At 36.5% G+C, this 57,671-nt stretch carries 55 protein-coding genes, 2 tRNA genes and 1 riboswitch (2 of these 58 running past the window's edge); of the genes, 40 read left to right on the top strand and 17 right to left on the bottom strand.

What is annotated here, in order from left to right; all coding sequences use genetic code 11:
- On the bottom strand, nucleotides 1-359 hold the start of the coding sequence (locus SIB89_RS15490) for a hypothetical protein (RefSeq protein WP_412560476.1). The gene continues 820 nt to the left of window position 1, outside the view; only the first 359 of its 1,179 coding nucleotides appear in the window; the start codon lies at nucleotides 357-359; its stop codon lies off the left edge, out of view.
- 250 nt (nucleotides 360-609) lie between these two features.
- A tRNA-Ser gene (locus SIB89_RS15485) sits at nucleotides 610-694 on the bottom strand.
- A gap of 168 nt (nucleotides 695-862) precedes the next feature.
- Here SIB89_RS15485 and SIB89_RS15480 point away from each other — a divergent pair.
- The 5 genes from SIB89_RS15480 to SIB89_RS15460 all read left to right on the top strand — a co-directional run bounded on the left by SIB89_RS15480 (nucleotide 863) and on the right by SIB89_RS15460 (nucleotide 4,798).
- On the top strand, nucleotides 863-1,525 hold the full coding sequence (locus tag SIB89_RS15480) for a DUF3108 domain-containing protein (RefSeq protein ID WP_412560475.1): 663 nt from the start codon (nucleotides 863-865) through the stop codon (nucleotides 1,523-1,525).
- A gap of 125 nt (nucleotides 1,526-1,650) precedes the next feature.
- Complete coding sequence (locus tag SIB89_RS15475; protein WP_412560474.1) at nucleotides 1,651-1,986, top strand: FUSC family protein; 336 nt, start codon at nucleotides 1,651-1,653, stop codon at nucleotides 1,984-1,986.
- A gap of 68 nt (nucleotides 1,987-2,054) precedes the next feature.
- The gene (locus tag SIB89_RS15470; protein ID WP_412560473.1) at nucleotides 2,055-2,387 is read left to right on the top strand and encodes a hypothetical protein; all 333 of its coding nucleotides are present in this window, start codon (nucleotides 2,055-2,057) and stop codon (nucleotides 2,385-2,387) included.
- Nucleotides 2,372-3,085: a M20/M25/M40 family metallo-hydrolase gene (locus SIB89_RS15465; protein ID WP_412560472.1), complete on the top strand. Its 714-nt coding sequence runs from the start codon at nucleotides 2,372-2,374 to the stop codon at nucleotides 3,083-3,085. Before SIB89_RS15470 ends, SIB89_RS15465 begins: the two co-directional genes overlap by 16 nt.
- A 129-nt stretch (nucleotides 3,086-3,214) precedes the next feature.
- A complete protein-coding gene (locus SIB89_RS15460; RefSeq protein WP_412560471.1) occupies nucleotides 3,215-4,798 on the top strand; it encodes a M28 family peptidase in 1,584 nt (527 codons plus the stop codon).
- 95 nt (nucleotides 4,799-4,893) lie between these two features.
- Nucleotides 4,894-4,986, top strand: a riboswitch (TPP riboswitch).
- Nucleotides 4,987-5,092: 106 nt separating this feature from the next.
- Here SIB89_RS15460 and SIB89_RS15455 read toward each other — a convergent pair.
- From SIB89_RS15455 to SIB89_RS15405, 11 genes are all read right to left on the bottom strand, one after another.
- Nucleotides 5,093-5,168, bottom strand: a tRNA-His gene (locus SIB89_RS15455).
- Nucleotides 5,169-5,228: 60 nt separating this feature from the next.
- Nucleotides 5,229-5,951 carry a bacillithiol biosynthesis deacetylase BshB1 gene (gene bshB1 / locus SIB89_RS15450; RefSeq protein ID WP_155087921.1) on the bottom strand — a complete coding sequence of 241 codons (723 nt, stop codon included), beginning with the start codon at nucleotides 5,949-5,951 and terminating at the stop codon, nucleotides 5,229-5,231.
- Nucleotides 5,952-5,955: 4 nt separating this feature from the next.
- Nucleotides 5,956-7,104, bottom strand: a complete 1,149-nt coding sequence (locus tag SIB89_RS15445) for a trans-sulfuration enzyme family protein (protein WP_412560470.1) — start codon at nucleotides 7,102-7,104, stop codon at nucleotides 5,956-5,958.
- A 49-nt stretch (nucleotides 7,105-7,153) separates the two neighbouring features.
- Nucleotides 7,154-7,921: a T9SS type A sorting domain-containing protein gene (locus SIB89_RS15440; RefSeq protein ID WP_412560469.1), complete on the bottom strand. Its 768-nt coding sequence runs from the start codon at nucleotides 7,919-7,921 to the stop codon at nucleotides 7,154-7,156.
- A 177-nt stretch (nucleotides 7,922-8,098) separates the two neighbouring features.
- On the bottom strand, nucleotides 8,099-16,798 hold the full coding sequence (locus SIB89_RS15435; RefSeq protein WP_412560468.1) for a LamG-like jellyroll fold domain-containing protein: 8,700 nt from the start codon (nucleotides 16,796-16,798) through the stop codon (nucleotides 8,099-8,101).
- A gap of 200 nt (nucleotides 16,799-16,998) precedes the next feature.
- Nucleotides 16,999-18,405: an MATE family efflux transporter gene (locus tag SIB89_RS15430; RefSeq protein ID WP_412560467.1), complete on the bottom strand. Its 1,407-nt coding sequence runs from the start codon at nucleotides 18,403-18,405 to the stop codon at nucleotides 16,999-17,001.
- Nucleotides 18,406-18,659: 254 nt separating this feature from the next.
- Nucleotides 18,660-18,848, bottom strand: coding sequence for a hypothetical protein (locus SIB89_RS15425; protein WP_155089622.1), 189 nt, complete (start codon nucleotides 18,846-18,848; stop codon nucleotides 18,660-18,662).
- 73 nt (nucleotides 18,849-18,921) lie between these two features.
- Nucleotides 18,922-22,119, bottom strand: coding sequence for a cytochrome c biogenesis protein CcsA (ccsA, locus tag SIB89_RS15420; RefSeq protein WP_412560466.1), 3,198 nt, complete (start codon nucleotides 22,117-22,119; stop codon nucleotides 18,922-18,924).
- 102 nt (nucleotides 22,120-22,221) lie between these two features.
- Nucleotides 22,222-22,671: a large conductance mechanosensitive channel protein MscL gene (mscL, locus tag SIB89_RS15415; RefSeq protein ID WP_273289450.1), complete on the bottom strand. Its 450-nt coding sequence runs from the start codon at nucleotides 22,669-22,671 to the stop codon at nucleotides 22,222-22,224.
- A 30-nt stretch (nucleotides 22,672-22,701) separates the two neighbouring features.
- Complete coding sequence (locus SIB89_RS15410) at nucleotides 22,702-23,355, bottom strand: DUF2306 domain-containing protein (protein WP_273289449.1); 654 nt, start codon at nucleotides 23,353-23,355, stop codon at nucleotides 22,702-22,704.
- Nucleotides 23,333-23,728: a group III truncated hemoglobin gene (locus tag SIB89_RS15405; RefSeq protein ID WP_412560465.1), complete on the bottom strand. Its 396-nt coding sequence runs from the start codon at nucleotides 23,726-23,728 to the stop codon at nucleotides 23,333-23,335. Before SIB89_RS15405 ends, SIB89_RS15410 begins: the two co-directional genes overlap by 23 nt.
- A gap of 68 nt (nucleotides 23,729-23,796) precedes the next feature.
- Between SIB89_RS15405 and SIB89_RS15400 the strand changes: the two genes are divergently transcribed.
- From SIB89_RS15400 to SIB89_RS15360, 9 genes are all read left to right on the top strand, one after another.
- Nucleotides 23,797-24,612 (top strand): Rossmann-like and DUF2520 domain-containing protein, encoded by an 816-nt coding sequence (locus tag SIB89_RS15400; protein ID WP_412560464.1) that lies wholly within the window; start codon nucleotides 23,797-23,799, stop codon nucleotides 24,610-24,612.
- Between the two features lie 32 nt (nucleotides 24,613-24,644).
- Complete coding sequence (locus tag SIB89_RS15395) at nucleotides 24,645-25,178, top strand: KdsC family phosphatase (protein WP_412560463.1); 534 nt, start codon at nucleotides 24,645-24,647, stop codon at nucleotides 25,176-25,178.
- Nucleotides 25,179-25,224: 46 nt separating this feature from the next.
- Nucleotides 25,225-26,151: a geranylgeranylglycerol-phosphate geranylgeranyltransferase gene (locus SIB89_RS15390; RefSeq protein ID WP_273289445.1), complete on the top strand. Its 927-nt coding sequence runs from the start codon at nucleotides 25,225-25,227 to the stop codon at nucleotides 26,149-26,151.
- Nucleotides 26,152-26,745, top strand: a complete 594-nt coding sequence (locus tag SIB89_RS15385) for a Maf-like protein (protein WP_273289444.1) — start codon at nucleotides 26,152-26,154, stop codon at nucleotides 26,743-26,745. It begins immediately after the preceding gene.
- Between the two features lie 91 nt (nucleotides 26,746-26,836).
- Complete coding sequence (locus tag SIB89_RS15380; RefSeq protein ID WP_273289443.1) at nucleotides 26,837-27,763, top strand: septum formation inhibitor Maf; 927 nt, start codon at nucleotides 26,837-26,839, stop codon at nucleotides 27,761-27,763.
- A gap of 48 nt (nucleotides 27,764-27,811) precedes the next feature.
- A complete protein-coding gene (locus tag SIB89_RS15375; RefSeq protein ID WP_155089613.1) occupies nucleotides 27,812-28,345 on the top strand; it encodes a mechanosensitive ion channel domain-containing protein in 534 nt (177 codons plus the stop codon).
- Nucleotides 28,346-28,348: 3 nt separating this feature from the next.
- A complete protein-coding gene (gene corA, locus SIB89_RS15370) occupies nucleotides 28,349-29,428 on the top strand; it encodes a magnesium/cobalt transporter CorA (protein ID WP_155089612.1) in 1,080 nt (359 codons plus the stop codon).
- An 82-nt stretch (nucleotides 29,429-29,510) separates the two neighbouring features.
- Nucleotides 29,511-32,030: a PIG-L family deacetylase gene (locus tag SIB89_RS15365; protein ID WP_412560462.1), complete on the top strand. Its 2,520-nt coding sequence runs from the start codon at nucleotides 29,511-29,513 to the stop codon at nucleotides 32,028-32,030.
- Nucleotides 32,031-32,243: 213 nt separating this feature from the next.
- A complete protein-coding gene (locus SIB89_RS15360; RefSeq protein WP_273289441.1) occupies nucleotides 32,244-34,058 on the top strand; it encodes a sodium:solute symporter in 1,815 nt (604 codons plus the stop codon).
- Nucleotides 34,059-34,119: 61 nt separating this feature from the next.
- On the opposite strand, the gene SIB89_RS15355 is transcribed toward SIB89_RS15360, so the two are convergent.
- Nucleotides 34,120-34,968 (bottom strand): DUF2911 domain-containing protein, encoded by an 849-nt coding sequence (locus SIB89_RS15355; RefSeq protein WP_273289440.1) that lies wholly within the window; start codon nucleotides 34,966-34,968, stop codon nucleotides 34,120-34,122.
- A 158-nt stretch (nucleotides 34,969-35,126) separates the two neighbouring features.
- Between SIB89_RS15355 and SIB89_RS15350 the strand changes: the two genes are divergently transcribed.
- The 23 genes from SIB89_RS15350 (at nucleotide 35,127) to SIB89_RS15240 (ending at nucleotide 52,080) form a co-directional block, all read left to right on the top strand.
- Nucleotides 35,127-35,459, top strand: a complete 333-nt coding sequence (locus SIB89_RS15350; RefSeq protein ID WP_273289439.1) for an ArsR/SmtB family transcription factor — start codon at nucleotides 35,127-35,129, stop codon at nucleotides 35,457-35,459.
- A 22-nt stretch (nucleotides 35,460-35,481) separates the two neighbouring features.
- Nucleotides 35,482-35,955, top strand: coding sequence for a DUF6428 family protein (locus SIB89_RS15345; protein ID WP_412560461.1), 474 nt, complete (start codon nucleotides 35,482-35,484; stop codon nucleotides 35,953-35,955).
- A gap of 18 nt (nucleotides 35,956-35,973) precedes the next feature.
- A complete protein-coding gene (locus tag SIB89_RS15340; protein ID WP_412560460.1) occupies nucleotides 35,974-36,594 on the top strand; it encodes a low molecular weight phosphatase family protein in 621 nt (206 codons plus the stop codon).
- A gap of 6 nt (nucleotides 36,595-36,600) precedes the next feature.
- Nucleotides 36,601-37,293 (top strand): MIP/aquaporin family protein, encoded by a 693-nt coding sequence (locus SIB89_RS15335; protein WP_412560459.1) that lies wholly within the window; start codon nucleotides 36,601-36,603, stop codon nucleotides 37,291-37,293.
- A 99-nt stretch (nucleotides 37,294-37,392) separates the two neighbouring features.
- Nucleotides 37,393-38,049 (top strand): TetR family transcriptional regulator C-terminal domain-containing protein, encoded by a 657-nt coding sequence (locus tag SIB89_RS15330; RefSeq protein WP_412560458.1) that lies wholly within the window; start codon nucleotides 37,393-37,395, stop codon nucleotides 38,047-38,049.
- Nucleotides 38,050-39,360, top strand: a complete 1,311-nt coding sequence (locus tag SIB89_RS15325; protein WP_412560457.1) for an ABC1 kinase family protein — start codon at nucleotides 38,050-38,052, stop codon at nucleotides 39,358-39,360.
- A gap of 1 nt (nucleotide 39,361) precedes the next feature.
- Complete coding sequence (locus tag SIB89_RS15320; RefSeq protein WP_412560456.1) at nucleotides 39,362-40,000, top strand: flavin reductase family protein; 639 nt, start codon at nucleotides 39,362-39,364, stop codon at nucleotides 39,998-40,000.
- A complete protein-coding gene (locus tag SIB89_RS15315; RefSeq protein ID WP_155089601.1) occupies nucleotides 40,000-41,421 on the top strand; it encodes an SDR family oxidoreductase in 1,422 nt (473 codons plus the stop codon). Before SIB89_RS15320 ends, SIB89_RS15315 begins: the two co-directional genes overlap by 1 nt.
- Nucleotides 41,418-41,555, top strand: a complete 138-nt coding sequence (locus tag SIB89_RS15310; RefSeq protein ID WP_412560455.1) for a DUF2256 domain-containing protein — start codon at nucleotides 41,418-41,420, stop codon at nucleotides 41,553-41,555. Before SIB89_RS15315 ends, SIB89_RS15310 begins: the two co-directional genes overlap by 4 nt.
- Entirely contained in the window at nucleotides 41,537-42,841 is a 1,305-nt protein-coding gene (locus SIB89_RS15305; RefSeq protein WP_412560454.1) for a DASH family cryptochrome, read from the top strand. Before SIB89_RS15310 ends, SIB89_RS15305 begins: the two co-directional genes overlap by 19 nt.
- Nucleotides 42,842-42,843: 2 nt before the next feature.
- Nucleotides 42,844-44,313, top strand: coding sequence for a cryptochrome/photolyase family protein (locus SIB89_RS15300; protein ID WP_412560453.1), 1,470 nt, complete (start codon nucleotides 42,844-42,846; stop codon nucleotides 44,311-44,313).
- A gap of 1 nt (nucleotide 44,314) precedes the next feature.
- The gene (locus SIB89_RS15295) at nucleotides 44,315-45,805 is read left to right on the top strand and encodes a deoxyribodipyrimidine photo-lyase/cryptochrome family protein (protein WP_412560452.1); all 1,491 of its coding nucleotides are present in this window, start codon (nucleotides 44,315-44,317) and stop codon (nucleotides 45,803-45,805) included.
- 89 nt (nucleotides 45,806-45,894) lie between these two features.
- On the top strand, nucleotides 45,895-46,326 hold the full coding sequence (locus tag SIB89_RS15290) for a hypothetical protein (RefSeq protein WP_273289427.1): 432 nt from the start codon (nucleotides 45,895-45,897) through the stop codon (nucleotides 46,324-46,326).
- A complete protein-coding gene (locus SIB89_RS15285; RefSeq protein ID WP_155089595.1) occupies nucleotides 46,323-46,595 on the top strand; it encodes a TIGR03643 family protein in 273 nt (90 codons plus the stop codon). The genes SIB89_RS15290 and SIB89_RS15285 overlap by 4 nt, the downstream gene beginning before the upstream one ends.
- Nucleotides 46,596-46,651: 56 nt before the next feature.
- Nucleotides 46,652-47,341, top strand: a complete 690-nt coding sequence (folE, locus tag SIB89_RS15280) for a GTP cyclohydrolase I FolE (RefSeq protein WP_155089594.1) — start codon at nucleotides 46,652-46,654, stop codon at nucleotides 47,339-47,341.
- A 3-nt stretch (nucleotides 47,342-47,344) separates the two neighbouring features.
- A complete protein-coding gene (locus SIB89_RS15275) occupies nucleotides 47,345-47,572 on the top strand; it encodes a hypothetical protein (RefSeq protein WP_155089593.1) in 228 nt (75 codons plus the stop codon).
- A 5-nt stretch (nucleotides 47,573-47,577) separates the two neighbouring features.
- Nucleotides 47,578-48,264 carry an SDR family NAD(P)-dependent oxidoreductase gene (locus SIB89_RS15270; RefSeq protein WP_412560451.1) on the top strand — a complete coding sequence of 229 codons (687 nt, stop codon included), beginning with the start codon at nucleotides 47,578-47,580 and terminating at the stop codon, nucleotides 48,262-48,264.
- A gap of 4 nt (nucleotides 48,265-48,268) precedes the next feature.
- A complete protein-coding gene (locus SIB89_RS15265) occupies nucleotides 48,269-48,808 on the top strand; it encodes a glutathione peroxidase (RefSeq protein ID WP_412560450.1) in 540 nt (179 codons plus the stop codon).
- Between the two features lie 5 nt (nucleotides 48,809-48,813).
- Nucleotides 48,814-48,981 carry a Lacal_2735 family protein gene (locus SIB89_RS15260; RefSeq protein WP_155089590.1) on the top strand — a complete coding sequence of 56 codons (168 nt, stop codon included), beginning with the start codon at nucleotides 48,814-48,816 and terminating at the stop codon, nucleotides 48,979-48,981.
- Between the two features lie 4 nt (nucleotides 48,982-48,985).
- Nucleotides 48,986-49,450: a TspO/MBR family protein gene (locus tag SIB89_RS15255; protein ID WP_412560449.1), complete on the top strand. Its 465-nt coding sequence runs from the start codon at nucleotides 48,986-48,988 to the stop codon at nucleotides 49,448-49,450.
- 32 nt (nucleotides 49,451-49,482) lie between these two features.
- Nucleotides 49,483-49,944, top strand: coding sequence for an SRPBCC family protein (locus tag SIB89_RS15250; RefSeq protein ID WP_273289421.1), 462 nt, complete (start codon nucleotides 49,483-49,485; stop codon nucleotides 49,942-49,944).
- Nucleotides 49,945-50,011: 67 nt separating this feature from the next.
- Nucleotides 50,012-51,316, top strand: a complete 1,305-nt coding sequence (locus SIB89_RS15245) for a cryptochrome/photolyase family protein (protein ID WP_412560448.1) — start codon at nucleotides 50,012-50,014, stop codon at nucleotides 51,314-51,316.
- 401 nt (nucleotides 51,317-51,717) lie between these two features.
- The gene (locus SIB89_RS15240) at nucleotides 51,718-52,080 is read left to right on the top strand and encodes a nuclear transport factor 2 family protein (protein ID WP_155089586.1); all 363 of its coding nucleotides are present in this window, start codon (nucleotides 51,718-51,720) and stop codon (nucleotides 52,078-52,080) included.
- Between the two features lie 95 nt (nucleotides 52,081-52,175).
- Here the strand turns inward: SIB89_RS15240 and murA are convergent, their stop codons facing one another.
- The 3 genes from murA to SIB89_RS15225 all read right to left on the bottom strand — a co-directional run bounded on the left by murA (nucleotide 52,176) and on the right by SIB89_RS15225 (nucleotide 54,525).
- Entirely contained in the window at nucleotides 52,176-53,492 is a 1,317-nt protein-coding gene (gene murA / locus SIB89_RS15235; RefSeq protein ID WP_412560447.1) for a UDP-N-acetylglucosamine 1-carboxyvinyltransferase, read from the bottom strand.
- 5 nt (nucleotides 53,493-53,497) lie between these two features.
- On the bottom strand, nucleotides 53,498-54,142 hold the full coding sequence (locus tag SIB89_RS15230; protein ID WP_273289416.1) for a DUF4290 domain-containing protein: 645 nt from the start codon (nucleotides 54,140-54,142) through the stop codon (nucleotides 53,498-53,500).
- A gap of 89 nt (nucleotides 54,143-54,231) precedes the next feature.
- The gene (locus SIB89_RS15225; protein ID WP_155089583.1) at nucleotides 54,232-54,525 is read right to left on the bottom strand and encodes a DUF493 family protein; all 294 of its coding nucleotides are present in this window, start codon (nucleotides 54,523-54,525) and stop codon (nucleotides 54,232-54,234) included.
- A gap of 90 nt (nucleotides 54,526-54,615) precedes the next feature.
- On the opposite strand from SIB89_RS15225, the gene SIB89_RS15220 reads away from it, so the two are divergent.
- The 3 genes in view from SIB89_RS15220 to fmt are tightly spaced (each overlapping or abutting the next) and all read left to right on the top strand, a layout consistent with a single transcriptional unit that may run on beyond the window.
- Entirely contained in the window at nucleotides 54,616-55,158 is a 543-nt protein-coding gene (locus SIB89_RS15220) for an AAA family ATPase (protein WP_412560446.1), read from the top strand.
- Nucleotides 55,158-57,053: an ATP-dependent DNA helicase RecQ gene (locus tag SIB89_RS15215; RefSeq protein WP_412560445.1), complete on the top strand. Its 1,896-nt coding sequence runs from the start codon at nucleotides 55,158-55,160 to the stop codon at nucleotides 57,051-57,053. Before SIB89_RS15220 ends, SIB89_RS15215 begins: the two co-directional genes overlap by 1 nt.
- Nucleotides 57,050-57,671, top strand: the 5' portion of a protein-coding gene (fmt, locus tag SIB89_RS15210; protein WP_412560444.1) for a methionyl-tRNA formyltransferase. It continues 338 nt past the right edge of the window; only the first 622 of its 960 coding nucleotides appear in the window; the start codon lies at nucleotides 57,050-57,052; its stop codon lies beyond the right edge, outside the window. The genes SIB89_RS15215 and fmt overlap by 4 nt, the downstream gene beginning before the upstream one ends.

Below are 57,671 nucleotides of genomic sequence, written 5' to 3'. Positions count from 1 at the left end.
GCTGAATTGGCATATACATGAGATGGATCCTTATAAACTTCTTTCATACTTTCCTCATCAAGATAACGACCAAATGTACAAGCTAAATGGTTGTTCCATACACTCCAACCGACAGCAGCTTCGCTACAACTTAGTATTTCATAAGCTTTTAGAACCTCTACAGGATTGTCCTCCCAGCCACCAAGAAATTTTGGTAATCCCATTCTAAACAGTCCAGATTCTTTTAGGTGCTCAACAAGTTTAGGTGCAAGTCTTCTTAAATTTTCTGTTTCATCACGATGCGAGATTGCAGTAGCATGAATCTCATTTGACACATCAGATGGCGAGTTTGTTCTAATTTCTAACAATGATTTGTGCATAATTATAATTTAACAATGATGATAATTATATCATCAAATTTCATAGATTTTAATTAAACTACTGAATATATTTTAGAAATATGACTTGGTATAAAGTATTACTAAAAATTCAGGGCAATAATAAGTCGAAGGTATTATTTTAAGTTTATTACTTGATAATTAATTGTTTAAATGCGAAAAAAATTGGTGAAATAAAAAAACCACACAAGATGACTTGGTGGTTTTATTTCAAAGTTTAACACTTTTTTTGCGGAGAAAGAGGGATTCGAACCCCCGGAGGTGTGACCCTCGCTGGTTTTCAAGACCAGTGCATTCGACCACTCTGCCATTTCTCCAATAGCGGGTGCAAATATAAAACCCTTTTTTTTGTAGTCAAAGATTTTTTCTAGTTTTTATTGAATTTTGATTTTAGATTTAAAAAAAAATTAGCATCAATAAATTATGCATTGTATTTTCGGCATAATATATGTTGTTTACAACGTTACTATTTCAAATCAATTTTTATGAAGCATTACTTTTTCTTTTTCACAGTTTTAATTAGTCTGTGCAGTGAAGCACAAAACAAGACTATTGCTGCAGGTGAAAAACTCGTCTATACCGCATCCTATAATATGTCTGGTCTATTAACAGATATTGCTCAGGTAAAAATGGAAACCAGTGAAGTTAAGACATCAAAAAGTACGCTAATGCGATTAAAGTGTACAGCTACAACTTTCAAAAAATGGGATAACTTCTTTAAAATAAGAGATTTATATGAGAGTTATGTCAATCCTAAAACTTTAACTCCTTACCTCTATAAAAGAGACATTAGCGAAGGCGGCTATTATAAATTCATGCAATACAAGTATAACCATAAGGCCAAGCTCGTAAAAAGCCTTAAGCGTAAAAAGAGAAAAGACGGTAAAACTTGGGATGAAAATAAAACGGTTAAGATCAATGCTTCTACCAAAGACTTAGTGAGTACCTTATACCATATCAGAAATTTAGACATTCACAAAGCCAATCCTGGTGATTCTCAAAATTTCACAATACTGTTTGACAATGAAGAAACCACCATAACAATAAAATACATTGGCAAAGAAACCATATCTACTAAAATTGGGAGCAAAGAATGTTATAAGCTCGCAATATCTGTAAAAGATAGTGGTGTTTTTAAAAGGCAATAATGCAAACCTTTTATGGCTTACGGCAGATGCGAATAAGATACCAGTATATGCGAAGTTTAAAATTCCTGTTGGAAACGGTGAACTTAAGATCGTTTCTGCCACAGGTTTAAAACATTAATTTAGTAATGAAAAAACTATTTATAATCTTAGGTTTTATTTCAGCAATTTTAGCTGTAATACTAGCTGTAACTCCTCTTTCTAATTTAGCCATAGCACCAATAGTTGCGGCATTTATCTGTGGGTTAATAGTACTATTTATTTCTAAAAAACAAAACACTAAAACGAAAACCATTCAATACATTTTCATTTTGGTAATCATTTCGTTAGGACTCACTATTTATAAAGGCGTTTTCTCAACCACAGAAATCGGTGACACCGAACAATTAGAACAAAGAGATGAAGAAAACCTAGAGGACTCTAAGGAAATCCTTGAGGATATAGAAATTGACGAAAATTTATAAATTTTATGACTTAACGTCAGAAATTATTTCGCTCATTTAACTTATTTTTGCGGAAATCAAATAGTTACATGAAAGTATTAGTTGCCTCAGCGCTTATTCTTATTGGCTCTTGCTCTACACTAAGACATAGTGAAAAAATAGAGAATTTAAAGGATAGTATTTCATACGACGACAAGAAAATAGTTGAAAAATACCTAAACACAATCAATTCCGACGAGCTAAAAACCCATGTAGAAGAAATATCCTCTGAGAAGTATAACGGAAGAATGACTGGTGAGAAAGGTCATAATGAAGTCTGTGATTATATTCGAAACTACTACAAATCTCAAAATATAAAAGCTCCAGAATCTCATCCAGATTACTATCAAAAGTACCTAAAGAAGTATTGCCAGAAGGGTTAAATGAATCGCAAAACGTCATTGCATATATTGAAGGTTCTGAATTTCCGGATGAATATATTTATATAGCTGCCCATTCTGACCATGAAGGTATCATTGATGGTGAAATATACCCTGGTGCAGATGACAATGGTTCTGGTACCGCTGCTGTATTTGAAATGGCTGAGGCTTTTAAAAAAGCTTCAGAAGACGGTTATAAGCCAAAACGCAGTATCGTATTCTTACATGTTACTGCTGAAGAAGTTGGTTTGCATGGTTCGCGATATTACACCAATAACCCTGTTTTTCCTATTGAAAATACAATAAGCACGCTAAATATTGATATGATTGGTCGTGTGGACGAAAGGCACAAAGATGATGAAAATTATATCTATGTGATTGGTGCGGACAGAATGAGCACAGAATTGCATTTTATAGTACAAGAAGCAAATTCTAATTTTACAAGCTTAAGTTTAGATTATAAGTACAATGACGATAGCGATCCAAACCGCTACTTCTACAGGTCGGACCATTATAATTTTGCACAAAAGGACATCCCTGTGATTTTCTTTTTTAACGGTGAACATGAGGACTACACAAAACCGACAGATACAGCTGACAAAATTAATTACCAATTGTTGGCAAAACGCACAAAATTAATATTCGCTACAGCATGGTATCTAGCGAACTCCCCAGATCGGTTAAATCCAGAGATTATCTAATGTTAAAGTTTGTTAAAAGAAATTTAGCTTAAACCTTTTGACCCTTCGATTTTCGTAATTTTAACAAAAAATTAATTTAAAGTCAGTAACCATCTGGCTTTAAACAACTAACATCTAATTTTTATTGATATGAAAAAGTTTTTATTGGTCTTCTATGCCTTGGGATTAATTTTTAGTTGCGGTACTTCTTCAAAAGGTAACTCGTCGTCTGTACAAATGAATGAGGCCAAAGTAGCAGATCCAACTGAGTATGCCTCAACAATTACTACGGAAGAATTAAAAGAAATGCTATACAAGTATGCCTCTGATGAATTTGAAGGAAGGGAAACTGGTGAGAAAGGACAAAAACTGGCTGTTGAGTATTTAAAGGCACAATACAAAGCTATGGGAGTTGACACTCCATTGGGTGATGACGACTATTTTCAGGAAGTTCCATTAGAAAAGCAAAGTGTTTCAGAAGCTAAATTCTCGGTTAATGGAACCGACTTTAAAAGTTTTGAAGACCATATTGTCTTGAGAGCATCTGGAAACGTAGATATCTCTTCAGATGAAATTGTTTATGTTGGGTATGGCATCGACGCGGATAACTATTCTGACTATAAAAATATAGATGTAAAGGGTAAAATCGTTTTAGCAAAATCAGGAGAGCCTAAAGATGCTGATGGAAATTACATTACATCAGGAACAGCTGAGGATACTAAATGGACCAATGGACGCCAATCTTTGTCCAGTAAAAGAGATGCTGCAGCAAACAACGGTGCAAAAGGACTTATTTATATGGATAATAACTTATTTACAAAATATGCTCCATTTTTTCAAAGACAAGCAATGACTGGTGCTTCTGGTCGCTTGTCATTAAAAAGTAATGATGACGATATGTTTATGCTTATGGTTACCGAAAATCTAGGAAAAGCATTACATAATACAATTTATGAAGACAAAACATCTAAAACAGTCAATACAAAATTGACTTTATCCATTGAAAATAAATCTGAAGAAATCATTTCAGAAAATGTCGTGGCCTACATAAAAGGTTCTGAAAAGCCTGATGAAATTGTAGTTATCTCAGCTCACTTAGACCATGAAGGCATTAAGAACGGTGAAGTTTATAATGGTGCCGATGATGATGGTTCGGGTACTATCGCTATTTTAGAAATTGCTGAAGCATTTAAAGCAGCGGAAAAAGCCGGTCATGGTCCAAAACGTTCTATTCTGTTTCTTCATGTTACTGGTGAAGAAAAAGGGCTTTTAGGTTCTAGATACTACACAGACAACGACCCTATATTTCCATTGAAAAATACAGTTGCTGACTTAAATATTGATATGATTGGTAGAACTGATCCCAAGCGTACTGAAGGTGATAGAAATTATATTTATCTTATTGGAAGTGATAAGTTAAGTACTGACTTGCATAACATTTCTGAAGAAGTCAATAGCAAATACACCAATGTAGAACTTGATTATACTTATAATGATGAAAATGACCCGAACCGTTTTTACTATAGGTCTGATCATTATAATTTTGCTAAAAACAACATTCCTGTGATATTCTATTTCAATGGTACGCATGCAGATTATCATAAACCATCTGACACACCAGATAAGATTGAATACGATTTGTTGGAAAACAGAACAAAATTGGTATTCCACACAGCATGGGAAGTTGCCAATAGAGCTGATAGAATTGTAGTTGACAAAGCAGAACAACAATAACGCAACAAATAATCGTTTAAACTACGATATTGCTATTTTAAATGTTAAATTTTTATAAAATATATTGGTATTTTATAGTTTTTATGTAAATTTATTTAGTTGTATTGGGGTGCTGATACATTTCGGCTGAGAAAAGACCCATAGTACTCGTTGGATAATGCCAACTATGGAATACATTAACAAGTAAAGGGAACAATATGTTTATCATTTGTTCCCTTTATTATTATAATAAGTTTTACTCAAAAGGTATAGAACAATAAAAGCCTTTCATTCCTGAAAGGCTTTACTAATTTAGGGTGGAAGACCGGGTTCGAACCGGCGACTTTCGGTACCACAAACCGACGCTCTAACCAGCTGAGCTACAACCACCATTTTAATTAGGACTGCAAATGTAAATTATTTACATTTTTCTACAAAGTGTTTTTTTAACTTATTTTAAATCAAATAAACTATCTACTGCAGGATAGCGCTCAACCGTAAAGCCTTCTGCATGCTCAACTCCGACAAGCCTACCGAAGTTTCGAGCTCTGTATTCTATACTATCCGTAAAGTTTTTACTAGAAATGGGTGTTTCTGGCTCACCACTTTTAGGATTAAAGAACTGAGTCTTGTATGCCAAAACAGATTCCATTTTTTTATCCATAAAGCCCGAAACATCTACAACAATATCTGGCTCAATATCTCTCCATTGTATATAATGGTATACGGTTTTTGGTCTCCAAGCTTCCTGTATAGAACTTTCATCTTTGTGTACGGTTTCAATTTTCCTCAAACCACTCAAAAAACAGGCATCACTAACTAATTGACTACCTTTTCCATGATCTATATGTCTGTCATCAATAGCATTGCAGATTACAATTTCAGGTCGGTAAAAACGAATCATTTTAATCATTTCAATTTGATGCTCTTTATCATTTTTAAAGAATCCATCAGCAAAACGCATATTGGTTCTGGCATGTACACCTAGTATTTTAGCGGAATTAAACGCTTCCTCATCACGAGTTTCTGCCGTACCACGCGTACCCAACTCACCTCTGGTTAAATCTATAATGCCAACTTTTTTTCCATTGGCAACTTCTTTCGCTAGTGTTGCACCGCAACCCAATTCCACATCATCAGGATGCGATCCAATAGCTAATATGTCCAGTTTCATCAATTTAAATTTTATCTAAAGCATTATTTATATCCCTCTTTAAATCCTTTACCTCTTCTATTCCCACAGAAAAACGAATCAGCTGGTCACTGATACCGACTCGATCACGTTCATCTTGACTCAATAGTGCATGAGATGTGAGGTGTGGTGACAGCATAGTGCTTTCAATTCCTGCCAAACTCATTGAGGACTTAATCAATTTTAGTTCCTCCTGAAATCGTTTCGAATCCAAATCATCTGTCAATTCAAAAGAAAGCATGGCACCAAAACCTTTCATTTGCGATTTTGCCAATTTATGTTCAGGATGGGATTTTAATCCAGGATAATAAACTTTACTGACTTTTGGATGTTTATTTAACCATTTAGCCATTTTCATGGCATTCTTAGTTTGTGCTTTTACACGTAGTCCTAAGGTTTTCATACTACGCTCTAACATCCAAACCGTCATGTCACTTAAGCTTCCGCCTAAATTCTTGCCTACGTTCCAAATGCGTTCAATGTGTTCTGCAGAACTTGCTACCGCACCAGCACAAATATCACTATGCCCTCCAAAATATTTCGTAGCGGAATGCATCACCATATCAACCCCAAAATCAATCGGATTCTGATTCACTGAGGAAGCAAAAGTATTGTCTATTGAGGTTAATATATTTTTTGATTTACCCAACTTAGCAACAGCTTTTATATCTGTAATTGTTAATAATGGATTTGAAGGCGTTTCAATATGAATCAATTTTGTGTTTTTTTGAATAGCAGCTTCAAAATCTTCTACTTTATAACCATTGGTAAAGGTATATTCTATGCCATACTTTGGGAATTCTTCCTTTATGAAATTAACCGTGCCTCCATACAATGTATTCTGTACCACCAAATGGTCTCCCTTTTGCAAAAATGCTAAGAACATGGTACTAATAGCTGCCATACCAGACCCGAATATCATTGCGGATTCTGTATGTTCTAATGCAGCTACTTTCTTTGATAAGTATTCTTGATTTGGTGTATTAAAATAACGTGGATAGCGTTTTACATCAACATCAAAAAATTCGTAAGACGAACTTAAATATATTGGTGAGACTGAACCTTTGAATTGCTCGTCCTTAATTTCTCCTACGTGTGTACAAATGGTATTTAAACCTAATTTAGATTTCGACATTCCATTAATTTTTAAGTGCTAAAATTAATGAAAATGCTTAACTACTCACTTAGTTGGCAATACAAACTTTTGTAGAATATGAAAATGTGTCGGAATCAATTTTTACGATATAGATACCATTAGATATTTCTGACGTATTCAAAGTATGTTCTTCTGTAGACATTTTTTCTTTAATAATTTTCTTTCCTTCTAAACTATATAAAGAAAGTAAAGCGTTAGTGTTGTTAAAATTTCCACTTAAGTGTAGCTCATTATTTGATTTTGAATACCATATGTTGACAGGATCAATCTCATTATCTTCTACAGACAAAAGATTACTATTAATATCTAAGTGAGCAGTAGTCGAAAAGGTAATGTAAAATCGATCTATATAATTATCTGCTTGTAAATTTTGAGTAAAATTTGAAGCATTTAATAACGCATAGGAGTCTAATTCTACATCATAAAGATAGACATCTATATCTTCTTCGAAATTATTTAGTTCTGCAAGTGAAACTGTAACATCGCCAGAATTACTTAGAAACATACCTAAAGGGTAGTATTTATTGGTATTAAATTCACCTACACCTTGTATAACATAGCTATTGCCTTCTATTATCCAACCAAAATCATCCGCAAAATTATTAAAAGTACCTCCATCGTATCCGTAATCGTAACCGTCAGTAGCAGCATTATCTGGGGTAAACCCTAACAATAGCTGTCGTTGAAACCCTGTACTGGTTTCAAAATTCAAATAAATTCGCTGAATATCTTGTGCAGAGAGCTCAATAAAGAAGGTTGCACACATTAATATAAGTAGGCACGTAGTTTTTTTCATTTGATTTGGGTTAAATGATAAAAATCTTAATAGGCCAATATAACCAAACTAAGTTATAAAATCCATGAAATACATTATTTTATCGACCAAATACATAATTTATTAACAATTAAAGTCCGATATACAACAAAAAAGCGACCTAATCGGTCGCTTCTGTATAAGATGATTACTGAGATATTATTGCTTAATAATAACTTTTCTACTTACTATAGACCCGCTTTTTAATTTCAGCTTTACAACATACGCACCATGAGGAACTTCGATTACAGGAATTCTTAACTCCGTATCACTTTCCGGTGAAATATCATCCCAAAGTTTAACCGACTGTCCTAATATATTGAACAACTCTATCTGTACAACATCATTTGTATTGATCCAATTTACATAAATCTCGTTAGTATTATCTAAATAATATAAACCTAAAGATTTTGTATCATTTTCTTCTATGCTCAGCACTTGAGATTCAAATACAATATAGAAACGATCTACATATTCACCTGGACTAAGAATAAATATATGCTCAACGTTTTTTATACTGGTATAAGAGTTTAATACACTATCGTATAAAAACACATCTATATCACTTTCAAAATTTTCTATTTCGCTTGCTTCTAAAACAATCTCACCATCATTAGCAACCGTTATATACAATGGGTAAATTTTTGTGCTATCATATTCCCCTACTCCTTGTATAACAAAATCTCTATCATCAATCTTCCAAGATATATCATCTAACATAACATCATAACGCTCTGCATCATAACCAAAATCTACACCATCGGTAGCGTCATTATCACTTGTAAACCCTAATAACAACTCTCTTGAATATCCTTGAGAATTAAAGAAGAATCTTATACTTCTAATAATTTGTTCATTATCATTTTGACTACTTGATGCAGAAACGGTATCAGAATTATTCCTAAGGAATACAGAATCATCTCCACTTGGGGTTTCCAGATCAACACCTTCTCTGTAAAAAATACGCTGACTATTATTAAAGTTAATTGTTCTCACACCACTTCCAAACTCTGGAGCTTGAACAAAGAAGCCTTGTGCCACAGGTATATATCTTCCCGGACGTTTAGGGTTTGCCGTGGTGTTACCAGAAATCAATGATGAGATTACAGCCGCAGGTACGCTACCCAACTTAGTTAACGTCGCATAGCCACCTTCATATTCTTCCAAAAAGTGTGTTTGGTTTTCTGGGTAATGTTCCCAGAAATATAATGTCCCGTCAATAGCACCAGTTCCAGAACCTGGTATATTATCGTCAATAAATTTATGGGAATCTAAAGCCGAAGGATAAGGGTTACCTAATAAGGTTTGATGATCTGCATTAATATTAAAATTAATATTATCTCCATTGTTTGGCTTACCAACAAAAGCCCAATTCTGTTCGCCAAAAGCACTAGCCAAACCACTGCCCTTCATTGTATAGCCTAGGCCAACATCAATAGGTGTACTTGAACCCAAATATTGCCAAGCATCGTAATTTGTTTGTTCATCCTCAACATCATTCCTGTTGTTATAGTACCACAACCAGTATCCAGCCATCGTAAGATTTCCTGCAGGACCTACTGGATCTATTGCTCCATCATTAAAGGTTATAGTGCTTATGTTATTCGCATTTGTTCCGTCCCTAAGGACAGAAGGCACTGTATAAGCCACATTATTAGAAGAAGTATTAAGAGTACCGACAGGAGCTGACAAGTAATTATAATTATTTTCATTCAATGTCCCCTGTTGGTGTCGCTCTAAGCTACCAGCACTAGTAGTTGCAAGTACACCACCAAAATCTTGAAGCAATTGTGATTGCCCAACAAGCTTAATATTTCCATCAAGTTCTAAGTAATGGGTCACTCTTAACATTTGCCCATCATTGGTCTGGTTATTTGGTGTTGAAGGATCTCTTATCTCAAGTTCCTTATTTGCAGTATCAGATATTAAGCCTAAAACTGTAATATCCTTATCACCTGAAAATATATCATGGGAGATCTCTACTATGTTCCAATCAATAGGTGTTGCATTATCCACACCTATACTATTAGGTGCATCCCAAACATTAAAATTTGTCCAAGTGTTATCTGTAGCCCACTCTTGTCCATCAACTCTAGAGGTATAAGGTATTGGTGCTGTTTCCTGTTGTGCTGAGTCCATATTTCTAAGAAGACCAGTTAAACCTTTATAAGCCACTAACTTACCACAAAGAACATCCATACGGTAATAACCTTCTAAGTCTGCCCAAGGCAAACCTGTAATATCTAAAGGCACAACAACACCTCGTACCAAAGTATTATCATCTATTTCCTGGTTCATCATTTGTCTAATCTGGTCCTGGGTTAATGCAATGCTCCAAATTCTAAGTTCATCCATCCAACCGTTGTAATAATTTACAGGTTTATTTGGTGGATTATTATTTTGATCCATTGCACCAACAATACTAGCCATTGCATTGGTTGTTGGAGCTATACCAGCAACTGGAGAACTCACCTCTATACCATCAATATACAATCGATAATTACCGCTATCATTAGTAACCGCAATGTGATACCATCTATCGATAGAAATTGGATAAGAAGACTGAATTGTTTCCGTTGAATTCCAATTAAATTGCACTGTAGCTCCTGTTAATCTTAAATCATAACCAGAAGTTAAATCATTAGCGTCTCGTTTAGAAAATAGTGTTTGGGTACCTGTGACTGATTCTGGTTTAACCCAAACTTCAATACTGAATTCGTTTGACAAGTCGTAATTGTCCTTAAAAGTTATATAATCGTTAGTACCATCAAAGTCTATTGTTGGACAACTTTCAATGGTAACAATCATAGTATCAGAACAATTTATTGAAGGTATTGTCCATGTCACTTCATAAGTACCAGGATCTGCTGAGAATTTAGAACTCGGACTTCCTAAGTCTGAAAAAGAATAATTACCACCACAGCTTGATATGAGATTTGCAGACCATACACCAGCTGCTGCGGTACCAGGGTAAGTACCTGTTGTAAAGACAGCTGCGTTACTAACACCATTAGCAATATTCTGGGCTGCTGTTAAATTATTATCGTAAGCATTTAATTCCACATCTTCTCCACACTCTCCTATAATTTGTGAAATATCCTCGCCTGCATAAGCCAATGTCGCATTAACATCAATAAATTCTGTTCCCTCCGGACCATCTGCTCTACAGCCATTGATTAACGAAGTAACACCATAAGTTTGAATACCTGGCGTTACTGGTGTTATAGTTGTTGATGAACCTGTTGTTACCACAGTTCCAGTGCCATCTTCCCATTCTATGACTTCGTCAACTGGAGCTTGTGGCAAGGAAATTCCGTCAATTGCCCAAGAACTTCCTACTGTTGAGGTAAATGTGAATCTTACACGAAGATCCGTAAGGCCAACATAATCTGATAAGTCTAATGAAACCGAATGGATTCCATCTTGTAAGTTTACTGTTGGAACATTATTTCCTCCGTTACCTTGATTAACAAACCCACCTGAATCCCCTGGTCCATTGAAACTCATTAATGTTACAGGATAAGTAGCCCCACCATCAACTGACAGCTCAACGATTCCTGATGCTCCAGACTGTAAATAGTATGCAGATTGAAAATCAATACTTGCATTTGTCAATCCTAAGGTATTGAACACTGCAGTTTCTAAAGTTGTTACAGGAGGTGATGGGTCTGCGCCATTAAAATCACCATAAGTTATGGCAAATTTGCCTCCACCTTGGTTTTTATAACGTACCCCTTCAGTAATATTACTACTATTGTTACCATTACCATTACTTATACCTCTCCAAGGTGTTGGACTGGTATTACTACCCGAAGCATTCCAGCCACTAACTCCGTCTGCACCATCTACCAACCATCCAGGTAAATTGGCTTCATTAAATTGCCCTCCGTTATTCAATTCTGTATTGACCGAAAAAGAACTTTCTGCCTCTACAGTAATAGCCTCCCCTAAGCAAATAGTATATTCTGACGGTCCAATAATCGTAGGCGGTACATCTGGTGGGACTACTGCAACAACTACTATAGATGATGTGGCTTGGCACGAACCAATTTGAACAACAGCTCTTACCAATGTAGTTTCCAAGATATTAGCATAGTAAAAAGATGTGGTCGTATTTGCAACGTCAGACCAAATTACACCTCCATTAGTTGAAGTCTGCCAAAAAACAACACTTCCTGAATGACCTGATAAATTAATTGTGGCATTTTGTGGCTCGTCAGGACAGGCCGTAACTTCTATAATATTATCCGAATCAGCAGCAGTTTCGGTATTATTTAAATATCCTAAAGCTGTACCTCCATCAATATTTGGGCTTGTTACTGTCACTGTCGCAGTGCAAGTATCTGTATTACCGTTGCCATCATCTACAGTTAAGACTACTATATTGGTTCCTATATCGGTGCAATCAAATATACTTTGTGATAGTGAAAAATTTACAAGTCCACAATTATCAGAAGAACCATTATCTAACTGTGATCCAATTATCGTAGCTGTTCCAGTCGTATCATCTAATTGAATTGTTAAGTCTTGGCACACAGCTATTGGATCTATCGTATCATCCACTACTACATTTTGAACCACATTAGTTACATTTCCATTACCATCATTGAATGTCCAATTTACAGCATAAGATCCTTGGGTGTTATAGGTCAACGGGTCGCTTGTTGTTCCTGTAATAGTACCTGTACATCCATCTGTTGTACTTGGTATTGGAACTGTAGCATTACATTGACCAGTAATTATTGGAAGGTTAGGTGTTGCGGGATCGGTAACGTCATCTACGATCACGTTCTGCGGAACTATGATACTGTTGCCGTTGCCATCGTCAAAGGTCCAATTGATGACATAGGTGCCCTGTGTGCTGTACGTTAGTGGGTCGGTTGTTGTTCCTGTCAATGTTCCCGAACAGTTGTCCGTCGTGGTCGGTGCTGTAGCTGTCGCCGAACATTCACCTGTCACGTCCGCTAAAGTTGGTGTGGTTGGATCGGTAACGTCGTCCACGATCACGTTCTGTGGGACGACTATGGTGTTACCATTACCATCGTCAAAGGTCCAGTTGATGACATAGGTGCCCTGTGTGTTGTAGGTCAGTGGTTCCGTCGTGGTTCCCGTCAATGTTCCCGAACAGTTGTCCGTTGTGGTCGGTGCCGTAGCTGTCGCCGAACATTCACCTGTCACGTCCGCTAAAGTTGGTGTGGTTGGATCGGTGACGTCATCCACGATCACATTCTGTGGCACTGTGATACTGTTGCCGTTGCCATCGTCAAAGGTCCAGTTGATGACATAGGTGCCTTGTGTGCTGTACGTTAGTGGGTCGGTTGTTGTTCCCGTCAATGTTCCCGAACAGTTGTCCGTCGTGGTCGGTGCTGTAGCTGTCGCCGAACATTCACCTGTCACGTCCGCTAAAGTTGGTGTGGTTGGATCGGTAACGTCGTCCACGATCACGTTCTGTGGGACGACTATGGTGTTACCATTACCATCGTCAAAGGTCCAGTTGATGACATAGGTGCCCTGTGTGTTGTAGGTCAGTGGTTCCGTCGTGGTTCCCGTCAATGTTCCCGAACAGTTGTCCGTTGTGGTCGGTGCCGTGGCAGTGGCCGAGCATTCACCTGTCACGTCCGCTAAAGTTGGTGTGGTTGGATCGGTGACGTCATCCACGATGACCGTCTGTGGGACGACTATGGTGTTACCATTGCCGTCGTCAAAAGTCCAGTTGATGACATAAGTGCCTTGTGTGCTGTACGTCAGTGGATCGGTCGTGGTTCCCGTTAGTGTGCCTGAACAGTTGTCCGTCGTGGTCGGTGCCGTGGCCGTGGCCAAGCATTCACCTGTCACATCTGCCAGTGTCGGTGTTGTTGGATCGGTGACGTCATCCACGATCACGTTCTGTGGGACGACAATCACATTGCCGTTGCCATCGTCGAAGGTCCAGTTGATGACATAGGTGCCCTGTGTGTTGTAGGTCAGTGGATCCGTCGTGGTTCCCGTCAATGTTCCCGAACAGTTGTCCGTTGTGGTCGGTGCCGTAGCTGTCGCCGAACATTCACCTGTCACGTCCGCTAAAGTTGGTGTGGTTGGATCGGTAACATCGTCCACGATGACGTTCTGTGGCACTGTGATACTGTTACCGTTACCGTCGTCAAAGGTCCAATTGATGACATAGGTGCCCTGTGTGCTGTACGTCAGTGGATCCGTCGTGGTTCCCGTCAATGTTCCCGAACAGTTGTCCGTCGTGGTCGGTGCTGTAGCTGTCGCCGAACATTCACCTGTCACGTCCGCTAAAGTTGGTGTGGTTGGATCGGTAACGTCGTCCACGATCACGTTCTGTGGGACGACAATCACATTGCCGTTGCCATCGTCGAAGGTCCAGTTGATGACATAGGTGCCCTGTGTGTTGTAGGTCAGTGGATCCGTCGTGGTTCCCGTTAATGTGCCTGAACAGTTGTCCGTTGTGGTCGGTGCCGTGGCAGTGGCCGAGCATTCGCCCGTGACATCTACCAAAGTTGGTGTTACCGGATCGGTGATATCATCCACGATCACGTTCTGTGGGACGACAATCACATTGCCGTTGCCATCGTCGAAGGTCCAGTTGATGACATAGGTGCCCTGTGTGCTGTACGTCAGTGGATCCGTCGTGGTTCCTGTTAATGTTCCCGAACAGTTGTCCGTTGTGGTCGGTGCCGTAGCCGTGGCCGAACATTCGCCCGTGACATCTACCAAAGTTGGTGTTACCGGATCGGTGATATCATCCACGATCACGTTCTGTGGGACGACAATCACATTGCCGTTGCCATCGTCGAAGGTCCAGTTGATGACATAGGTGCCCTGTGTGTTGTAGGTCAGTGGATCCGTCGTGGTTCCCGTTAGTGTGCCTGAACAGTTGTCCGTCGTGGTCGGTGCCGTGGCCGTGGCCAAGCATTCACCTGTCACATCTGCCAGTGTCGGTGTTGTTGGATCGGTGACGTCATCCACGATGACCGTCTGTGGAACGACTATGGTGTTACCATTGCCGTCGTCGAAGGTCCAGTTGATGACATAGGTGCCCTGTGTGCTGTACGTCAGTGGATCCGTCGTGGTTCCCGTTAGTGTGCCTGAACAGTTGTCCGTTGTGGTCGGTGCCGTAGCCGTGGCCGAACATTCGCCCGTGACATCTACCAAAGTTGGTGTTACCGGATCGGTGATATCATCCACGATCACATTCTGTGGCACTGTGATACTGTTGCCGTTGCCATCGTCAAAGGTCCAGTTGATGACATAGGTGCCCTGTGTGCTGTACGTTAGTGGGTCGGTTGTTGTTCCTGTTAATGTTCCCGAACAGTTGTCCGTCGTGGTCGGTGCTGTAGCTGTCGCCGAACATTCACCTGTCACGTCCGCTAAAGTTGGTGTTACCGGATCGGTGACATCGTCCACGATCACATTCTGTGGCACTGTGATACTGTTGCCGTTGCCATCGTCAAAGGTCCAGTTGATAACAAAGGTACCTTGCGTGCTATACGTCAGTGGATCGGTCGTGGTTCCCGTTAGTGTGCCTGAACAGTTGTCCGTCGTGGTCGGTGCCGTGGCCGTGGCCAAGCATTCACCTGTCACATCTGCCAGTGTCGGTGTTGTTGGATCGGTGACGTCATCCACGATGACCGTCTGTGGGACGACTATGGTGTTACCATTGCCGTCGTCAAAAGTCCAGTTGATGACATAAGTGCCTTGTGTGCTGTACGTCAGTGGATCCGTCGTGGTTCCCGTTAGTGTGCCTGAACAGTTGTCCGTCGTGGTCGGTGCCGTGGCCGTGGCCAAGCATTCACCTGTCACATCTGCCAAAGTTGGTGTTACCGGATCGGTGATATCATCCACGATCACGTTCTGTGGGACGACAATCACATTGCCGTTGCCATCGTCGAAGGTCCAATTGATGACATAGGTGCCCTGTGTGCTGTACGTCAGTGGATCCGTCGTGGTTCCTGTTAATGTTCCCGAACAGTTGTCCGTTGTGGTCGGTGCCGTGGCAGTGGCCGAGCATTCGCCCGTGACGTCTGCCAAGGTTGGTGTGGTTGGGTCAATATTGTCTTCTACAGTAACTGTTGCGGTGCAGGTATCTGTTTGTCCGTTTGTATCCGTAACCGTTAGTGTAACTGTATTAGAACCTATATTCAAACAATTAAACGTATTTGGCGAAACCGTCATACTTGCAATCCCGAAATCATCGGAACTACCACCATCTACGTTTGTAGCTGTTATGAAAGCATTTCCAGAGTTATCTAATTGTGCCGTATAATTTGTACAAGATGCTGTGGGCGGATTATCCACTCTAAATGTAGCACTAAAATTAGCACCTCCATTATTAACCGTATGGGGAAAAGGATTGGGTGTTCCACCAACAGAAAAATCTGCAGTAGTATAAACTTCAATTGTATAATCAACTCCTGAAGTTAATCCTGATAAAATATTAATATTAGCATTTGTAGTACTCCAAGATTGATTATCTCCAGTTCCACCACAGGCAGCACCAGGGAAATTCTGAACATTTGAACTTAAGTCAATTGATAAAAAAGTACCTGAAGGACTACCTGAAGGATAAATTCTGTAATGTAACCAACCTGAAGTAACATCATCAGAGCCACACTTAAAAATATTATTTTGCCCACCATTTAGTATAAAGGTGTCTGTACTTTGAAAAGTTCCAAGATTTGTTCCATTAAAATCAAAATTGGGAGTCTGGGTATGCGGATTTAAATCATAGTAGTTATTACCAAAACCACTGTCTATGATAGCAAAGCTCTCAAAAATGCCTGATTGGGCATATAAATTTATGTTTCCGTAAAACATAATTGCAATTACAATAATTGCAAGACGCAGCTTACCCATATCATTTCCAATTAATGAAAGATTACAGGTTTAATTTTAAAAATTAAACCATTAAAAATGTTATTCTAGCTACTAATCAGGGGATACATCTAAATTAGCTTAATTTTAGATGAAAGAACAATATAATCGACAAACTACCGAAATACCCTTTTACGGTTGATTTTCAGTGATTTATAGTGCAAAGAAGGGTTTTTATAACACTAGACATTGACCGTTTTCCAATATCCTTTTTTAAACCAGAGAATACCGATGACTGTTATTAAGACTTCAGCTAAAGTTATCGCCAGAAAGACACCTACTGGTCCAAAATTAAAAGTCAATGCCATGAGGTAGGCAAAAGGCAATTGCAACATCCAAAAACAGATAAAGTTTATCCATGTTGGTGTTTTTGTATCACCAGCACCATTGAACGCATTAATGATTACCATACCGTAACCATAAAACACATATCCAGCAGCAATGATTCTGAGGCAGAGTGCTCCATTTTTAATGACCTCGATTTCTTGTGTAAACCAAGAAATAATTTCTGGCGCAAATATGAGATAGACAACAGAAACCGAGCCCATAAAAATGGCGCTGTACTTTCCAGTTTTCCAAACAGAATCCTCGGCACGTTGAGGTTTTAAAGCCCCTAAATTCTGACCTACCAAAGTTGCGGCAGCATTGCTCATTCCCCAAGCAGGCATTAAGGTAAACATCATTACACGAATAGCTATGGTATAGCCAGCAAGCACTTCACTGCCAAATTCACTCATTATTCGCATTAAAAACACCCATGATGATGTCCCAATTAAAAATTGACCAATACCACCAAGTGATACTTTTATGAGATTGAACATCACAGCAACTCGAAGCACTAAATCCTTAAATCTGACTTTAATTTTACTCCAGCCATAAAATAGAACTAACAACTGAAATACAACAGCTGTTCCTCTACCAATAGTCGTTGCTATAGCAGCACCCTCAACTCCGTAAGCTGGGATTGGCCCAAGACCAAAAATAAACATTGGGTCTAAAATGATGTTCAATCCATTAGACAACACCAATGCCCACATGGCAATTGAGGCATCACCAGCACCTCTAAAAATGGCATTGATTAAGAACAGAAGCATAATTGTAACGTTTCCACCCAATAACACCTGGGTATAACCGTAACCTTCTTCTATCAGGTCAACCTCACCTCCCATAAGTCCTAATATTTCCTTTGGGTAACAAACACCTATTACACTAATAATGGCAGCTACAAAAATCCCAAGACCAATGACCTGCACCGCGGCTTGTGATGCTCCTTCCCTATCCTTTTCGCCAATGCGCCTTGCAACGATTGCCGTTGCTGCCATACTTAAACCAATGGCTACTGCATAGACCAATGTAATTACTGATTCGGTTAGGCCAATTGTAGCAACAGCATTAACACTGACTTGCGAGACATAAAAAATATCCACAATGGCAAAAATGGACTCCATAAGCATTTCCAAGATCATTGGAATGGATAGCATAAATACCGCTTTGCGAATACTACCGGAAGTAAAATCTTGTTCCTTGCCAGAAACAGCGATTCTTAAATATCTGAGAAATTGTTTTATCGAAATTTTATTGGATTGCATAATTATTTCATAAAAAGTAAGACATAGCTAAACAAAAGTTTTGTTTAACAACTGACATCACATGAAGTAGTGATAATTTTTCCGAGATGGGTTTATTATGCAATCATAATGACACAAATATGCGCATTATTTTTTAAAAAACTATGTGTTCAATAATTTAATCGTTTCGACTCGCTTTATTATAAGCACGAATCATAAGAATAGCCCATAATGCAACTAATACTATAACTATAACAGAAAACCAAAATACAATATCATTTCCCGCCATGATCCACAAGTTTTAAATAAATCATAACACCTAATAATGTTGGTGCCCAAAGGCCAACAAATAATCCATGCATTTGATCTCCGGTTAGAAACAAATATTCAGCAACAAGAACTATAACTGCACATAAGAATAGCATAAATAAATTTGCAGTTCCTAATTTTTTGAAGTAATTCATTTTAAAAGGTTGGTTTAAACCCTCAAGTTATGAAAAATTCATTTATTGTTTGTCTTCCATTAAAAAATAGATTTTACTTGTAGAATAACTTATGTTTTCTATAAGCCAAGAAAGCTAATATTGCAATAATAGCCAATGTGACAGCTATGAACTGAAAACTTAATATCTGGTCTCCACTAGCATAAGCATGTAAACCTGATAGGTAGAAATTAACACCGAAATAAGTCATAAGTATAGAACCAAAAGCCAACACAGACATAAGGTTGTAAATCCATTTTCCGCGTAGGCCTGGCACCAATCGCATATGGATAACAAAAGCATAAATCATAATACTGATTAATGCCCAAGTTTCTTTTGGATCCCAGCCCCAATAACGTCCCCAACTTTCGTTTGCCCACATGCCTCCCAGGAAGTTGCCTATGGTTAACATCACCAAACCTACAGTCAATGCCATTTCATTGATAATGGTCAGTTCCTTAATGTTAATATCCATTCGGGCTTTGTTCTCTTTATTTGTGAAAATCATCAACAACAGAGCGACCACACCAAGAATCATTCCTATAGCAAAAGGTCCATAACTTGCTACAATAACAGAAACATGAATCATTAACCAATAGCCTTGCAATACAGGTTGAAGATTGGCAATTGCAGGATCCATCCAAGCCCAATGCGCTACCATTAAAATCATGGAACTTACAAATGCTGATGCAGCTACTGTAAGATTACTTTTCCTACCCAATAAAAGACCAAATAACATCACAGACCACGCTACATAAATCATAGATTCATAAGCATCACTCCAAGGTGCATGACCAGATAAATACCAACGCCAAATTAAACCTAAAGTATGAAGAACAAATAACAGTACAACAACACCAACCATAGTATTCACAGCTATCTTAAGCCCTCTACTTTTATACTTAAATATCTGAACTATTATAAGTATGAACAGAACTGTCGCTGCATACATATACCAACTAAAGAGCTTTTTGAAGATATCGTACTTATTGTATAGAATTTCAGATTCTACCTTTTCATCTGAGAGCATAATCTCTGCTCCGAATTTTTGCTGTGTTTTCTTTATGGCTTCCAATAATGCCTGAGAACTCGAAAAATCACCAGTCTTCTTATCATTATTTAATCGAATCAAATAAGAACTAAAGCCATTGTTAATGAAATTCCCATACAATGAATCCTTAATTTTTTCCCGATAATTACCTTCTCGAAATTCTAAAGATGAAATCCAAGTGTTGTTCTCATCATCTGGTACTGGGAAAATTTTAATAGACCGACCTTCAATTGCATCAGATAATAATCCCAATCTCCCATAGGCTTCTTTTACCTCTTTTTGAAATCCATTTGGCACCTGTGCTTTATAAGCTTCCTCTACATATGGCCCTAATTTATTTCTGCCGTCTGGAGTGAAAAAGTCGAGTAAGGTTACATACTTTTTGTCATAATCTACACCAATAATAGCACGAATAGAATCCGCTTTTCTTGGTTTAAGATATATTACTGGAGCATTGTACCACAACAACGGACTTTCTTGGATAGACAAAAATATTTGTGTTGCCGAAAACCCTTCATACGTATCTTTTTTTGAAAGCTTTCTGAGCATTTCTGAGGCGTACGTGTGCATAGGCATCATACGTCCACTGTAATCCTGAATTACCATTTTGGCAAACTTATCGGCTTGCTCCTGTGGCGTAATGTTTTCTCTTAGAATTGAGTCTATCTGTACTTTGGTTGGTCTTTGATTTTGCGAATGATCATGACCATCATTCTCAGAATGCTCTTGCGCAAAGCCCGTGAAGCTTAACAACAAGGCAATCATAGTCATTATTTTTGCTTTCTTCTTTTTCAACTTATCGAGACGCTTTCTTATATCATCAAATCTTGTGTTTCTGGCAAACAAAATAGCCATTAAGCCAAAGTACAACAACATATAGCCCGTATAAGTGATATACGTTCCCCATCGATCGTGGTTTACTGAAAGTATAGTACCTTTTTCATCAGGATCGAAACTCGCCTGAAAGAAACGATATCCTCTATGATCCAAAATATGGTTCATGTAAATATGATAATCAAAATCTCCTTGCTCCTCATCCAAAACAGTGACTTTACTTTCATACGAAGAATAGGCATTTTCAGTACCTGGATATTTTTCGGCAATAAAATCATTTAGCTTCACCTTAAATGGTAACTGTTCTAATCTTGAACCATAACGCAGAGCCACATCCAATCCGCCAACATTAACCTCTTCTAGCTGGTCATAAGTACCTGGCCCACCTAAAAGATTTATACTTTTTGTCTCACCGTTTGCCGTGATATCTAACACAATTCCACTTTCATCACCTTTAAGAATTGTTGGTTTCTTTACAATATCAAAAACACCTTTCACTACTGGTTTAGGAAACACTAATTGCATGTTACCAATCACATAACGCGAACGCAGAACCAAACGCTGTAAGCTATCCTTAACCAGTTTACCTCTTTGGCCCGTTGCCATGGTCATATATTCACCTTCATAAGGAGATTTAATGAATAACCCTTCTTCGGTATTTGTGATGTTTATAGCGCCTTCTTGATCTTTATTTAAGGAAATAAGTACATTATGCAAATTAGAGACCTGACCTTCTTTTAAAAAATGATTGTGAGGTCTTCCGTCACCAGCTTCTACAATTTTAAGATAGCTTTCACCATTTTCATTCGGCACAATATCCTTTTCTGCCCCTTTGATGAATTTCTTTAGTTTAAAACTCACTTCTGCATCACCATAATCATAAGTTCTTTCAAAATCATTATCTAATCGAGGTGAGAAATCCACCTCTTCCATAATATTACGCTGCTGTAATTGTCCATTAATTTTATAATCTCCAAGGACACGTCCACTGATGTAAGTCTTCTGGGAACGGAATTCGCTTTCTGTTGCTCCTTCCCTAATTGCCATCATTCCTTCGTAACCGATATATCGTGTAACGCCAGCTCCAACAATAATGAATATCCAAGCCAAGTGAAGAATTAGTGTTGCCCACTTTTCTTTTTTGTGCAACCTGTACCGTTTAATATTACCCACAAAGTTGATAACGAAAAACACCATAATGGTCTCAAACCACCATGCATTGTATATCAAAGTTCTGGTATATGGCGTTGGAGAGGTCTCCATGTTTCTATCTAAAATAGTTCCGGTTGCCATGGCAACGGCAAAAACAATAAACAGAATAGCGGTAAGTCTTGTAGAGAATAGGAAATTAGCGATTTTCTTTTGCATAGCAATAGGCTTATTTTAAGCTCGCGCAAAGATAAGGCTTTTTGATGATTCTCCTCCCGTTTTGCAATCATCAAAAGCGTTAAAATTTATGTAATAAAAGTTTTAGGCAGAAGTACTTGCCTTGAGTAATTTATTCTGTTCTTCCATCAGTTCTTTTAAATCTGATAATAGCTCTATATCCTTAGGAGTTGCAACAGTTTTATTTTTGGTGTCATTGGCCTTGCTTCGCAAACGGTTCATAGCTTTAACAACAATAAAAACCGTAAACCCTATGATTAGAAAATCTAAAAATACTTCAAACAACTTACCGTAAGCGATAGCGACCTCAGTAATGGTGACATCACCAGAAGTGTTTGTTACAGCATCACGGAGGACAATTTTTTTGTTTTCAAAATTTGTGCCATCAGATAAGAGTGACAACGGAGGCAACAATACTTGCTTTGCCAACACGTCAATCACTTTATTAAATGCTGCACCAATGATGATACCAATGGCCATATCCATCATATTGCCTTTTACGGCGAATTCTTTAAATTCTTTTAGGAGTTTCATAGGTCTAATTTATATTTTAATGACAAAAATTTATAAAGATAAGTTTCTCTTTTTGAGGTATTGAATAATTAAATACGCCACAATTAAATTAGGAATCCAACATAACCAGGCAACAATTCTGTAAGCCGGAATAAAATCACCAAAACTCACACTAAGTATAGGTAACCAAATTCTTAAAGTTACTGCCGAAAAACAAGCCGCATAACTATATATCATAAAATATTGATGTTTAATTATCTTACCTTTTTGTGCAGAACGATATCCTAAAAATGTAGTAGTTAACCAGACAATAGCTAAAGAGCCAAAGCCTACTTTACTAATTAATCCGCCTGTAGCATGAGAGGCAATATACAAACCACAGGTACCGCTTATTAAAACTGAAACCACATAAACCTTACCAATGTTTCTATGAATTTTTAAATTTTTTAATCTTTTTTTCCTGCTAAACTGCAACCAACCAATCAGTAATGCCAAACCACCAAAAACAATATGTCCATAAAACCCAAAATTCCATAGCACATCAGAAAGTAATGTATCCGTTTTTGATGCTAATAATCCAAACTTTCTATCAATAACAAAATAAATTAGCGGATAGAAGCCGATACTGACACAAAGGACACCAAAAGCATAGTAGCTTATTTTTTTAAGTATGACAGATTTATTAATCAATGGATCTTGCTTCAAAGATTTTCAAATATAAAAAAGTTCCCATTTTACGAGCTCTGCGTTTAGCGTTTTCGGCATAATCTCCTTCAAATAATTCGTCAATGGTTTCAAACCATAGATTAAGCCACAAACCAAAATGCAACTCAGTTATGCTATTATTATTATGGGCTTTATCCACCTTTACATGGGCTTCAAGCGGATTGCCATAATATTTCGTCTTTAAAAACAAACTCGATTCCCAAAACGTCGTAAGATGCTGAAGATGTGTATCCCAATCCTGTATGGTGTCGTTGAAAAAAGGGCCGAGAACATTATCTCTCCTAACTTTTTTATAAAATTCAGAAACTAACAAAAATATATCTTCTCGTGATTTAATGTCTGTTTTGGTCATAATTCAAAGTTATTCTTTTAATCCAAAACATATACTTGTAAAATGCGAAATCTTAGTATTTTTACACCATGATATCAGTAATACTTCTTGGAGCAGGAAACGTAGCTACACATTTATACAAGGCTTTCAAATCATCAGAAAGTGTTAAGGTAGCACAATGGTATAATCGCTCTTACAGTAGCATATCATCTTATGCCAATGAAGTTGAAACTACAGACCAGCTTTCGGATTTAAATGAAGCTGACATTTATATTATGGCTGTTAGTGACGATAGCATTTCTCAGCTTTCTAAAGATTTACCTTTTGAAAATCGATTGATAGCACATACCTCTGGCAGTGTTTCCATTCATGATATGGATAAAAAAAATCAACGTGCTGTTTTTTACCCCTTACAGACCTTTTCTAAAGAAGCCGAATTGAATTTTAGCGAAATACCAATTTGTATTGAAGTTACGGAAAAGCCCAACCTTCAATTTATGAAGGATTTGGCTGCAGCAGTAGATTGTAAACCTTATAAAATAAATACTGAACAACGGCAAACCTTACATCTCTCTGCTGTTTTCGTGAATAATTTCACCAATCAGTTGTATCGTATAGCGCATGAAATCAGTGATGCCAAAAGCATTAACTTTGATATTTTAAAACCACTGATTCTAGAAACTGCTAAGAAGGTTCAGGATATGTCACCATACATGGCACAAACAGGACCTGCAAAGCGCAATGACAAAAAGACGATTAAGCGTCATTTAAAGCAAATAGAATCCGAAGAACACAAAGCAATTTATGAGCTTTTGACGGCTTCAATAAAGAAAACGCATGGCGTTTCGACCCATCGAAAAACTAAAAGCATCCATAAAAAATCAAAAAACGAAACTGGTCACTGAGCGAAGTCGAGGTGACGCATAGCGAAATACAAATGAACAACGACAAAAGCTACAAAGAATATTTAGTAGATATTACCACCTTTATTTTTGATGTGGATGGTGTGCTTACCGATGGCACCATCAATGTAACCACCAATGGTGAAATGTTGCGCACCATGAGTATTAAGGACGGTTTTGCTCTTAAAACCGCTGTTGATACCGGTTTTAATATTTGCATCATTTCCGGAGGATCTAACGAAGGTGTACGTAAGCGTCTAGAGGGGTTGGGTATTAAAGATATCTTCCTTGGTGCGCACAATAAAATTGATCAACTCAACGAATACATCAGCAAAAACAATATTGATAAAACCAATGTGTTATATATGGGAGATGACATTCCAGATTTTCCTGTAATGAAATTGGTAGGTTTACCATGTTGCCCACAAGACGCTGCACCAGAAATAAAAGCGATTTCAAAATATGTATCGCATAAAAATGGTGGAAAAGGCGCTGTTAGAGATGTGATTGAACAGGTATTGAAAGTTCAGAATAAATGGAATGGCAACTTTAGTGCTAAATATGACTAGTTTTCACTGAATCGTTATTCGTAAATCAAAAATCGTAAATTCCTAAATGATCCACTTCCTCAATTTAATCCGTTGGAAAAACCTTTTAATGATTGCCCTTGTGCAAATCTTAATTAAATATGCACTACTGCTGCCCTTTTATGAAAGTCATGGAGTTATAACCACGCTTAGTCCATTGGCCTTTTTTCTATTGGTAATAGCTACCGTTTGCATAGCTGCTGGTGGTTATGTTATCAATGATATTTATGATGTTGAAGCAGATAAAATCAATAAGCCGAGTAAAGTTATAATCAACACCCATATTACTGAAAAAATTGCATTGCGTCTTTTTATAATTCTAAATGTTATTGGTGTTGGGATTGGTTTTTATTTATCTAACGGTATTGGCAAGTCAGGATTTTTCGTCATCTTTTTTATCGCTTCAGCACTACTCTATATTTATTCGTCTTTCTTAAAACAAATACTTTTGGTTGGCAATGTTATTGTTTCATTAGTCGTTGCCTTAAGTATTTTATTGGTAGGGGTTTTTGAATTATTACCGGTCATTAATGACGGTAATAGGGAAATTCAGATTTTCTTTTTCAGACTTATTTTAGACTACGCCATTTTTGCTTTCATAATTAACTTCATAAGAGAATTGGTAAAAGACATAGAAGATATTGACGGAGATCACAAAGTTGGTATGCAAACACTTCCTATTGTTTTGGGTAGAGAACGTGCCAATAAAATAGTATTTGTGCTATCGCTTATCCCTTTGTTTGCTGTAGTGTATTACGTGGTGGATAACCTATTTAAGCAACAACTTCTTGTAGGTTATTTCTTGGTATTGGTCATTGCACCTCTAATCTATGTCACAATCAAATTGTTTAGTGCAGAACACAAATCGCACTACAAACATATAAGCCTTATACTTAAGTTAGTGATGTTAACTGGTATGCTTTCTATGGCACTGTATTCTTATGTTTTAAATTAAATGCTGAACGACAAACTAAAAGATCACAACATTATTCTGGCCTCTGCTTCGCCAAGACGGCATACTTTTCTGAAATCTATGAACATAGATTTTGAAGTAAAGTTAAAATCCATTGACGAAGTCTATCCAAGACATCTAAAGGGTACTGAAATTACCGATTATTTGGCTAAATTAAAAGCTGAAGCCTTTATAAACGAGCTTCAACCCAAGGACATCCTAATTACAAGCGACACCATTGTTTGGTTAGATGGAAAAGCCGTAGAAAAACCAAAGGATGAAGACGATGCTTTCAGAATGATTAAATCGTTGAGTGCTAAAACACATGAGGTGATGACCTCTATTTGTTTTACTCAAACTTCTGAGCAACGATTGGTAAATACTATTACCAAAGTAACGTTTAAAGCCTTATCTGACGAGGAAATACGTTATTATGTTGAGGCATACAAACCATTGGATAAAGCCGGTGCTTATGGTATACAAGAATGGATTGGTGCGATTGGCATTACCAATATAGAAGGTTCATACAACAATGTCGTCGGACTACCAACCCATTTACTTTATGAAACGTTAAATGCCATTGCAGAAGGTCGTTAGGATTGTAACTTTGTTGTTCATAATCTTCTGGCATATTAAATTGTCACACTGAGCGCAGTCGAAGTGTCTTATAACCTTTAAATCTCTACCTATGAAGACAATACAAATTCTATCACTTGTTTCAATAATTTTTGTACTAAATTCCTGTAAAGAAAACAAATCTGAAACCTCAGATACTATTGCCATATCAGAACTCAAAGAAGAAAAGCAATCTCCCGAAACAAAGCTTTCAAAAGAATTTAAGGATTACTGGTATAATGGTGAAGCCGAAATCACCTCCTACAAGCTGGAACAAGCACGCTATGGAGAACTTAGGGAAGGCACAGCTGTTATGGTATTTGTCACTGAAGATTTTCTACCAGAACAACAGGTCAAAGCAGACAATTATGATGAATCCAACATTCCTGTTTTAAAATTGAACGCCACAAAAAATTTCAATACTGGTGTTTATCCATATTCCATAATGCAAAGCACGTTTTATCCCGTGGCAAACAATCAACATGCCATAAAAGTTACGGCTTCTGTACAGGAATGGTGCGGACAAGTCTATGCACAACTTAACAATCGTGATGATTTTGAAATCATGTCACATTCATACTTTCAAGGAGAGGCTGATCAAAATTTTAATATTGAAAAAAACTGGACGGAAAACGAACTATGGACAAAACTCAGAATAGATCCTCAAAGTCTTCCAACTGGTGAACTAAAAATTGTTCCTTCATTAGAATTTACGAGATTGCGACACCAACCTATAAAAGCATATGATGCTATCGCCAGTTTAGAAAATGGAATATACACACTTTCGTATCCTGAATTAAACAGAACACTCAAGATTAATTTCAACAATGAATTCCCTTTTGATATTTTAGGCTGGGAAGAAACATCAGAAAGCGGTTTTGGTGCTTCTACAAAGACTTTAACCACTAAAGCCACAAAACTTAGCTCGATTAAATCTGCCTATTGGAATAAAAACAATAACGCAGACGAAAGCCTTCGGGAAAAATTAAAATTGCAATAGCTTTTTAAGGAATCTAAGTTATATTTGTTAAGTACCAACTTACTTAACATGTCAAACTTTTTCAATACGTACCAATCTGAAATCATTACAACGGCAATACTTCTCATAATACTTCTCATTATTAGGGCTGTTATAGTCGTTACAGTAAAAAAAATAGGCAGACGAAGTGGTACTACAGAAGCTAGGGCAAATCTTATCGGTCGCTATGTTACGGTGACATTATTACTCATCGCCATATTGATTGAAGCCTTTATTCTTGGTGTTGAAATCAATCAAATCTCACTAGTTTTTTCTTCCGTTTTTGCAGTAATTGGTATCGCTCTTTTTGCCATCTGGTCTATTCTAAGTAATATAACCTCTGGCATTATTATGTTCTTTTCATTTCCTTATAAAGTGGGAGACAAAATAAAAATACATGATAAGGATTATCCTGTAGAAGCCATCATAGAAGATATTAGGGCATTTCAGCTAATCCTAAGGGACGACAATGGCGACTTGGTAACCTATCCCAACAACCTTATTCTTCAAAAAGCAGTAACTTTAATGGAGAAAGATGCTTTAGACGATAGCAGCATACTGTAGCCTATGTTAAAAAAGAGAAATAAAAAACGTACTCAAGAACACAAAAAACACATCGGACAAGTTCCAGGAACCCTGGTCTATACTGGTAAAAAATCGGATAAAGATTTTCAAGTTGAATGTTTTGACTACACCAAGGACGATATCGAGGAAACTATTTTGCTCAATATCGAAGATGCCGTAAACTATAAGGACACAGATTCCGTTACTTGGATTAATGTAGATGGCCTTCAGCATACTGATAAAATTGAGGATATTGGTAAGCAGTACGATTTGCACCCACTCGTTTTAGAGGATATTGTAAACACAACTCAACGCCCTAAAATTGATGAATACGAGGATTACCTCTTCGTCGTGTTGAAAATGCTCTATTACGATGTCAACGAAGAAATTGTTATTGAACAAGTAAGCTTTGTCCTTGGGAAAAATTATGTGTTGACTTTTCAGGAAGCCGAAGGTGACGTTTTTGGTACTATCCGTGAACGCTTGCGCTATGCCAATGGAAGAATACGTGGATTAAAATCAGACTATTTATTGTACGCCTTAATCGATGCTGTGGTGGATAATTATTTCAGCATCATAGAAACTTTGGGCAATAAGATTGAAGATTTAGAAACCGAATTGTTTACAGGCCATGCACGAGAAGATGTCAATATTGAGGTGCAGCAACTTAAGCGTGAAATCCTAAAAGTACGTCGTGCTATTTTTCCATTACGTGAGATTATTAATCGTATCGAAAAAGGAGAACATCCATTAATTTTTAAACGCACAATAACTTATTATAGAGATATTTACGATCATTTAATTCAAGTATCAGAAAACATAGATATTTATCGCGAAATGATTTGGAGTTTAATGGATATGTATATGACAACCATTAGCAACAAGATGAACGAAGTAATGAAAGTCCTCACGATAATGTCTTCCATTTTTATACCCTTATCATTTTTGGCAGGTCTTTACGGTATGAACTTCGAGTATATTCCAGAACTCAAATACCGCTATGGTTATTTTGTGCTTTTGGGTGTAATGTTTACCATCTTTATTGGGTTGTTGATTTATTTTAAGCGTAAGAAGTGGTTGTGAAAATAACCGTTAAACAAAACCTAAAACCAAGGCATAAGCGCGTAACTTTTTTATATTTGAAGAGTAACTAACTATTCACCTTATGCGCCAGATTAAACTTTGCCTCATCTTTCTTTTGGGCACAGTAATTTCCTTACCAGCACAACAACCCAAAAAACTTAATTCCTCAGAAATATACGAAGCCGTACAAAAACTCAACGTTTTGGGTTCTGTACTCTATATCGCTGCGCATCCAGATGATGAAAACACGAGGCTGATTTCGTACATGTCTAACGAAGTTAAGGCACGTACTGCCTATTTATCCTTAACACGTGGAGATGGTGGACAAAACCTCATCGGACCAGAAATAAGGGAACTACTTGGCGTTATCAGAACCCAAGAATTGTTGGCTGCAAGACGTGTTGATGGTGGTGAACAGCGCTTTACAAGAGCCAATGATTTTGGCTACTCAAAACATCCTGATGAAACTTTGGAAATATGGAATAAGGACGAAGTGCTTTCAGATGTCGTTTGGGCCATACGAGAATTTAAACCAGACATTATCATCAATCGCTTTGACCATAGAAGAGCAGGAAGAACGCATGGTCATCACACCAGTTCAGCGATGCTGAGCTTAGAGGCATTTGATTTAGCGAATGATGCTACAAAGTATCCATCACAATTAAACCTAACAGAAACATGGCAACCCAAACGACTATTTTACAACACCTCTTGGTGGCGATATGGTAGCAGAGAAGAATTTGATAAGATTGACAAAAGCAATATGCTCAATTTTGATATTGGAGTGTATTACCCATCCAAAGGTATGTCTAATAACGAGGTGGCTTCATTGGCAAGCAGTCAACACCTTTGTCAAGGTTTTGGACGTTTAATGACTCGTGGTACTCAAGACGAATATATTGAGTTTTTAAAAGGTGAACCTTTAGACGATAGCAACGATGTGTTTGCAGGTATTGACACCTCATGGAACCGAATTGAAGGCGGACAAGCTATTGGTAATATTCTAAATAAAGTTGAAAGTAACTTTAATTTTGTGAATCCAGCCACTCACCTACCGCAACTTTTAGAAGCCTACAAATTGCTTCAAAATGTAAAAAATGAACACTGGAAAACTATAAAAACTAAAGAACTTAAAACGATAATTGAAGCTTGCGCAGGATTGTATTTGGAAGTTTCTGTCAATACTCCTCATGCATCGCCAGAGTCCACAGTAAGTTTAAATATTGAGGCCTTGAACCGAAGTGCTGCCAAAATCGAATTGGTATCCTATAACCTTTCGACACTAGAAAACGGGATTTCAAAAAACATGGCAATGCCAGAAAATCAACGTCTAAATTTTGATGAAGGTATTACCATTCCTAAAGACATTCACTATACAACACCATATTGGTTGAACAAAAAAAGCACCTTGGGTATGTACCATGTTGAAAATCCGGAATGGATTGGATTGCCAGAAACACCTAGAGCCGTTTTTGTAGATTTTAACCTTAGTATTTTAAGCACACCAATTACCATAACCAAACCTGTGGTATATCGTTATTCAAAACCAGACAAAGGGGAATTGTACAGACCTTTTGAAATTGTACCTCCAGTGTCTGCAAGCATTGCTGATAAGGTTTTCATTTTTGAAAACGATCAGCAAAAAGACATTGAAGTCACCGTAAAAGCTAGTAGAGATGCCGTTGAAGGTTATGTGCAAATGGCCTACCCAAATGATTGGAGCGTATATCCTCAGAAACAAAAGATTGAAATTGCCAATAAAGGAGATGTTCAAAAATTAATGTTTACAGTTATTCCTCCAAAAAATCAGAGTGAGGGCTTAATCACACCAATGTTAAACTTTAATGGCGAATTCTACACCGACGAATTGGTTGAAATTGATTATGCTCACATTCCCTACCAAACCGTTTTGATGCCAAGCGTTAGCAAAGTGGTGCGCTTAGATATTGAAAAACGCGGTAACAACATTGGTTATATAGAAGGAGCTGGTGATGTGGTACCAGAAAGTTTGCGCCAGATTGGCTATAATGTCACCATTATTAAACCCGAACAAATTTCAGCAGACAACCTCGTTAATTTTGATGCCATAGTAGTTGGTATTAGAGCCTACAATATTTTGGATGAAATGAAATTCAAACAAAAATTTTTGCTGGATTATGTAAAAGAAGGCGGCAATATGATTGTGCAGTACAACACAAGTAGAGGTATAAAAACAGATAACATCGCTCCTTATGAGCTGCAATTATCCAGAGACAGAGTTACAGACGAAAATGCCGAAGTGAGAATTTTAGATCCAAATCACCCTATTCTCAATTTCCCGAATAAAATCACAACACAAGATTTTGAAGGTTGGGTACAAGAGCGTGGTTTGTATTTTCCAGGTGAATGGTCGGAAGAATTTACACCACTCTTAGCAATGAATGACAAAGGTGAAAGTTCTAAAGAAGGGAGCTTGCTCGTCGCTAAATATGGAAAAGGCAATTACATTTATACAGGATTGAGCTTCTTTAGGGAATTCCCAGCAGGAGTTTCTGGAGCTTACCGACTTTTTGCTAATTTGCTTTCCGCAGGAAAAGAGGATGCAACCAAGTTGAAGAATTGAGATATTGGATATGAGATATGAGATATGAGATATGAGATAACTTAAGAAAGATATACAGAGCAACAACCAACAACTAACAACTAACAACTAAACCAATGAACAACCAACCACAACCAAAACAAAAATGGGACAAATTGTACACCATCGTATTAATTGCCAATGCCTTGTACATCATTCTCTTTTACTTTATAACAGCTTCATTCGCTTAATTTTATGGTGCAAACTTTAGATTGGATAGACTGGACGGTTTTAATTGCCACACTGGCCACAATTGTGGGCTATGGTACTTGGAAAACCAGAGGTAGTAAAAATGTTCAGGATTATGTAAGAGGAGGAAACACCTCAAAATGGTGGACCATTGGATTATCCGTAATGGCAACACAAGCGAGTGCAATTACCTTTCTCTCTACTACTGGTCAGGCGTTTTCAGATGGTATGGGCTTTGTTCAATTTTATTTTGGACTGCCAATTGCCATGGTTATTATCTGCTTGGTGTTTATTCCACTCTATCATCGTCTAAAAGTTTATACAGCCTACGAATTCCTCGAAAATCGATTCGACCTTAAAACCCGAAGCCTCACAGCTATTCTGTTTTTAATTCAACGTGGCTTGGCTGCCGGAATTACAATCTTCGCACCAGCCATCATCCTTTCGGTTGTACTCGGTTGGAATATTGTAACGCTCAATATTGTTATTGGAGTATTGGTTATTATCTACACCGTTTCTGGTGGTACAAAAGCTGTTACGGTAACTCAAAAGCAACAGATGTTTGTAATTTTTGCTGGTATGGTTGCAGCATTAATTATCATTATAAACTTAATACCTGAAGAAGTTTCCTTTACTGATGCCATTGATATTGCTGGTGCTACTGGCAAGATGCAGGTTTTAGATTTTTCTTTCGATTTAGAAAATCGCTACACAGTTTGGACAGGCCTCATTGGTGGAACATTTTTAATGTTATCCTATTTTGGTACGGATCAAAGTCAGGTACAACGTTACCTTTCTGGCAAATCCATGAAGGAGATGCAAATGGGTCTTCTCTTTAATGGTTTATTTAAAGTTCCTATGCAGTTTTTCATACTGCTTGTGGGTGTGATGGTGTTTGTGTTTTATCAGTTTAATCCTGCACCATTAAACTTTATCGATAAATCGACCCAAACGGTTTTAGCTTCGGAATATGGTGACGAATACAGAGCACTTCAAGACAAACAAGCAACTCTATTTTCCCAGAAAAAGGAATTGAGTCTGAAACTATCGACGGACGAAAGTGAACGTACCAGAGTTCAACTTTCTAAATTAGACAGCATCGAAAAAACCTATCGTCTAGAGTCTAAATTCTTGATAAAGAAAGCTATTGATAATGAATATGCCAATAATTACACTAGGCTTCAAAATGAATTGGAAGGTCTAAGGGCAAATCCTGTTAGTGACGAATTTATAACTAAGGAAAGTGAGCTAAAGACACTTTATAATGATGCCGCTAAGGACACGCAGACCAACGACAGGGATTATATGTTCATTCGGTTTATATTGAACCATCTCCCAACTGGACTAATAGGATTATTGCTTGCTGTTATTCTATCTGCAGCCATGTCTTCAACAGCTTCAGAAATCAACGCTTTGGCAACCATTACTTCAATTGATTTATATGGCAGAAATCTAAAAGAAGACAAAGGCGAAGAGCACATGGTAAAAATGACCAAGTGGTTTACTTTGGGCTGGGGTATTGTAGCTATTATCATAGCCTGCTTTGCTGACCTGGCTGAAAACCTGATTCAGCTCGTAAATATCATCGGTTCAATTTTCTATGGAAATGTCTTAGGTATTTTCCTGTTGGCCTTCTTCTTTAAATATATAAAAGGTAATGCCGTCTTTACGGGAGCCTTAATCACACAGGCTATTGTTATTACCGGATGGTGGCTGGATTGGATGCCTTATTTATGGCTGAACTTGTTCGGTTGTATATTGGTAATTTTGATTGCACATATTTTACAGCTAATAAATAAGAATCTAGCAATTAAAAACTAGAATAAAAAAAAAGCGCAACCTAAGTAGATGCGCTTTTTTTCTAAATTATTCTGAGTTGCAATTACATCGCACCCCATTCTTTTAATGATTCTTTGTTCATTTTCACATAATCATCATTTCCGGCTTTTTGTGCACCTTCAAGTGATTTTTTAGCCGCAGCGATCGCACCGTCTTTATCTCCATTTGCAGCATGAATTAAAGACTGTTGTCTCAAGTACCAAAAACGCGGCTGTTCTTTAGTTAAATCTACAGCTTTATCAATCCACATCATAGCTTTATCCAAGTCTTTTCCTTCAGATAAGTTATAGACAGCAGCAGCATAATAATCATTAGCAGAAGGGCCACTCATCACTTTTGCGATTGAAGCAGATACTTTTTCAGCCGTTGGCACTTCAAATTTTACTCCAGCATAGGTGTTTTCCCATATAAACCCAAGCTCTGCAGAATTGTTAGTTAAACTATCGAATGTCATAGTCCAGGTCTCTACCTCCATAGGCATCTGATACGTCTCTACATTGACTTTGGCCGCAACTTTAGAATCATCCCATTCTTGAGGAGTTCCCCAATTATTGGTGTCTGAATAAAAATATACATCCCAAGATTTTTCATTAGGCGTAATAAAAATAGCATAAGAACCCGCTTTTACTTCATTACCTCCAATAGTAACATCATCGCTGAATGTTATGGTAGTATTTTTGTTGGCTCCTGCACGCCACATTTTACCATAAGGCACTAAATCACCAAAGATTTTACGTCCTTTCATACTTGGACGAGAATATTCCAAGGTTACATCTGTTAATCCAACCTGTTGCTCAACCTTACTCAAAGGACTTGGCGCAGGTGTTTCAATTTGTGCATTTACCGAAAACATCAATGTTAACGCAAATGCAAATAGTAATAATTTCTTCATTTTTTAATAGTGTTAAGTGTTTTGTTTAAAGTGCCTTAAAGTTACGACTTAAGAAAAGCGAAATATGTTAAGAAAGACTTAAAAACAACAATTATAACCCTCTAATCTTTTCTAATAAACATATTAATCGTAATATTGCAATATAATAATTAAAAATTATGGGATTAACTAAAAGCGAAATTTTCACTGAAGCGCAAAATCAAATATCGAGCATTGCCAAAGTCTTTGGACATCCTGCCAGAGTCGCCATATTACAACATTTGTTTAAGACCAACTCTTGTATATGTGGAGACTTGGTAGATGAAATTGGATTGGCACAACCCACCATTTCGCAACATCTTAAGGAATTAAAAAATGTCGGTCTCATTTCGGGCAATATCGAAGGCACAAGTGTATGCTATTGCATCGATAAAGCCAATTGGTCTAAAATGAAAGCCGTCATTAATGATTTTTTGAATCAAGATCTAAATGAGAATACTAATTGTTGTTAATTAAAATTACAAATCAAAAATTATGAAACTTTCAGAAATAAAATCGAAATTAAAGGAACTAGATAAAATAGCATTTCAATTGCCAAACGGAACATTGGTTCCCAATCACTTTCATGTAACCGAAGTTGGTAAAATCACCAAAGACTTTATTGATTGTGGAGGTACCGTAAGGCATGAAGAGGTGGTGAATTTTCAACTTTGGGAAGCCAATGATTACAACCACAGACTACATCCTGAAAAGTTGCTCCACATTATTGAATTATCTCAAAAAACCTTGAATATTGATGATTTAGAAATCGAAGTAGAATACCAAGGAGAAACCATAGGTAAATTTGGGTTAGACTTTAATGGCACTAACTTTCTATTAACTACAAAACAAACCGATTGTTTGGCAAAAGATAATTGTGGAATACCGGAAAAACAACCTAAACCAAAACTACAATTAGCAGATTTATCTGATGAACCTTGTTGCTCACCAGATGGCAACTGTTGTTAATCAAAATATAAACACACAATGATATTTTCAGAATTATCAGAAAAAATAGAAAGCTTAGATACCACTTCAATTTCAGAAGAAAGAAAAACAACGTTACAACCATTAATTGATTTTATAAAGACTAAAGCAGATGCTAAAGCTATAATAAACCTAAACTTTATCTGTACGCACAACTCGCGTCGCAGCCATTTATCTCAAGTTTGGGCACAAACTTTGGCTCAGCACTTTAATATAAAAAACGTGTTTTGCTATTCTGGAGGAACTGAAGCCACTGCCCTATTTCCTTCGGCTGCTGAAGCTTTGGAAAGCTCTGGGTTTAAAATTGAAAAACTATCCAATGAGGATAATCCTGTGTATGCCATAAAATATTCTGAAACTGCTCATCCTGTTATTGGATTTTCAAAAACATTTGATGCAGATTTTAATCCGTCATCTGAGTTTGCAGCCATTATGACCTGTTCTAGTGCCGATGAAGGTTGTCCGTTCATTGCTGGTGCAGAAAAGCGCACCCCAATAACCTATGAAGATCCAAAAGCTTTTGACGGCACACCTCAGCAAGCTGAAAAATACCTAGAGCGTAGTCTTCAAATTGCAACCGAGATGAAATATGTCTTCTCAAACATAAAACTCAATCATTAATAATATATGAGTTTAAATACATACCCATTAAATAAAAAACTTTGGTCTGAATTTATCGGAACGTTCGCTATGGTTTTCTGTGGCTGTGGAGCTATGACCGTAAACGAAATTACAGGAGGAAGCATTACACACGTTGGCGTAGCCATAACCTGGGGACTTATTGTCATGGCCATGATTTATGCCTTTGGTGAAATTTCTGGTGCACATTTTAATCCAGCTGTAACCATAGGTTTTGCTGTAGCCAATCGATTTAATTGGCAAAATGTGCCAAAATATATCCTTTTTCAAGTTGCGGGAGCTTTTATGGCCATTGCGATTTTATGGGTTTTATTTCCTGAGAGCAACAGCTTTGGGCACACTTATCCCGCAGAAGGATTCGAACCCTACAAAGCTTTTATTCTCGAACTGTTGCTCACATTCTTCCTAATGGTTGTTATTATAAATGTTTCTACAGGAAGTAAAGAAATCGGCGCCATGGCAGCAATAGCTGTAGGAGGTGTAATTTTATTGGAGGCTATGTTTGCTGGCCCAATGACCAAGGCCTCCATGAATCCTGCTAGATCACTAGCACCAGCTATTATTTCTGGAAATCTTCAACATCTGTGGTTGTATATAACAGCACCAATTATAGGAGCCTTTTTAGCCATTATGAGCTGTAAATTGGTTAAAGATGATGATTGCTGTGACGAAAATTGTTAAACACTTTTTTTTCAAATTCATATATTCTTGTTAAACTTTGTTTAACTTTTATTTAAAATAGTTAAACATTATGTATCTTTACATTGTAAATGAAATACAATGGCAAAGAAAAAATCAATCACAGAATCAAAAATCATTGAGTTATACATGGATTATGTACTAACTCATAATGAACAGCCCAAGTCTGTTTATGCTTTTGCAAAGGATAATAATTTTGAAGAACAAAAATTCTACGAATCTTTCGGCTCGTTTGACGCCTTAGAACAAAGTATTTTCAAAGTCTTTTTTGATAGTGCTTATGCAGTATTAGAGAAAAGCGAAGACTATATTAATTTCGATGCTAGAAATAAGTTACTAAGCTTCTACTACACCTTTTTTGAAGTTCTTACCGCCAATAGAAGCTACGTTGTGCATGCCTTAGAGCATAACAAAAATCAGCTAAAGTCACTTAAGACCTTAGCAAAATTAAAGCAGCGATTTTCAAATTACATTGAGCATCTCAATATTAAGACGCTAGATTTAAAGCAAGAACAGTTAGAGAGACTTCAAAATAGAGGCTTAAAGGAAACAGCTTGGTTACAACTACTTGTTACCATGAAATTTTGGTTAGATGATACATCTCCATCTTTTGAAAAAACAGACTTGTTTATTGAGAAGTCAGTAAGAGCGAGTTTTGATCTTATAGATACCACACCATTAAAGAGTTTAATAGATTTTGGTAAATTCTTGTATAAAGAAAAAACGCACAGTAATTAGATGAAGACAATAGACAGCATACCCATTACCAAGATTTCTAGAGCTAGTAAATTAGTGTCCACTGGTGCAAAAGTAGGTGTTAACTACTTAAAATACTATGGTGATAAAATGGTAAATTCAAAAGAAGATGCCAAAGAACGACTTAACCAGAATAATGCAGAGGATATATATGATAGCCTAAAAACATTAAAAGGTAGCGCCCTTAAGGTGGCTCAGATGCTGAGTATGGAAAAAAGCATTTTACCACAAGCTTACGTTGAGAAATTTTCCTTATCTCAATTTTCAGTACCACCACTATCACCACCTTTAGTAATAAAAACATTTAAGAAATATTTTGGGAAACATCCCGAAGAACTATTTGATACTTTCAACGCAACTTCAGTTAATGCTGCCAGTATAGGACAAGTCCATATTGCAGAAAAGGATGGGAAAAAATTTGCTGTGAAAATCCAATATCCTGGAGTTGCGGAGAGTATCGCATCAGATTTGGCTTTAGTAAAGCCGATTGCTATTAAGATGTTTAATATTAAAGGTAAAGATTCGGATAAATACTTTAAAGAAGTAGAAAACAAGTTAACAGAAGAAACTAACTATTTATTAGAAATACAACAAAGTAAAGACGTTGTAGAGGCTTGTAAGCATATTCCTAATTTAAAATTCCCGAATTATTACGAAGAATTTTCTTCAGAGCGCATTATAACAATGGATTATATGAAAGGAGAACACCTTTCAGAATTTGTGGCGCACAACACAGACCAAGAAGTATCCAATAAACTCGGACAAGCGCTTTGGGATTTCTATATGTATCAAATTCATAAATTAAAAAAGGTGCATGCAGATCCTCATCCCGGAAATTTTTTGATATCTAAAGAAGGTCATTTAATTGCGCTCGATTTTGGGTGTATGAAAACCATTCCTGAAACATTTTACAAACCTTATTTTGAATTAGCAGATAAAGCTTGTATCGATAATCCTGATGCTTTTTCTGAGAAAATGTATCAGCTGGAAATACTAAAGTCTGATGATTCCAAAGAAGAAATCGAATTCTTTTCTGCAATGTTTCACGAGTTACTTAGCCTATTCACTCAGCCATTTCAAAAAGAAATATTCGATTTTTCAAATCCTGATTTTTTTAATCAAGTGGCAGAGATGGGTCAGAAATATTCAAAAAGCACAGAGCTTAGAAATATGAATGGCAACAGAGGTTCTAAACACTTTATTTACATCAACAGAACGTTCTTTGGGTTATATAATTTAATGTTCGATCTTAAAGCTGAAAATATTAAAATCAACAATTTTACAAACCTTTAAAATGGCAAAATTCAGCTTAGATGATATTAACCAAATGCATCATTTGTATCGCATTAATTTAATTAATAGTTGCTCTGGTTATAAATCGGCTAATCTCATTGGTACCAAAGATGATACAGGTGTAAGTAACGTGGCGGTATTCAGTTCTATAACACATTTAGGTTCTAATCCTGGGCTTTTAGGTTTCTTTTTGCGACCTACAACTGTAATTAGAAACACCTATGATAACATTAAAACTACAGGGAAATATACTATAAATCATATACACGATGGTATTTTAGAAGATGCGCATCACACCTCTGCCAAGTACGATTCAGCAATCTCAGAGTTTAATGTCACGTCTTTAGAGGAAGAATACAAAGACAATTTTATAGCACCATTTGTAAAAGGTTGCCCTGTGCAATTAGCAATGAGTTATGTGGAAGAGTACCCTATTAAGGCAAATAACACTATCTTACTCATTGGTAAAATTGAAAAACTCTATGTGCCTGATGATTTATTAGAAAAAGATGGATTCATCAATTTATCTAAGGGCAAGGTAGCGACTATCAACGGGTTAGATGGCTATGCAGTACCAGAGTTAAAAACACGATTAGAATATCAGCGCCCAAAACCAGAATTTGCAATCCCGAATGACTAATGCGCATATTAATTACAGGCACAACAGGCTATATTGCCAAAAGACTCGCACTTCAACTTCTAGAAGATGAACACGAATTAATATGCTGTGTACGTGATTTAAACCGTATTCCAGATGAAATAGAAGACAACCCTCTTTGTTCTTTTATAAAAATTGATTTTTTAGATCCTGAGCCCAATAAAATTCCTAAAGATATTGATGCCGCATATTACCTTATCCATTCTATGGCAACTGGTTCTGATGATTTTGAATCCCTAGAACGTCAATGCGCCCTTAATTTCAAAAACCTAGTTAACGCTACTGATTGCAAACAGGTCATCTACCTTAGTGGGATTGTTAATGATGAATCATTGTCTAAACATTTAGAGTCTAGACTACAAGTAGAGGAAACTTTAAAATCAGATGAATATGCACTCACTACACTGCGTGCAGGCATCATAGTAGGAAGCGGTAGCGCGTCGTTTGAAATTATTAGGGACATTGTTGAAAAATTACCTGTTATGATAACTCCAAGGTGGCTAAACACTAAAACCCAACCCTTGGCTATACGCGATGTACTTGGCTATCTATCTGGCGCATTGGGGAAAAAAGAATTATACAACAATTCCTATGATATTTATGGCCCTGAAGTTTTGACTTACAAAGAAATGCTATTGCAATTTGCAGAGGTTCGTGGCCTGAAGCGTTACATCTACACCTTACCTGTCTTAACACCTAAGTTATCGTCTTATTGGCTGTATTTTGTAACATCCACTTCATTTCAACTGGCTCAAGCATTGGTAGACAGCATGAAAGTAGAAGTTATTGGCAAACCAAGCAAAATCAATGATGTTATAGACATAAAACCGGTTGATTATAAAACTGCGGTTGATTTAGCATTTCAAAAAATTGAACAAAATGCGGTGATATCAAGCTGGAAAGATGCCGTTAGCAGTGGCCGATTTAGAAGTCAATTATCTAAACACATCGAGCTACCTCAATATGGCTGTTTTAAAGATGTGAGGTCGAGAAATATAGTAGATGAAGAATACACCTTAAACAAAATTTGGAGTATTGGTGGTCGTAACGGATGGTATAGCTTTAATAACCTTTGGAAGCTAAGAGGTTATATGGATAAACTATTTGGTGGTGTGGGATTACGAAGAGGTCGTACGCATGATAATTATCTTGAAGCTGGTGACCCTCTCGATTTTTGGCGTGTACTTTATGCTGATAAAAACGAAAAACGGCTTTTATTATTTGCCGAAATGCGATTGCCTGGAGAAGCCTGGTTGGAATTTAAAATTGTGAAGGACAAACTATATCAGCGTGCAGTGTTTAGGCCTAAAGGCGTTTGGGGACGATTGTACTGGTATATGGTTTTACCGTTCCATGCCTTTGTCTTTAAAGGTATGCTAAATGCCCTTGTAGAACCGAAATGAAAGGTGCAAAAAAACAACATTTACCAGAGAAAATTTGCCTTGTTTGTGGACGTCCATTCACATGGCGCAAAAAATGGGCAAAGGATTGGGACAACGTAAAATATTGTAGCGAAAAATGCAGAAGGACAAAATAAAAAACTTGGTTTGGTTTAGAAATGACCTAAGAACAATTGACAACGCTGTTTTAGCTGAAGCAACAAAGAACGGCCACAAACTTGTTGGCGTATATTGTTTTGACCCAAGACATTTTGAAGTCGATAAATTTGGGTTTAAAAAGACAGAAAAGTTCAGAGCTAAATTCCTGATAGAGACAATTCACGATTTAAAAGAACAGCTCAATCAGCTCAATATTGATCTACTGGTTTTTCTTGATGCACCTGAAGCTGTCATTCCAGAGTTGGGCAAAGCACATCAGATAACGGACATTTACCTTCAAAAAGAATGGACGCAAGAGGAAGTAGATACTGAGAATTTGGTGAAAGCCGAACTAGAGGATATCAACTGGCACCATATTCACAATCAGCTTTTATTTCATCCAGAAGATATCAATTTTGAAATTTCTAAAACACCACAAGTTTTTACTGTATTCAGAAAGAAATTAGAAAAGTATGTTGACATAAGACATGAGGTGACAACCAAAAAGCAAACCAACGATAATAGAATTGAAAACAATACCAATATCCCAACGTTGTCAGACCTTGGGTTTAAAGACTTTGAACAACATCCGCATTCAGCATTCCCTTTTAAAGGCGGTGAAACCGAAGCCTTAAATCGATTAAACGATTATTTCTTCAATACTAAAAAATTAGGATTCTACAAGAAGACTAGAAATGGCTTAGTTGGTGTTGATTACAGTTCAAAATTTTCACCATGGTTGGCTAATGGCAGTATTTCTGCGAGAACAATCTATTGGAACGTAAAACAATTTGAAAAAGAACATTTTAAAAACCAATCAACCTACTGGTTGATTTTTGAATTGATATGGCGTGATTATTTTAAGTACGTATCCATTAAGCACGGTAGCCAAATATTCAAACTAGGAGGTATACTTCAAAAAGATTACGAATGGTCTACAAACCAAACTCAAATCAATAATTGGATTAATGGCGAAACCCAGTCTGACTTTGTAAATGCCAATATGATTGAACTCAAAGAAACCGGCTGGATGAGTAACAGAGGACGCCAAAATGTGGCGTCCTACTTCGCTAAAGAATTAGAACTCGATTGGCGTATTGGCGCATCCTATTTTGAGTCTTTATTAGTAGATTACGATGTACACAGCAACTACGGCAATTGGATGTATGTAGCAGGTGTTGGTAACGACCCTAGAGATCGAAAATTCAATGTGCAATTGCAAGCAGAGCGCTATGATGCTAATGGAAAATTTAGAAGTCTTTGGTTGCAACCTAGCTTATTTTAATAATGAAAGAAGCCGTACTCATATTCCCACATCAATTATTCAAAAATTCACCAATTCTCGAGGTAAAAGCTGATGTCTATATCATTGAAGAATTTCTATTCTTTACGCATTACAAGTTTCACAAACAAAAAATTGCCTTTCATAGAGCTTCCATGAAGGCTTATGCAGAATATCTTAAGAGTAAAGATAAAACGGTTAATTATATTGATGCTACATCAGACTTAAGTGATGTAAGACAACTCATCCCTAAACTGATTGATGAAGGTGTCGAAAAGCTTCATATCATTGACCCAACAGACAATTGGTTGCAAAAACACATTAATGAAGTTTCTAATGCTATTGACATAAAATGGTATGAGAACCCACTTTTTATAAACACAAAAGAAGAACTCACTTCGTTCTTTAAACCGAATAAAACGAAATTCTTTCAAACATCGTTTTACAAACAACAGCGTAAAAATCGTGACATCTTAATGGTTTCTGAGGAGCCAGAAGGTGGCAACTGGACCTATGATGGTGACAATAGAAAGAAGTATCCTAAAGATAAAACACCACCACATATTCAATTTCCGGATAAAAGTGATTATCACAAGGAAGCTGAAAACTATGTGACTGATAATTTCGGCAATCACTATGGTGAACTTACTGATTTAACCATTTATCCTATAGATTTTAAATCATCTGAGGATTGGCTACAACAGTTTTTTGAACAACGCTTTCATGAGTTTGGACCCTACGAAGATGCTATTGTTAAGGAAGAACACTTTTTAAACCATAGTATCCTCTCACCGCTTATTAATGTAGGATTACTGAACCCTTCAGAAGTGATTGAAAAAGCGATTGGCTTTGGAAATTCAAATGATGTTCCCATCAATTCCATTGAAGGTTTTGTCCGTCAAATATTGGGCTGGCGCGAATTTATTAGAGGTGTCTATGAAGTAAAAGGAACAGAAGAACGCACTAAGAATTTCTGGAATTTTGATCGAAAAATTCCTTCGTCATTCTATGATGGCACAACAGGTATAAAACCCATCGACGACGTTATAAAAAAAGTCCTCAAAACAGGTTATGCACACCATATTGAGCGCCTAATGATTCTTGGTAATTTTATGGTGTTATGTGAATTTGATCCAGACGAAGTGTACAAATGGTTTATGGAATTATTCATTGATGCTTATGATTGGGTGATGGTACCAAACGTCTATGGTATGAGCCTTTATGCTGATGGTGGCCTAATGTCGACCAAACCTTATATAAGCAGTAGTAATTACATCATGAAAATGAGCAACTATTCTAAAGGCGATTGGCAAGACACTTGGGATGGTCTATTCTGGACCTTTATGGATAAGCATCGCGATTTCTTCTCAGGCAATCCTAGATTAGGTATGCTTTTGGGCAATTTAGATAGAATGAACAAAGAAACTTTAGAAAACCATTTCAACAATGCTGAACAGTTTTTAGAGCAACTTTAGTATGGCAGAAAAAGAACATATCAATGTCGTTTGGTTAAAGCGCGATTTAAGACTTCAAGACAATGAAGCTATTGCAAACGCCCTAAAAGCCGGAAAACGAACCTTGATTCTTTATGCTTTTGAATATATCATTCTAAATGATGAACATTATAGCGAACGCCATTTCAATTTTATAAAGGAATCCATTCGAGATATCAATGAAAGCCTTAAAGAATACAATACTAAGGTTTTAGCTGTGACCTGCGATATTCAAAGTGCGTTTAATCTCATTCAGGAATTTTATAAAGTTAACGCCATCTATTCGCATGTAGAAACAGGATTGTTGGTCACCTACAACAGAGACAAAGAATTTACGAGATATTGTCGGAATAATTTTATCGATTGGCACGAGAGCAAAAACAACGGTGTAGAGCGTGGATTGCTAAATCGAGATAATTGGTTTGAAAATTGGGAAAGCTATATGAACAAGGACTTGGAAATCTTTAAGCCCAACGATAACCAATTGATAAATAATACCGCTATTGAAACCTTAGAAAAGGTATTTACAGTTACCGATTTAGAGACACCATCAGTCACTAATTTTCAAAAAGGAGGTAGCACCATGGGTTGGAAATATGCCAGCTCTTTCTTTGAAAGCAGACATGAAGATTACATGTTCAATATATCTAAGCCCGAGGCATCACGTAGTAGTTGCAGTAGGATTTCACCCTATATAGCTTGGGGAAACTTGTCGATACGCCAAGTTTATCAAAAAGCAAAAGCTTTAAAAACCAATGCAAAGGATAAATCTCATATTGCGGCATTTATATCGCGTTTACGATGGCAAGCTCATTTTATTCAAAAGTTTGAAATGGAACACACCATGGAAAACGCAAGTATTAATAAAGGCTACCATAAGCTGAAAAAGAGTATTTCAAAAACATATCAAAAAGCTTGGAGAGAAGGTAAAACTGGTTTTCCGTTAGTAGATGCCAGTATGCGATGTCTTATTGAAACTGGATATATTAATTTTAGAATGCGTGCAATGTTAGCATCGTTCTTTACGCATATTCTCTGGCAGCCTTGGCAAGATGCTACCACACATTTATCACAACAATTTCTTGATTTTGAACCTGGCATTCATTTTCCGCAATTACAGATGCAAGCAGGCGAAACAGGAATAAATAATCTTAGAATTTACAATCCAACTACCAACAGTCTCAAACACGATCCTGATGCGGTCTTTATCAAAAAGTGGGTGCCCGAATTGAAAAATTTAGACCTACCACTTATTCACGAACCTTACCTTATGACTGAAATGGAACAAGCATTCTATAATTTTAAGCTTGGTGAGGATTATCCATTTCCAATTGTAGATATAAAGGAGAACCGCAAGTATGCCAGCGATATTCTTTGGAATATGAAAAAAGATCCTGATGTTATGCGTGAAAGTTTTAGAATACTTAAGCGACATACCATTAGTGATAGAAAGCGCATGTTACGAAACGAATAGACTCCAAATTTTCAACATTCATAATTCTGTGTTAATTTTTGTTTAACTTTTTACATAAAAGGTTAAACATTTTGTATATTTACGGTGTAATGATTTTAAACACAACACATCATAATAGTGAGCACAGGCAAATTATAGCCGACCTTATTGGCAGTCCTTTTAGTTTGGTACAAATATTGAAACTTAAAGGTATAGGCTCTAAAAGGATGATAATAGAAGAAGTAAGTCCTAATATGCAGAGCATGATGAACAAAGTGTCAGATATAAATTATGCTAATATAGAATTACGGCCTAAGGGTATTTTGGTGATGATCAATCAAGGGCTAAGAAATTTTACTTGGATAATTCCTTACTATCAATTAGTAATATATAAGGTTAATGGATCTAGTCTGCACGCACAAGGTAGGTTTATCCGTTTTAGAAACAGTAAAACGTTTAAAGAGAACAAGAAATTCTTTAATAAGTTACTCGATCAGAAAGTTAAATACGACATGCAATATGCAATGCCTGAAAGTCTATGAATTTAAGTATTAGAGATATTGATCGTATTATAGAAATGGCATGGGAAGATAGAACACCATTTGAAGCAATAACATTTCAGTTTGGTTTAAAAGAACAAGAAATTATTGATTTAATGCGGAGAGAAATGAAACCTAGTAGTTTCAGAATGTGGAGAGCACGAGTTCAAGGACGAGCAACCAAACACATTAAAAAAAGAACATTCGACAAAGGCAGATTTAAATGTACGCGTCAAAGAACAATAACAAATAACTCTATAAGTAAACGTTAACACGTGCTTTGATTTAAGCTTGGAGTACTTAAAGACAGCACATTAAAAAGATTTTTATGAATACTACAACTTCCACTAAAAATGGTCAGAAATTAAATGGATTTTCGATTGAAGATATTGGAGATGACCATTTATTTACAAGTCTAGAGACACCTATGAAGCCTAACGCTTTTGAGATGTCCAATGACGAAAAAAAACAGCGAATTTCTATACTATTTTCTGAAATAATGGATGTATTGGGCTTAGATTTAAAAGACGATTCATTACAAGGCACACCAGACCGCGTTGCCAAGATGTACGTCGAAGAAATATTCTCTGGCCTCGACCCAAATAATAAACCTAAAGTAGCGTTATTCGATAATAAATATCAGTACAATCAAATGTTAGTGGAGAAGAACATTACGTTCTACTCAAATTGCGAACATCATTTCGTTCCTATAATTGGCAAAGCACATATTGCCTACAAATCATCAGGGAAAGTCATAGGGCTTTCAAAACTGAATCGCATCGTACAGTATTACGCAAAGCGCCCACAGGTTCAAGAACGTTTAACCCAGCAAATAGCAAACGAACTTAAAACTGTACTTGAAACCGACGATGTTGCCGTAATCATTGATGCTAAACATTTATGTGTTTCATCTAGAGGTGTTAAAGATGATACATCAGCAACAGTTACAACTTATTATGGTGGAATTTTCAACACACCCGAAAAAATTGTTGAATTACAGAATTATATAAACAATTAGCAAATGGATATATTAGAAAAAGCAACTGAATTTGAAAACAGGAAGTTTTCTTTCAAGACAACTAGTGACAGAATCTTGGCCGCAAGAGAAGCCAAAGAGATTATTCTTGGTGTAAACGAAGTTTACAAGCAGAAGAAAGACGCAAAATTAATGGAACTCATGAAGCGTTTAACAGTTATAAAACAAAAGATTGAAAAACGTTTAAAAGGACGTCCATTAACAGCAGCATAAGCAATATGAGCAGATTAATAGTAATTGGAGGAAGCAAAGGTATTGGCAATGCAATTGTCACATCTTTGCTTTCTTCTTATGATGAAGTGGTGAATATCAGTAGAACACCACCGGAAAATGAATCTGAAAACCTAAAGCATTACAGTTGTGATGTGATAAATGACGAACTACCAGAAATTGACAGTGCTGATGGATTAGTATATTGCCCAGGTAGCATTAACCTTAAACCGATAAATCGTTTGAGTATTGATGATTTTAAAAACGATTTTGAAATTAATGTATTAGGTGCTGTTAAAGCAATACAAAAGTATTTGCCATCACTTAAAAATGGCAATAACCCTTCTATAGTTTTATTCAGTACAGTAGCCACCAAGCTAGGTATGCCATTTCATGCTAGTGTTGCAGCTTCCAAATCTGCTGTTGAAGGTTTGACCAAGTCATTAGGAGCAGAATTAGCACCTACGGTAAGAGTCAATGCCATAGCTCCAACGGTAACTGATACCGAATTGGCATCTAAACTTTTGAGAAATGAAAGGATGATTGAAAATATGAACGATCGACATCCACTAAAAAAATATTTACAACCTCAAGAAGTTGCCGATATGGCTGGTTTTCTACTTTCTCAAAAAGCAGCATCACTGTCCGGACAGGTGTTTGAAATGGATTGCGGAATAGTTAGTTTTAAAATATAGATTTATGAATCCACTAAAAGCATTTGTCGGCACATTAACAACTTCAGATAATACTGTAACTAGAAAGGCGTCAAAACCTATTTATGATATCAAAATAGACAGTTTACAAGGACAACCAATTGATTTAGTCGATTTTAAAGGCAAAAAAATCTTGTTTGTTAATGTGGCATCAAAATGTGGCTTCACTCCACAATACAGAGAACTGCAACAACTCCATGATACTTATAGGGAACAACTTGTCGTTATTGGTATTCCCTGCAATCAATTCGGAAAACAAGAGCCTGGTGATTCTAACGACATTCAACAGTTTTGTGAAGTTAATTATGGTGTATCATTTCTTGTTACTCAAAAAATTAACGTAAAAGGCCATAACCAACATCCTCTTTACGAATGGTTGACTAAAAAAGCTATTAATGGTAAGAAAAGTTCTGTAGTGAAATGGAATTTCCAGAAATATTTAGTTGATGAAGAAGGCGAATTAATAGACTACTTCTACTCCATCACAAAACCCACAAATTCGCGTATAACAAAACATTTAAAATAGATAATATGTTTGGCCTTTTTAAAAAAACTTCAGAATTAGACAAGCTACAAAGGCAGTATGAAAAGTTAATGTCAGACTGGCACAAACTATCGACTATAAATAGAGCCAAAAGCGATAAGAAGTATGCCGAAGCTCAAGAAGTCCTCGCACATATCGAGAAAATAAAAGCATAATACTTTGAAAAAAGCATACTACCTCATCCTCTTTCTAGCCATTAATTTTGGTGGGCTTGCCATTGGTAATTGGTTTATGGGTGATGCTGTATCTGGCGAATGGTACACCAACCTTAATAAAGCTCCGTGGACACCACCAGGCTGGGTATTTGGTTTTGCATGGACTATAATAATGATGTGTTTTTCTTATTATCTAGCAGAACTCTTTATTGAAAGATCAAAAGTCTCGCTATGGTTAGTTTATGTATTCTCTTGGCTTTTAAATGTTAGCTGGAATTGGTTTTTCTTTAATCAAAAAATGATCACTATAGGATTGATCGTTTTAATACTATTGTTTCTTACTATTCTCTACTTTTTTATAACATTTAGACACGATAGACTTAAGTGGGCTAAATATCTATTGTTACCCTATATAATATGGCTATTTATAGCAACCACTTTAAATGGGTATATACTATTCAATAACTAAGCCCAAACCTAGTCAAAAACAAAATACACCAAATGAAAATATACACCTTACATAAAAAGCAAAACTTACCCATCTCTGTTGAAAAAGCATGGGATTTCCTTTCAGACCCTAAAAATTTAAAAGTCATTACTCCAGATTATATGGGATTTAATATTCTTTCAGGTGCTGATAGACCTATGTTTCCCGGACAAATCATTCAGTATATTGTAACGCCTGTTATGGGAATAAAAACCAAATGGGTGACTGAAATCACGCATGTAATGGATAAAAAATATTTTGTAGATGAACAACGCTTTGGTCCTTATGCGCTTTGGCATCACAAACATTTCATCAAGGAAATTGAAGGAGGTGTAGAAATGGAAGATATTATAGATTATAAAGTCCCAATGGGTTTTCTTGGGCAAATGGTACATCCAATTTTAGTAAAGCCTAAATTGGAAGAAATCTTTAATTACAGAACTGAGAAGCTAGAAGCACTCTTTGGAAAGTACTGAAAATGAATTATTATGCAACAAAGACAAATGTCTAATAACTAATTCATTATCTGAATAATTAAAAACAATGAATAATAAAACAAATATATTCTGGTTCAGAAGAGATCTTAGGCTGGACGATAACGTAGGTTTTTACGAAGCATTAAAGGGAGAGTATCCTGTTACACCAATATTCATTTTTGATTCTGAAATTTTAGATGATTTACCCGAGGATGATGCCAGAGTGACCTTTATTTTTAAAACGCTTCAGAAGATGCGCAAAACATTGCAGGATGAGCATAATAGTAGTATTGCCATGTTTCATGGGAAACCTATTGATGTTTACAAAGAATTAATTAAGGATTATGATATTGAAACTGTTTATACAAACCACGATTATGAACCCTATGCAAGAGAACGCGATGAGGCCATCGGAAAATTATTAGATGACAATGGCATAGACTTTAGGACCTTTAAAGATCAAGTAATTTTTGAAAAAGATGAAGTCGTAAAGAATGATGGAGACCCTTATGTTGTGTATACACCTTACATGAAAACCTGGAAAGAAAAATTTAAGGATCATAATTTAAAAATTTACTACACTAACGATTATCTAGATAACTTAATTCAACACACCAGATTACCCAACCTCAGTTTATCGGATATTGGTTTTAATACATCTTCACAGGAAATCAAAGATTACGAAGTGACACCAACACTAATCCAAGAATACCAAGCGAAACGAAATTACCCAGCCAAAGAAGCCACCTCTCGCTTAGGTCCACACTTACGTTTTGGAACGGTAAGCGTACGTAAAATGATTAAAAAAGCGATTAATGAGAGTAACGAAATCTTTTGGCAGGAATTAATTTGGCGCGAATTCTTTATGCAAATTCTATGGCATTTTCCTGAAACCAAGGACAATGCTTTTAAATCTAAATACGATCGAATAGAGTGGAGAAATAATGAAGATGAATTTAAAAAATGGTGCGAAGGTAAAACAGGCTATCCATTAGTGGATGCAGGTATGCGACAACTGAACAAAACTGGTTTTATGCATAATAGAGTGCGAATGCTAGTAGGTAGTTTTTTGTGCAAACACCTATTGATTGATTGGCGTTGGGGCGAAGCCTACTTTGCAGAGAAACTCCATGACTATGAAATGGCTAGCAATGTCGGTAATTGGCAATGGGTGGCAGGTTCTGGTGTGGATGCTGTACCATATTTCAGAATTTTTAATCCCACCACTCAAATCGATAAATTCGATAAGGACAAAAAATACATCAAAAAATGGGTAGAAGAATATGGCACCGAGGATTATCCCGAGAAAATGGTTGACCATAAAGAAGCTAGGGAACGCTGTTTGGAAACTTACAAATCAGCATTAAATTAACACCTTAAATAAATTATTTTTAACTTTTTAACTATTTAATATAATAATTAAAAAAATCTATCGTTATTACTTTTAAGACTTACCAAGTCTTAAACCGAAATAACCATTTCAATAAACAATTTCAAAAAGCCCTGATTAGTCTCAGGGCTTTTACTTTTTTAAAAATGTAACCCGTCGTGCATTATGAACATTTCATCGATTTTTGCACTAACCCTAAAGGGAATATCGATGAAATTTCAAGTTCATCCTTTAGGCAAGAGGCACAAAGCTTGATATTTCAATTGTTTTCAACGAAATTCACTCAAAATGCACAACGGGTTAATATAATCCTAACATTATTTTAAGACAAGTCGGTAAACTTTTGAGTACATTTAAAATACTAATTAAAAACCATAAGCAATATGAGTACTTGGGATGTCGCCAAAAAATGGCACCAAATGTGCGCAGAAGGTAAAAACCTAGAATGCGTCAACGAACTTTACGCAGAAAACGTAACAAGCCGAGAAATGCCAGGTATGCCTGGAGAAGTTACTGAAGGAAGACAAAATGTCTGGAATAAAAATAAAGAATGGTTAGATAATGTTGAAGAATTTCATGGTGGAGAGATTGGCGAACCGGTTGTGGCAGGAAATCATTTTACCTCTAAAATGACTTTTGACGTCACCTTTAAAGACAGAGGAAGACAACAAATGGAGGAAGTTGGTGTATGGGAAGTGAATGATGATAAAATTGTGAATGAGCAATTTTTCTATTCGATGGAATAACACAGTATTTTAGTGAAAAGTAAAGAGTGTAAAGGGAGTCCCAATCAACTCTCTTTACACTTTTTATTTTATATTTATTACTTCGTACTTAAATGCTAATTCCCTTCCAAACGCTCAATTTTAGCTCCAATAGCCCTTAAGCGTTCATCTATATTTTCATAACCACGATCTATCTGTTCTATATTGTGGATTGTGGATGTTCCTTTCGCAGACAGAGCAGCAATCAATAACGATACACCAGCTCTAATATCTGGAGAGGTCATTGTGGTTGCTTTGAGTTGTGATTTAAAATCATGACCGATAACCGTAGCTCTATGAGGATCACAAAGAATAATCTTAGCTCCCATATCAATCAATTTATCTACAAAGAACAATCGACTTTCAAACATTTTTTGATGAACCAAAGCACTTCCTCTGGCTTGAGTAAGCACTACCAAGACTATACTCAATAAATCTGGCGTAAAACCTGGCCAAGGTGCATCTGCAATGGTCAATATTGAGCCATCTATATAATTTTGAACTTCATACCCATCTTTATGAGCAGGTATGTGGATATCATCTCCTTGACGCTCTACCGTTATACCTATTTTTCTGAAAACACTCGGAATAACTCCCAAATCATCCCAACTCACATTGGTAATGGTCAATTCACTCTTGGTCATCGCTGCTAAACCAATCCAGCTACCAATTTCAATCATATCTGGCAACATTCTATGTTCAGTTCCGCCAAGTTTATCAACACCTTCAATAATTAACATATTAGAACCAATACCAGAGATATTCGCTCCCATGCGATTAAGCATTTTACACAGTTGCTGCAGATAAGGTTCGCAGGCGGCGTTATAAATGGTAGTCTTACCTTCAGCCAATACTGCAGCCATTACAATGTTTGCGGTACCTGTTACAGAAGCCTCATCAAGAAGCATATAAGTTCCTTTTAACTTTTCTGCTTCTACACCATAAAAATAATCTTCCTTATTATATCTAAATTTAGCTCCAAGGTTTATAAACCCTTCAAAATGTGTATCTAAACGACGGCGACCAATTTTGTCACCACCTGGTTTAGGAATATAGCCTTTACCAAAGCGGCCTAATAAAGGTCCTACAATCATGATTGAACCTCTTAAACCCTTACCATCTTCTTTAAATTCTGCAGACTCTAAATATTTTAGATTTACCTCATCTGCTTTAAAAGTGTAAGAACCCTTACCTAATTTATTGATTTTAACACCCAGCTTTTTTAATAAAGCAATGAGTTTATTAACATCAATAATATCTGGAATGTTGTCTATTTTAATTTCTTGGTCAGTTAATAAAACTGCGCATAAAATCTGTAAAGCTTCGTTTTTTGCTCCTTGAGGCTGAATTTTACCTTTGAGTTGGTGGCCTCCTTCAATTTTAAATGTTCCCATACGTTTTAGTAACGTTTTCTATTATTGGAATATTTCTTTTTAGATTTTTTTGGACCGCTTTTCTTACTATACTTGGATTTGGATCTCATTAAGTCTGAAGAATCCGTTAAATCCTCATCCTTATTTTTTAAGTTTATCTTACCATCGGAAAGCTCAAATAGGTGACCAAAGATAACTTCATCTTCAACGGTATCCTTATTCCAATTGAGGTAACACTTTTTCATGTGATTAGCAATGGTATAAACCAATGCCTCTTTCATTTCACCATCCTCCCAAGTACATGCCACATCAATCATCGTTTTAATATTATTTCCGTAGAAACGATATTTTGGATGATTCTGAGGATATTTTAACGGTTCTGGCCGAGCGGTTAACTCTTCTTTTGAAGGTTTCGGAAACGGAGAATCAGCGTCTAAATCAAAATCAGACATTATAAATAGCTGATCCCATAACTTATGCTGAAAATCTGGCACATCTCGTAAATGCGGCTGTAGATTTCCCATTACAGAAATAATAGCTTTTGCTAACTTGTTTCGTTCTTCCTTGGTTTCGCGAGACTTGGCATAGTTTATCATCTTTTGTAGATGGCGTCCATACTCAGGAATTATTAAATGCTCGCGTTCTGTGTTGTATTCTAAATCGTCAATCAAAATTGTAAAATGTGTAGTAAATAATTTTAAAACCTGAAGTCTCTAGGTTTTGCTGCAAAGTACAAAATTTTAAGCAGCATATATAAATTTTATAGAGAAATTACACCGTCAACGTTTTCGGCAACCTCTTTATACTTTTCAATTACGGCTTCAGGGTTTTTCATTCTAACGTTAATAGAGACACTTGTATATTTTCCTTTCTTGGATTCATTGGTATTAATAACAGCTCCCAAATCATTGAATAAATCTTCAATATCCTTTATTCCCGTACCCTTAGAAACCACAATGAACTTATACAGATACTCCGTTGGCCACATGGCTGTATCGTACAATTGTGATTTTAATTTTTCGTAAAATTCCTCACTTTTTTTAGAACTATTCATATCAAAATTTTTCAGTTGCAAAGATACACTTAACTTTACATTTTTATCTTTATTTTTATTCACTTATTATATAGCAAAAACATTGCCAATTTGAATCCTATAAAAGTTGTCATAGCTGGTGGCCCTGGAACAGGAAAAACCTCAATTATCAATCACTTAAAAGAACGTGGTTTTCTCTGTTTTGATGAAATCTCCAGACAAGTCACTTTACAAGCTAGAAAAGATGGCATTGAACAATTGTTTCTTACCGAACCTTTACTTTTTAGTGAAAAATTATTGGAGGGCAGACTACAACAGTTTAAGGATGCTGGTAAAGCAACAGAATCTGTGGTGTTTTTAGACAGAGGTTTACCAGACGTTTTGGCATATATGGATTATATAGGTGACAAATACCCACAGTATTTCATCGATGTTTGCAATGCCAATACATATGATTTTGTTTTTGTTTTGGCACCTTGGCAAGAGATCTTTACAAGTGATAGCGAACGCTATGAAAATTTTGAACAAGCCATTGAAATTCACGAGCATTTATTAAAGACATATATGCGTTTTGGCTATCAACTTATCGATGTGCCTTTTGGTTCAATAGAAGACAGGTCTGATTTTATACTTAAGGAACTAAACATTCAGTAATGCATCCGATAGAAGTTTTAGAACGCTACTGGAATTACACCTCTTTTAGACCACTACAAGAAGACATTATCAATTCGGTTTTAGAGAATGAAGACACTTTTGCCTTACTGCCAACTGGAGGTGGAAAATCGATATGTTTTCAGGTACCTGCATTGATTAAAGATGGCATTTGCATTGTAGTATCTCCTTTAATTGCCTTAATGAAAGATCAGGTTAACACACTGAAACATAAAGGCATTAAAGCTATTGCGTTAACTTCTGGCATGCCATATAATGAATTGGATACGCAATTGGATAATTGTATCTATGGAAATTATAAATTTCTATATCTCTCACCAGAGAGATTACAACAGCCCATAGTACAAGAACGTATTCAGCAAATGAAGGTTAATCTCATTGCTGTTGACGAAGCGCATTGCATCAGTCAATGGGGAAATGATTTTAGGCCAGCTTACAAGAATATTTCAATCTTGAGGCAATTACACCCTCGAGTCAACTGCATTGCGTTAACGGCTACTGCAAAACACAATGTCATTGATGATATTGTTGATAATTTGGATTTTATCAATCCAAAGGTTTTTAAAGCATCATTTGCCAGACCCAATATTGCTTATCAGGTTATCCACACGGATGACAAATTATTTCAGCTAGAATATATTTTAAACACATATAAAGGAGCTTCCATTATATATGTGCGAAATCGACGTGCCACAACCGAGATTAATAATTATTTAGAAGCCAAAGGGTTTTCTTCAACGTTTTACCATGGAGGTATAACCAACAAGGAAAAACAGGAGCGTCTGCAACAGTGGCTAAATGGCCAAAAACAAATTATGGTCGCTACAACCGCTTTTGGAATGGGAATTGATAAGGCTAATGTAAAAACAGTAATTCATTTCAATTTACCAGAAAGTTTAGAAAGTTATTATCAAGAAGCTGGTCGTGCTGGTCGCGATGGAGAGTTGGCACATGCTATTATTTTAAAACAGCACATTGACGAAGATCATTTGCGCAATCAGTTTTTGAGCACATTACCTTCTGTTGACTTTGTAAAGAAGGTTTACATAAAGCTTTGCAACTATTTTCAGATTGCTTATGGCGAAGGAGAAAATAGTACGCATCAGTTCGATTTTAAAACATTTTGTTCTACATACCAATTGAATGCTAGCATAACTTACAACGCACTATTGGTGTTAGACAGAAATTCAATAATAGCTTTAACACAGCATTTTAATTTTAGAACCAAAATTCAGTTTTTAACTACAAATGCTGCACTGTTTCAATATCTTGAAACACATTTAGATTTAAATACTGTGGTTAAAGTCCTGTTACGAACCTATGGTGGCATTTTTGATTATGAAACAAAGGTGAACCTGAATCTGGTTGTTCAGAAAGCCAACCTATCGGAAAAAGGAATTATAGAACAATTAAAACGTTTAGAGAAAGACGAGGTTATTAGCCTTCAAATGGCAAATACCGATTCTGAAATCACATTACTGAAGCCTCGTGAGGACGATATCGCCATAAATCCCATTGCTAAAACCATTGAGCAACAACATCAATTGAAACACAAACAAGTTGAAGCTGTCCTTAATTATATAAAGAATGATTCCGTTTGTAAAAATCGGCAATTGCTCGCCTACTTCGGCGAAAAAACCACAGAAACTTGTGGTCAGTGCTCTGTCTGTACAGCAAAAGTTTCACATAGAGAAAAAGATTCAAAAATTAATATTTCAAACCTTATTCTAAAAGCGTTACAAGCAGAAGATTTATCTTCGCGACAATTATTAAAATCCATTAATTGTACCGAAAAAGAATTGTTGCAAACTCTTTCAGAATTAATGGAAATTAAAAAAATTAAAATAACCCAAGCTAATACCTACACCTTAAAATGACACAAAAACGAGATTTACGGATTGTATTTATGGGAACGCCAGATTTTGCTGTGGCTTCCCTAAAAGGGCTTTTAGACCACAATTACAATGTGGTCGGAGTCATTACTGCACCAGATCGTAAAGCAGGTCGTGGGCAAAAATTAAGAGCATCTGCAGTCAAAGCGTTTGCTTTAGAGCGCAATCTTAATATTCTACAACCTAAAAATTTAAAAGCTGAATCTTTTATTGAAGAATTAAGAGCGCTTAAGGCCAACTTACAGATTATTGTTGCTTTTAGAATGCTACCAAAAGTGGTTTGGCAAATGCCAGAATATGGTACCTTTAACCTTCATGCATCGTTACTGCCTCAGTATAGAGGTGCAGCACCTATTCATTGGGCTATTATTAACGGTGAATCAAAAACTGGTGTCACCACATTTTTTATCGATGAAAAAATTGATACTGGTGCCATAATTCTAAGTGAAGAAACCAAAATTAATGATGATACAACTGTAGGCGAACTTCATGATGAATTAATGGCTATTGGAAGTGATTTAGTCATAAAAACGGTAGAGATAATAGAAAAAGACGAGGTTTCCACAAGCATTCAGCCACAGTCAGAAGATTTAAAAACGGCTT

This window comes from Winogradskyella sp. MIT101101 (assembly GCF_047126865.1).
Taxonomy (GTDB): Bacteria; Bacteroidota; Bacteroidia; order Flavobacteriales; family Flavobacteriaceae; genus Winogradskyella; species Winogradskyella ouciana.
Note: the sequence above shows the minus strand (reverse complement) of the source record. Positions and strands in the feature narration are given on the sequence as shown.

Coding starts and splice junctions, on each gene's coding strand:
- ccsA (WP_412560466.1), bottom strand. CDS start 22,119: ATGCAAAAGAAAATCGCTAATTTCCTATTCTCTACAAGACTTACCGCT.
- mscL (WP_273289450.1), bottom strand. CDS start 22,671: ATGAAACTCCTAAAAGAATTTAAAGAATTCGCCGTAAAAGGCAATATG.
- SIB89_RS15390 (WP_273289445.1), top strand. CDS start 25,225: ATGATCCACTTCCTCAATTTAATCCGTTGGAAAAACCTTTTAATGATT.
- SIB89_RS15295 (WP_412560452.1), top strand. CDS start 44,315: ATGGCAGAAAAAGAACATATCAATGTCGTTTGGTTAAAGCGCGATTTA.
- SIB89_RS15325 (WP_412560457.1), top strand. CDS start 38,050: ATGAAGACAATAGACAGCATACCCATTACCAAGATTTCTAGAGCTAGT.
- SIB89_RS15240 (WP_155089586.1), top strand. CDS start 51,718: ATGAGTACTTGGGATGTCGCCAAAAAATGGCACCAAATGTGCGCAGAA.
- SIB89_RS15265 (WP_412560450.1), top strand. CDS start 48,269: ATGAATCCACTAAAAGCATTTGTCGGCACATTAACAACTTCAGATAAT.
- bshB1 (WP_155087921.1), bottom strand. CDS start 5,951: ATGAAACTGGACATATTAGCTATTGGATCGCATCCTGATGATGTGGAA.
- SIB89_RS15435 (WP_412560468.1), bottom strand. CDS start 16,798: ATGGGTAAGCTGCGTCTTGCAATTATTGTAATTGCAATTATGTTTTAC.
- SIB89_RS15270 (WP_412560451.1), top strand. CDS start 47,578: ATGAGCAGATTAATAGTAATTGGAGGAAGCAAAGGTATTGGCAATGCA.
- SIB89_RS15425 (WP_155089622.1), bottom strand. CDS start 18,848: ATGAATTACTTCAAAAAATTAGGAACTGCAAATTTATTTATGCTATTC.
- SIB89_RS15480 (WP_412560475.1), top strand. CDS start 863: ATGAAGCATTACTTTTTCTTTTTCACAGTTTTAATTAGTCTGTGCAGT.
- SIB89_RS15445 (WP_412560470.1), bottom strand. CDS start 7,104: ATGTCGAAATCTAAATTAGGTTTAAATACCATTTGTACACACGTAGGA.
- SIB89_RS15290 (WP_273289427.1), top strand. CDS start 45,895: ATGATTTTAAACACAACACATCATAATAGTGAGCACAGGCAAATTATA.
- SIB89_RS15335 (WP_412560459.1), top strand. CDS start 36,601: ATGAGTTTAAATACATACCCATTAAATAAAAAACTTTGGTCTGAATTT.
- SIB89_RS15430 (WP_412560467.1), bottom strand. CDS start 18,405: ATGCAATCCAATAAAATTTCGATAAAACAATTTCTCAGATATTTAAGA.
- SIB89_RS15440 (WP_412560469.1), bottom strand. CDS start 7,921: ATGAAAAAAACTACGTGCCTACTTATATTAATGTGTGCAACCTTCTTT.
- SIB89_RS15365 (WP_412560462.1), top strand. CDS start 29,511: ATGCGCCAGATTAAACTTTGCCTCATCTTTCTTTTGGGCACAGTAATT.
- SIB89_RS15315 (WP_155089601.1), top strand. CDS start 40,000: ATGCGCATATTAATTACAGGCACAACAGGCTATATTGCCAAAAGACTC.
- SIB89_RS15320 (WP_412560456.1), top strand. CDS start 39,362: ATGGCAAAATTCAGCTTAGATGATATTAACCAAATGCATCATTTGTAT.
- SIB89_RS15345 (WP_412560461.1), top strand. CDS start 35,482: ATGAAACTTTCAGAAATAAAATCGAAATTAAAGGAACTAGATAAAATA.
- SIB89_RS15310 (WP_412560455.1), top strand. CDS start 41,418: ATGAAAGGTGCAAAAAAACAACATTTACCAGAGAAAATTTGCCTTGTT.
- SIB89_RS15360 (WP_273289441.1), top strand. CDS start 32,244: ATGGTGCAAACTTTAGATTGGATAGACTGGACGGTTTTAATTGCCACA.
- SIB89_RS15225 (WP_155089583.1), bottom strand. CDS start 54,525: ATGAATAGTTCTAAAAAAAGTGAGGAATTTTACGAAAAATTAAAATCA.
- SIB89_RS15330 (WP_412560458.1), top strand. CDS start 37,393: ATGGCAAAGAAAAAATCAATCACAGAATCAAAAATCATTGAGTTATAC.
- SIB89_RS15250 (WP_273289421.1), top strand. CDS start 49,483: ATGAAAATATACACCTTACATAAAAAGCAAAACTTACCCATCTCTGTT.
- corA (WP_155089612.1), top strand. CDS start 28,349: ATGTTAAAAAAGAGAAATAAAAAACGTACTCAAGAACACAAAAAACAC.
- SIB89_RS15475 (WP_412560474.1), top strand. CDS start 1,651: ATGAAAAAACTATTTATAATCTTAGGTTTTATTTCAGCAATTTTAGCT.
- murA (WP_412560447.1), bottom strand. CDS start 53,492: ATGGGAACATTTAAAATTGAAGGAGGCCACCAACTCAAAGGTAAAATT.
- SIB89_RS15375 (WP_155089613.1), top strand. CDS start 27,812: ATGTCAAACTTTTTCAATACGTACCAATCTGAAATCATTACAACGGCA.
- SIB89_RS15405 (WP_412560465.1), bottom strand. CDS start 23,728: ATGACCAAAACAGACATTAAATCACGAGAAGATATATTTTTGTTAGTT.
- SIB89_RS15275 (WP_155089593.1), top strand. CDS start 47,345: ATGGATATATTAGAAAAAGCAACTGAATTTGAAAACAGGAAGTTTTCT.
- SIB89_RS15395 (WP_412560463.1), top strand. CDS start 24,645: ATGAACAACGACAAAAGCTACAAAGAATATTTAGTAGATATTACCACC.
- SIB89_RS15385 (WP_273289444.1), top strand. CDS start 26,152: ATGCTGAACGACAAACTAAAAGATCACAACATTATTCTGGCCTCTGCT.
- SIB89_RS15285 (WP_155089595.1), top strand. CDS start 46,323: ATGAATTTAAGTATTAGAGATATTGATCGTATTATAGAAATGGCATGG.
- SIB89_RS15300 (WP_412560453.1), top strand. CDS start 42,844: ATGAAAGAAGCCGTACTCATATTCCCACATCAATTATTCAAAAATTCA.
- SIB89_RS15380 (WP_273289443.1), top strand. CDS start 26,837: ATGAAGACAATACAAATTCTATCACTTGTTTCAATAATTTTTGTACTA.
- SIB89_RS15340 (WP_412560460.1), top strand. CDS start 35,974: ATGATATTTTCAGAATTATCAGAAAAAATAGAAAGCTTAGATACCACT.
- SIB89_RS15355 (WP_273289440.1), bottom strand. CDS start 34,968: ATGAAGAAATTATTACTATTTGCATTTGCGTTAACATTGATGTTTTCG.
- SIB89_RS15215 (WP_412560445.1), top strand. CDS start 55,158: ATGCATCCGATAGAAGTTTTAGAACGCTACTGGAATTACACCTCTTTT.
- SIB89_RS15245 (WP_412560448.1), top strand. CDS start 50,012: ATGAATAATAAAACAAATATATTCTGGTTCAGAAGAGATCTTAGGCTG.
- SIB89_RS15305 (WP_412560454.1), top strand. CDS start 41,537: ATGCAGAAGGACAAAATAAAAAACTTGGTTTGGTTTAGAAATGACCTA.
- SIB89_RS15260 (WP_155089590.1), top strand. CDS start 48,814: ATGTTTGGCCTTTTTAAAAAAACTTCAGAATTAGACAAGCTACAAAGG.
- SIB89_RS15460 (WP_412560471.1), top strand. CDS start 3,215: ATGAAAAAGTTTTTATTGGTCTTCTATGCCTTGGGATTAATTTTTAGT.
- SIB89_RS15470 (WP_412560473.1), top strand. CDS start 2,055: ATGAAAGTATTAGTTGCCTCAGCGCTTATTCTTATTGGCTCTTGCTCT.
- folE (WP_155089594.1), top strand. CDS start 46,652: ATGAATACTACAACTTCCACTAAAAATGGTCAGAAATTAAATGGATTT.
- SIB89_RS15350 (WP_273289439.1), top strand. CDS start 35,127: ATGGGATTAACTAAAAGCGAAATTTTCACTGAAGCGCAAAATCAAATA.
- SIB89_RS15400 (WP_412560464.1), top strand. CDS start 23,797: ATGATATCAGTAATACTTCTTGGAGCAGGAAACGTAGCTACACATTTA.